General features: G+C 34.9%; 66 protein-coding genes and 1 pseudogene (1 of these 67 running past the window's edge). 23 read left to right on the forward strand and 44 right to left on the reverse strand.

From position 1 onward, the window contains the following. The 5 genes and pseudogenes from Q0W25_RS02195 to mcrB form a co-directional block, all read right to left on the reverse strand. Positions 1–628, reverse strand: a pseudogene (locus Q0W25_RS02195) (methyl-coenzyme M reductase subunit alpha); the annotation flags it as partial. 6 nt (positions 629–634) lie between these two features. Beyond that, positions 635–1,393 carry a coenzyme-B sulfoethylthiotransferase subunit gamma gene (gene mcrG, locus Q0W25_RS02200; RefSeq protein WP_298518380.1) on the reverse strand — a complete coding sequence of 253 codons (759 nt, stop codon included), beginning with the start codon at positions 1,391–1,393 and terminating at the stop codon, positions 635–637. A 2-nt stretch (positions 1,394–1,395) separates the two neighbouring features. Beyond that, positions 1,396–1,995, reverse strand: coding sequence for a methyl-coenzyme M reductase I operon protein C (gene mcrC / locus Q0W25_RS02205; protein ID WP_298518383.1), 600 nt, complete (start codon positions 1,993–1,995; stop codon positions 1,396–1,398). A gap of 6 nt (positions 1,996–2,001) precedes the next feature. Then, on the reverse strand, positions 2,002–2,451 hold the full coding sequence (gene mcrD, locus Q0W25_RS02210) for a methyl-coenzyme M reductase operon protein D (RefSeq protein ID WP_298518386.1): 450 nt from the start codon (positions 2,449–2,451) through the stop codon (positions 2,002–2,004). Between the two features lie 37 nt (positions 2,452–2,488). Further along, entirely contained in the window at positions 2,489–3,820 is a 1,332-nt protein-coding gene (gene mcrB, locus Q0W25_RS02215) for a coenzyme-B sulfoethylthiotransferase subunit beta (protein ID WP_298518389.1), read from the reverse strand. A 485-nt stretch (positions 3,821–4,305) separates the two neighbouring features. Between mcrB and mmp10 the strand changes: the two genes are divergently transcribed. Continuing rightward, entirely contained in the window at positions 4,306–5,550 is a 1,245-nt protein-coding gene (gene mmp10 / locus Q0W25_RS02220; RefSeq protein WP_298518392.1) for a methyl coenzyme M reductase-arginine methyltransferase Mmp10, read from the forward strand. An 11-nt stretch (positions 5,551–5,561) separates the two neighbouring features. Here the strand turns inward: mmp10 and Q0W25_RS02225 are convergent, their stop codons facing one another. Continuing rightward, positions 5,562–6,485, reverse strand: a complete 924-nt coding sequence (locus tag Q0W25_RS02225; protein WP_298518395.1) for a methanogenesis marker 7 protein — start codon at positions 6,483–6,485, stop codon at positions 5,562–5,564. Between the two features lie 53 nt (positions 6,486–6,538). Continuing rightward, positions 6,539–7,057, reverse strand: coding sequence for a hypothetical protein (locus tag Q0W25_RS02230; RefSeq protein ID WP_298518398.1), 519 nt, complete (start codon positions 7,055–7,057; stop codon positions 6,539–6,541). A gap of 37 nt (positions 7,058–7,094) precedes the next feature. Between Q0W25_RS02230 and comB the strand changes: the two genes are divergently transcribed. The 5 genes from comB (at position 7,095) to Q0W25_RS02255 (ending at position 11,584) form a co-directional block, all read left to right on the forward strand. Next, positions 7,095–7,784, forward strand: a complete 690-nt coding sequence (gene comB / locus Q0W25_RS02235) for a 2-phosphosulfolactate phosphatase (protein ID WP_297827720.1) — start codon at positions 7,095–7,097, stop codon at positions 7,782–7,784. Positions 7,785–7,844: 60 nt separating this feature from the next. Beyond that, on the forward strand, positions 7,845–9,017 hold the full coding sequence (locus Q0W25_RS02240) for a TraB/GumN family protein (protein ID WP_298518402.1): 1,173 nt from the start codon (positions 7,845–7,847) through the stop codon (positions 9,015–9,017). A gap of 65 nt (positions 9,018–9,082) precedes the next feature. Then, the gene (locus Q0W25_RS02245) at positions 9,083–9,295 is read left to right on the forward strand and encodes a DUF1922 domain-containing protein (RefSeq protein WP_297827723.1); all 213 of its coding nucleotides are present in this window, start codon (positions 9,083–9,085) and stop codon (positions 9,293–9,295) included. A 22-nt stretch (positions 9,296–9,317) separates the two neighbouring features. Further along, a complete protein-coding gene (locus Q0W25_RS02250) occupies positions 9,318–10,637 on the forward strand; it encodes a hemolysin family protein (RefSeq protein WP_298518406.1) in 1,320 nt (439 codons plus the stop codon). 2 nt (positions 10,638–10,639) lie between these two features. After that, complete coding sequence (locus Q0W25_RS02255) at positions 10,640–11,584, forward strand: calcium/sodium antiporter (RefSeq protein ID WP_298518409.1); 945 nt, start codon at positions 10,640–10,642, stop codon at positions 11,582–11,584. On the opposite strand, the gene Q0W25_RS02260 is transcribed toward Q0W25_RS02255, so the two are convergent. Then, positions 11,543–12,418, reverse strand: coding sequence for a TIGR00269 family protein (locus Q0W25_RS02260; protein ID WP_298518412.1), 876 nt, complete (start codon positions 12,416–12,418; stop codon positions 11,543–11,545). The two genes, Q0W25_RS02255 and Q0W25_RS02260, sit on opposite strands and share 42 nt — an antisense overlap. 51 nt (positions 12,419–12,469) lie before the next feature. Here Q0W25_RS02260 and Q0W25_RS02265 point away from each other — a divergent pair, with 51 nt between their 5' ends. Continuing rightward, positions 12,470–12,775 (forward strand): MTH1187 family thiamine-binding protein, encoded by a 306-nt coding sequence (locus tag Q0W25_RS02265; RefSeq protein ID WP_297827731.1) that lies wholly within the window; start codon positions 12,470–12,472, stop codon positions 12,773–12,775. Positions 12,776–12,783: 8 nt separating this feature from the next. Here the strand turns inward: Q0W25_RS02265 and Q0W25_RS02270 are convergent, their stop codons facing one another. Next, the gene (locus Q0W25_RS02270) at positions 12,784–13,887 is read right to left on the reverse strand and encodes a DegT/DnrJ/EryC1/StrS aminotransferase family protein (RefSeq protein ID WP_297827733.1); all 1,104 of its coding nucleotides are present in this window, start codon (positions 13,885–13,887) and stop codon (positions 12,784–12,786) included. A gap of 108 nt (positions 13,888–13,995) precedes the next feature. On the opposite strand from Q0W25_RS02270, the gene Q0W25_RS02275 reads away from it, so the two are divergent. The 5 genes from Q0W25_RS02275 to cofG all read left to right on the forward strand — a co-directional run bounded on the left by Q0W25_RS02275 (position 13,996) and on the right by cofG (position 18,570). Next, complete coding sequence (locus tag Q0W25_RS02275) at positions 13,996–15,150, forward strand: tRNA (guanine(10)-N(2))-dimethyltransferase (RefSeq protein WP_298518417.1); 1,155 nt, start codon at positions 13,996–13,998, stop codon at positions 15,148–15,150. A gap of 238 nt (positions 15,151–15,388) precedes the next feature. Beyond that, the gene (locus Q0W25_RS02280) at positions 15,389–15,865 is read left to right on the forward strand and encodes an Lrp/AsnC family transcriptional regulator (RefSeq protein ID WP_298518420.1); all 477 of its coding nucleotides are present in this window, start codon (positions 15,389–15,391) and stop codon (positions 15,863–15,865) included. A 220-nt stretch (positions 15,866–16,085) separates the two neighbouring features. Beyond that, entirely contained in the window at positions 16,086–17,027 is a 942-nt protein-coding gene (gene mptA, locus Q0W25_RS02285; protein ID WP_298518423.1) for a GTP cyclohydrolase MptA, read from the forward strand. An 11-nt stretch (positions 17,028–17,038) separates the two neighbouring features. Next, the gene (locus Q0W25_RS02290; protein ID WP_298518426.1) at positions 17,039–17,479 is read left to right on the forward strand and encodes a DUF2120 family protein; all 441 of its coding nucleotides are present in this window, start codon (positions 17,039–17,041) and stop codon (positions 17,477–17,479) included. 2 nt (positions 17,480–17,481) lie between these two features. Then, positions 17,482–18,570, forward strand: a complete 1,089-nt coding sequence (gene cofG, locus Q0W25_RS02295; protein ID WP_298518429.1) for a 7,8-didemethyl-8-hydroxy-5-deazariboflavin synthase subunit CofG — start codon at positions 17,482–17,484, stop codon at positions 18,568–18,570. Here cofG and Q0W25_RS02300 read toward each other — a convergent pair. After that, positions 18,557–19,294 carry a class I SAM-dependent methyltransferase family protein gene (locus tag Q0W25_RS02300; RefSeq protein ID WP_298518432.1) on the reverse strand — a complete coding sequence of 246 codons (738 nt, stop codon included), beginning with the start codon at positions 19,292–19,294 and terminating at the stop codon, positions 18,557–18,559. The genes cofG and Q0W25_RS02300 overlap by 14 nt on opposite strands. Positions 19,295–19,483: 189 nt before the next feature. Between Q0W25_RS02300 and psmB the strand changes: the two genes are divergently transcribed. The 5 genes from psmB (at position 19,484) to Q0W25_RS02325 (ending at position 27,390) form a co-directional block, all read left to right on the forward strand. After that, positions 19,484–20,098 (forward strand): archaeal proteasome endopeptidase complex subunit beta, encoded by a 615-nt coding sequence (gene psmB, locus Q0W25_RS02305; protein ID WP_297827862.1) that lies wholly within the window; start codon positions 19,484–19,486, stop codon positions 20,096–20,098. Between the two features lie 130 nt (positions 20,099–20,228). Beyond that, a complete protein-coding gene (locus Q0W25_RS02310; protein ID WP_297827860.1) occupies positions 20,229–22,142 on the forward strand; it encodes a beta-CASP ribonuclease aCPSF1 in 1,914 nt (637 codons plus the stop codon). A gap of 97 nt (positions 22,143–22,239) precedes the next feature. After that, complete coding sequence (purM, locus tag Q0W25_RS02315) at positions 22,240–23,259, forward strand: phosphoribosylformylglycinamidine cyclo-ligase (RefSeq protein WP_298518437.1); 1,020 nt, start codon at positions 22,240–22,242, stop codon at positions 23,257–23,259. Positions 23,260–23,285: 26 nt separating this feature from the next. Continuing rightward, positions 23,286–24,314, forward strand: coding sequence for an L-sulfolactate dehydrogenase (gene comC / locus Q0W25_RS02320; RefSeq protein WP_298518440.1), 1,029 nt, complete (start codon positions 23,286–23,288; stop codon positions 24,312–24,314). Between the two features lie 235 nt (positions 24,315–24,549). Next, complete coding sequence (locus Q0W25_RS02325; protein WP_298518443.1) at positions 24,550–27,390, forward strand: hypothetical protein; 2,841 nt, start codon at positions 24,550–24,552, stop codon at positions 27,388–27,390. Between the two features lie 17 nt (positions 27,391–27,407). On the opposite strand, the gene Q0W25_RS02330 is transcribed toward Q0W25_RS02325, so the two are convergent. From Q0W25_RS02330 to Q0W25_RS02350, 5 genes are read right to left on the reverse strand one after another with little or no spacing between them, the layout of a single operon-like run. Further along, positions 27,408–29,198: a DNA-directed DNA polymerase gene (locus tag Q0W25_RS02330; RefSeq protein ID WP_298518446.1), complete on the reverse strand. Its 1,791-nt coding sequence runs from the start codon at positions 29,196–29,198 to the stop codon at positions 27,408–27,410. Further along, positions 29,198–30,217, reverse strand: coding sequence for an AI-2E family transporter (locus Q0W25_RS02335; protein ID WP_297828392.1), 1,020 nt, complete (start codon positions 30,215–30,217; stop codon positions 29,198–29,200). The genes Q0W25_RS02330 and Q0W25_RS02335 overlap by 1 nt, the downstream gene beginning before the upstream one ends. A 12-nt stretch (positions 30,218–30,229) precedes the next feature. Further along, positions 30,230–31,030 (reverse strand): dihydroorotate dehydrogenase electron transfer subunit, encoded by an 801-nt coding sequence (locus tag Q0W25_RS02340; protein ID WP_298518450.1) that lies wholly within the window; start codon positions 31,028–31,030, stop codon positions 30,230–30,232. A gap of 2 nt (positions 31,031–31,032) precedes the next feature. Continuing rightward, the gene (locus Q0W25_RS02345) at positions 31,033–31,944 is read right to left on the reverse strand and encodes a dihydroorotate dehydrogenase (protein WP_298518453.1); all 912 of its coding nucleotides are present in this window, start codon (positions 31,942–31,944) and stop codon (positions 31,033–31,035) included. A 24-nt stretch (positions 31,945–31,968) separates the two neighbouring features. Then, positions 31,969–32,508, reverse strand: coding sequence for a glycosyl transferase (locus tag Q0W25_RS02350; RefSeq protein ID WP_298518456.1), 540 nt, complete (start codon positions 32,506–32,508; stop codon positions 31,969–31,971). A gap of 106 nt (positions 32,509–32,614) precedes the next feature. On the opposite strand from Q0W25_RS02350, the gene Q0W25_RS02355 reads away from it, so the two are divergent. Both Q0W25_RS02355 and Q0W25_RS02360 read left to right on the forward strand, forming a co-directional pair. Then, positions 32,615–33,766, forward strand: a complete 1,152-nt coding sequence (locus Q0W25_RS02355; RefSeq protein ID WP_298518458.1) for an NOP5/NOP56 family protein — start codon at positions 32,615–32,617, stop codon at positions 33,764–33,766. 3 nt (positions 33,767–33,769) lie between these two features. Beyond that, positions 33,770–34,411, forward strand: coding sequence for a fibrillarin-like rRNA/tRNA 2'-O-methyltransferase (locus Q0W25_RS02360; protein ID WP_298518461.1), 642 nt, complete (start codon positions 33,770–33,772; stop codon positions 34,409–34,411). 644 nt (positions 34,412–35,055) lie between these two features. Here the strand turns inward: Q0W25_RS02360 and Q0W25_RS02365 are convergent. From Q0W25_RS02365 to Q0W25_RS02410, 10 genes are all read right to left on the reverse strand, one after another. Further along, on the reverse strand, positions 35,056–35,670 hold the full coding sequence (locus Q0W25_RS02365) for a phosphopantothenoylcysteine decarboxylase (protein ID WP_367269914.1): 615 nt from the start codon (positions 35,668–35,670) through the stop codon (positions 35,056–35,058). A gap of 35 nt (positions 35,671–35,705) precedes the next feature. Then, positions 35,706–36,212: a flavoprotein gene (locus Q0W25_RS02370; RefSeq protein ID WP_298518467.1), complete on the reverse strand. Its 507-nt coding sequence runs from the start codon at positions 36,210–36,212 to the stop codon at positions 35,706–35,708. Between the two features lie 20 nt (positions 36,213–36,232). Beyond that, positions 36,233–36,775: a hypothetical protein gene (locus Q0W25_RS02375; RefSeq protein ID WP_297825123.1), complete on the reverse strand. Its 543-nt coding sequence runs from the start codon at positions 36,773–36,775 to the stop codon at positions 36,233–36,235. Positions 36,776–36,795: 20 nt separating this feature from the next. Continuing rightward, entirely contained in the window at positions 36,796–37,530 is a 735-nt protein-coding gene (locus Q0W25_RS02380; protein WP_298518470.1) for an endoglucanase, read from the reverse strand. A 91-nt stretch (positions 37,531–37,621) separates the two neighbouring features. Continuing rightward, positions 37,622–38,425 (reverse strand): prephenate dehydratase, encoded by an 804-nt coding sequence (gene pheA / locus Q0W25_RS02385; protein ID WP_298518534.1) that lies wholly within the window; start codon positions 38,423–38,425, stop codon positions 37,622–37,624. A 36-nt stretch (positions 38,426–38,461) separates the two neighbouring features. After that, the gene (locus Q0W25_RS02390; protein WP_298518472.1) at positions 38,462–39,262 is read right to left on the reverse strand and encodes a CBS domain-containing protein; all 801 of its coding nucleotides are present in this window, start codon (positions 39,260–39,262) and stop codon (positions 38,462–38,464) included. Positions 39,263–39,284: 22 nt separating this feature from the next. After that, positions 39,285–40,220 (reverse strand): CBS domain-containing protein, encoded by a 936-nt coding sequence (locus Q0W25_RS02395; RefSeq protein ID WP_297825130.1) that lies wholly within the window; start codon positions 40,218–40,220, stop codon positions 39,285–39,287. 60 nt (positions 40,221–40,280) lie between these two features. Further along, entirely contained in the window at positions 40,281–40,979 is a 699-nt protein-coding gene (locus Q0W25_RS02400) for a 7-carboxy-7-deazaguanine synthase QueE (RefSeq protein WP_298518476.1), read from the reverse strand. Continuing rightward, positions 40,979–41,494, reverse strand: coding sequence for a 6-pyruvoyl tetrahydropterin synthase family protein (locus Q0W25_RS02405; RefSeq protein WP_298518479.1), 516 nt, complete (start codon positions 41,492–41,494; stop codon positions 40,979–40,981). The genes Q0W25_RS02400 and Q0W25_RS02405 overlap by 1 nt, the downstream gene beginning before the upstream one ends. Further along, positions 41,491–42,087, reverse strand: coding sequence for a DUF366 family protein (locus Q0W25_RS02410; protein WP_298518482.1), 597 nt, complete (start codon positions 42,085–42,087; stop codon positions 41,491–41,493). The genes Q0W25_RS02405 and Q0W25_RS02410 overlap by 4 nt, the downstream gene beginning before the upstream one ends. A 94-nt stretch (positions 42,088–42,181) precedes the next feature. Between Q0W25_RS02410 and Q0W25_RS02415 the strand changes: the two genes are divergently transcribed. The 3 genes from Q0W25_RS02415 to cas4 all read left to right on the forward strand — a co-directional run bounded on the left by Q0W25_RS02415 (position 42,182) and on the right by cas4 (position 45,912). Continuing rightward, entirely contained in the window at positions 42,182–43,255 is a 1,074-nt protein-coding gene (locus tag Q0W25_RS02415) for a DNA polymerase subunit beta (RefSeq protein WP_298518485.1), read from the forward strand. 252 nt (positions 43,256–43,507) lie between these two features. Continuing rightward, positions 43,508–44,986 (forward strand): sodium-dependent transporter, encoded by a 1,479-nt coding sequence (locus tag Q0W25_RS02420; RefSeq protein WP_298518487.1) that lies wholly within the window; start codon positions 43,508–43,510, stop codon positions 44,984–44,986. A gap of 134 nt (positions 44,987–45,120) precedes the next feature. Continuing rightward, a complete protein-coding gene (gene cas4, locus Q0W25_RS02425) occupies positions 45,121–45,912 on the forward strand; it encodes a CRISPR-associated protein Cas4 (RefSeq protein WP_298518490.1) in 792 nt (263 codons plus the stop codon). 46 nt (positions 45,913–45,958) lie between these two features. Here the strand turns inward: cas4 and Q0W25_RS02430 are convergent, their stop codons facing one another. The 19 genes from Q0W25_RS02430 to Q0W25_RS02520 form a co-directional block, all read right to left on the reverse strand. Next, a complete protein-coding gene (locus tag Q0W25_RS02430) occupies positions 45,959–46,618 on the reverse strand; it encodes a DUF5612 domain-containing protein (RefSeq protein WP_298518493.1) in 660 nt (219 codons plus the stop codon). A 1-nt stretch (position 46,619) separates the two neighbouring features. Then, positions 46,620–46,874 (reverse strand): energy-converting hydrogenase B subunit P, encoded by a 255-nt coding sequence (locus Q0W25_RS02435; protein ID WP_298518496.1) that lies wholly within the window; start codon positions 46,872–46,874, stop codon positions 46,620–46,622. Positions 46,875–46,884: 10 nt separating this feature from the next. Next, positions 46,885–47,883 (reverse strand): respiratory chain complex I subunit 1 family protein, encoded by a 999-nt coding sequence (locus Q0W25_RS02440; protein ID WP_298518499.1) that lies wholly within the window; start codon positions 47,881–47,883, stop codon positions 46,885–46,887. A gap of 3 nt (positions 47,884–47,886) precedes the next feature. Beyond that, the gene (locus tag Q0W25_RS02445; protein ID WP_298518502.1) at positions 47,887–49,014 is read right to left on the reverse strand and encodes a nickel-dependent hydrogenase large subunit; all 1,128 of its coding nucleotides are present in this window, start codon (positions 49,012–49,014) and stop codon (positions 47,887–47,889) included. 11 nt (positions 49,015–49,025) lie between these two features. Then, positions 49,026–49,472 carry an NADH-quinone oxidoreductase subunit B family protein gene (locus Q0W25_RS02450; protein WP_297825159.1) on the reverse strand — a complete coding sequence of 149 codons (447 nt, stop codon included), beginning with the start codon at positions 49,470–49,472 and terminating at the stop codon, positions 49,026–49,028. A 1-nt stretch (position 49,473) separates the two neighbouring features. Then, complete coding sequence (locus Q0W25_RS02455) at positions 49,474–49,965, reverse strand: 4Fe-4S binding protein (RefSeq protein WP_297825162.1); 492 nt, start codon at positions 49,963–49,965, stop codon at positions 49,474–49,476. Next, on the reverse strand, positions 49,966–51,372 hold the full coding sequence (locus tag Q0W25_RS02460) for a 4Fe-4S binding protein (RefSeq protein ID WP_298518506.1): 1,407 nt from the start codon (positions 51,370–51,372) through the stop codon (positions 49,966–49,968). It abuts the gene before it with no gap. Between the two features lie 12 nt (positions 51,373–51,384). Further along, on the reverse strand, positions 51,385–51,636 hold the full coding sequence (locus tag Q0W25_RS02465; protein WP_297825168.1) for an energy-converting hydrogenase B subunit J: 252 nt from the start codon (positions 51,634–51,636) through the stop codon (positions 51,385–51,387). Beyond that, entirely contained in the window at positions 51,633–52,109 is a 477-nt protein-coding gene (locus tag Q0W25_RS02470) for an MnhB domain-containing protein (RefSeq protein WP_297825171.1), read from the reverse strand. Before Q0W25_RS02470 ends, Q0W25_RS02465 begins: the two co-directional genes overlap by 4 nt. Next, positions 52,106–52,387 carry a hydrogen gas-evolving membrane-bound hydrogenase subunit E gene (gene mbhE / locus Q0W25_RS02475; RefSeq protein ID WP_297825173.1) on the reverse strand — a complete coding sequence of 94 codons (282 nt, stop codon included), beginning with the start codon at positions 52,385–52,387 and terminating at the stop codon, positions 52,106–52,108. Before mbhE ends, Q0W25_RS02470 begins: the two co-directional genes overlap by 4 nt. Further along, the gene (locus Q0W25_RS02480; RefSeq protein ID WP_298518510.1) at positions 52,380–52,715 is read right to left on the reverse strand and encodes a hydrogenase; all 336 of its coding nucleotides are present in this window, start codon (positions 52,713–52,715) and stop codon (positions 52,380–52,382) included. The genes mbhE and Q0W25_RS02480 overlap by 8 nt, the downstream gene beginning before the upstream one ends. After that, the gene (gene ehbF / locus Q0W25_RS02485) at positions 52,712–54,166 is read right to left on the reverse strand and encodes an energy conserving hydrogenase EhbF (RefSeq protein ID WP_298518512.1); all 1,455 of its coding nucleotides are present in this window, start codon (positions 54,164–54,166) and stop codon (positions 52,712–52,714) included. The genes Q0W25_RS02480 and ehbF overlap by 4 nt, the downstream gene beginning before the upstream one ends. Continuing rightward, the gene (locus Q0W25_RS02490; protein WP_297825181.1) at positions 54,159–54,545 is read right to left on the reverse strand and encodes a cation:proton antiporter subunit C; all 387 of its coding nucleotides are present in this window, start codon (positions 54,543–54,545) and stop codon (positions 54,159–54,161) included. The genes ehbF and Q0W25_RS02490 overlap by 8 nt, the downstream gene beginning before the upstream one ends. After that, positions 54,545–54,778, reverse strand: a complete 234-nt coding sequence (locus Q0W25_RS02495) for a DUF4040 domain-containing protein (RefSeq protein WP_297825185.1) — start codon at positions 54,776–54,778, stop codon at positions 54,545–54,547. The genes Q0W25_RS02490 and Q0W25_RS02495 overlap by 1 nt, the downstream gene beginning before the upstream one ends. A 1-nt stretch (position 54,779) precedes the next feature. Next, complete coding sequence (locus Q0W25_RS02500; RefSeq protein WP_298518515.1) at positions 54,780–55,202, reverse strand: cation:proton antiporter; 423 nt, start codon at positions 55,200–55,202, stop codon at positions 54,780–54,782. After that, positions 55,199–55,465 (reverse strand): monovalent cation/H+ antiporter complex subunit F, encoded by a 267-nt coding sequence (locus Q0W25_RS02505; protein ID WP_297825190.1) that lies wholly within the window; start codon positions 55,463–55,465, stop codon positions 55,199–55,201. The genes Q0W25_RS02500 and Q0W25_RS02505 overlap by 4 nt, the downstream gene beginning before the upstream one ends. 34 nt (positions 55,466–55,499) lie before the next feature. After that, positions 55,500–55,814 carry a monovalent cation/H+ antiporter subunit E gene (locus tag Q0W25_RS02510; protein ID WP_297825193.1) on the reverse strand — a complete coding sequence of 105 codons (315 nt, stop codon included), beginning with the start codon at positions 55,812–55,814 and terminating at the stop codon, positions 55,500–55,502. Positions 55,815–56,048: 234 nt separating this feature from the next. Beyond that, on the reverse strand, positions 56,049–56,777 hold the full coding sequence (locus Q0W25_RS02515; RefSeq protein WP_298518520.1) for a metal-dependent hydrolase: 729 nt from the start codon (positions 56,775–56,777) through the stop codon (positions 56,049–56,051). Between the two features lie 81 nt (positions 56,778–56,858). Continuing rightward, positions 56,859–57,599 carry a succinylglutamate desuccinylase/aspartoacylase family protein gene (locus Q0W25_RS02520; RefSeq protein WP_298518523.1) on the reverse strand — a complete coding sequence of 247 codons (741 nt, stop codon included), beginning with the start codon at positions 57,597–57,599 and terminating at the stop codon, positions 56,859–56,861. A gap of 44 nt (positions 57,600–57,643) precedes the next feature. Between Q0W25_RS02520 and Q0W25_RS02525 the strand changes: the two genes are divergently transcribed. After that, positions 57,644–57,671, forward strand: the start of a protein-coding gene (locus Q0W25_RS02525) for an IGHMBP2 family helicase (protein WP_298518527.1). Its footprint extends 1,895 nt past the window's final position; 28 of the gene's 1,923 nt are visible here — the first part of the coding sequence; its start codon is at positions 57,644–57,646; its stop codon lies beyond the right edge, outside the window.

Genomic DNA, 57,671 nt, shown 5'->3' on the forward strand with positions numbered 1-57,671 from the left:
TTCTTACAGCTTGCCAAATAGCTCCGCCAACTTCAGCTTTTAAAGCTTCAGCTTGATCTTCAGGGAACTCTTTGTTGATGTCTAATACGAATGCAGAGTCAATTTCGTCAGCTAATTCGTCATCACCAGTGAAGACTTTTACGTAAGAATCTTGTACGATTAGAGGGTCTGTTTCTACCATGTGTTCTTGTACAACTGCTGCACCAGGCATAGCGTGGTTTACAGTTTCGAGGTAGTTAGTAATAGTTTCAGGGGTTACTTCAATACCTAACCTTTTTTCAAGAACGTTGTGAGCAGTGTTTAACCCTACGATTACAGTTCTTCTAATATCATCCCAAGCTTGTTGGATAGCTGCGTTGTTAATGTAGTGTAAATCGTCACCTTCTACAAAAGTGTCAGTAGTAGATAATTGGTAAGACATTAAAGCTCTTTGACCTAAAGGAGAACCAATGTCTGGGTTGTACATTGGGATTCCTCTTTTCTCAGCGATTTCTTTACCTTCGTTAACGAATGCAGTTTTTCTTTCAGATTGAGTCCAACCACCCATGTTATAGAATTGGGTTGTTTTTTCGGTTGGGTCTTCGGTGAATTTCTTTTTCATTGCATCTAAGAATTTTTTATCAGCCATGTTAATCTACCATCCTGCAGTTGGATTAAATGCACCAAAGGATCTGGAAACGTGTATTCTTTGACATACTTTTACAGCGTCTACATCGTCTTTGTATGCTTCACCATCTATTCTGTAAATAGTGGTTTTTGCTCTTAAAGTTTCTTCGTCTAATGGTTCACCTAAAATTACAGGTTCGTCTAATTCTTTACCAATTTGGTCTTTTACCATTTCGACTTTACCGGTTTCTTTGTTGAATACTTGTCTTCTGAGCATGTCGAACATTAAACCGTTTTCATCTAATCTTAAGGAGTGACCGTGTACACTTCCACCTCTAATACCGGTTCTTGCGGTATCGAAGTATTCGGTTTCTAAGAGGTATTTTGAAATTCTTTCAATATCTCTTTCTCTTGCTTCAACTACTTGTCTTCCGGATAATGTACCAGTATCGATTCCTCTAAATCTGCATAAGTAAGATCTAGCTCTTAAGAAAGGTTGAGCTGGAGCGAAGTACATGGAGTCTACGAATTGGATGTATCTAATTCTGTCTCCTGCTTTTGCACCGTCAATAGGTGCTACTAATTCTCTTACACTGTCATCTGGCTCGTCCATTTCATCTAATGGTGGGTGAACGGATTTGTATTCTTCACCTGGAGCTTTATGACCTAATATTTTTACTACGTCTTCATCAGAAATTTCTCTTAACTTTTCTAACTCGTATTCAGGGTTAGTGAAGTTTCTTCTGTTTTGAGCAACCTGAGAAGTACCTGGATAAATTTGTACCATAATTATGCATCTCCTAATGCTAATTTAACTTTTCTAATTATTTCATCTAATTTTTCTTGTGAAATTGTTTCACCACGGATAACCCCTGTAACAACATCATCAATAGTTCCCATGGTTTTAATGTCTTCATCAGCAGGCATTACTTTAGAAGTTTTCACGCCAATTTTGGCAAAATCTTCACAGTCTACTGGTGATTCACATATGATAATGCAGTGTTTGTTTACGTTCCTTAGAATTAATCTTGCTTTGTAAATTAAGTGATTGGCGACTCCTCCCAAGTGAATAACAAGTAATTTGAAATTATACAATTGTTCCACTTCTTTGTCAGTGAGGCCGAATAAAGTCCCTCCTGCTGCAGGAGCATCACTAGGAACACCGGCACCGGCATTTAAAACCATAGTGCTTGTTAAAACATTCGCTTCACGTAAACCGAAAGTGATTTCGCAAACTGGCTTGGTAATGTGTCTACGTCCCGGAGACATAGCTACTGCGCATACATCTGTACCGCATTCAGCAAAGGTCCCTCTTTGAGCAAGACTTCCACCTTTACCCATACCGCTTGTTTCCCTACAATCAACTACGTGAGTACAACGTCCTATCATATTAATCTAGTCATCCTTTTTAATAATATTCACATGGTCTTCGAAATTTGAATATTGATCTGTCATTCCAACTAACTCATCTGGTAAATCTGAAGCCCCATACTTGATTCTATCAGTAACTGTTTTTTGTTTTCTGATATAATTTGACCTGTCTTGATTAATATCAAAACCATATGGAATGTGTTCTTTACAGATTTCTTCAACATCGTCAATTGTAGATTCCATAGTTATTTCAAGGAATATCCTAGCAGTTTTAACCTGTAAAACTACATCTTCCCCATTAACATTGATGACTCTACGTTCCTGATATTTTGGAGGCAGAGTAGCTTCACCTTTTGGGAATCTTGGACCGTGAATAACAGTCCTTTTAACATCATCAAGAGCTTCTAAGTCATTCAACAATTTTTCAGTTGTGTCGCTTCCAAGAACTCTGTGCGGGAATATTTCAATATCCATGTTTTTGACCTTCGAAAATTAGATTTGTTCAAATTAATTAGATGTCACCTTTAATTTCCTCAGCTGCTTCAGCAACTGCGACAATAGGTTCTCTGAATTCGTCAATTTGACTGTATACTTCTTTAATTAAACCAGAAGTTGCTTCTGGTGAAAAGAGTTGTGTTCCTGCATCTAAGGACATAGCAGCAGCTACACAAGGGATACAGAATCCTTTACTGTGTCTGGTTACAACGTGGTTACCGTTGAAGAGACCAGGACCTCCACCACCGTAAATGGAGTGACTGAAGAAGGAGAATCCTACAGCTACACCTTCAGCTCTACCGAAGTCGAGACCAGGTAAACCAGTAGCGAATTCGAGGTTGTCGTTGAAGTATAATAAAGTAGATGGAATACCTTGAGCAGCACGAGCAGCACCTACGTTAACCATAGTTGCAGCTACAGCACCAGCAGCAGCGTATGCGTTCCATTTAGCTGCGTCATCAGTGTTGTAGATGTTGAAGTCAGTTAATGCTTTTCCAGGTGCAATTACGCCGTCAGCTTCTGCACGAGCAATAGTTCCTTGTACTACACTACCAACAGTACCTTCTGCACCGTTTTCTTTTACTAAGTCATATACCATGTTGTCAGCGTTTAAACCTTGGTAAGCTAAACCTAATAAGTGTAATCTTTCAAATGAACCTAAAGCGTCAGCCATTTCGAACATAGCAGTTTGTTCAAAGATAGCAGCTAATGCGGTAGCTTGGAAAGTGTTTTTCAAAGTAGCAGCAGCGAAGTCGTTTGCTTTAACGTTTCTTAAACCGTAACCTGCACCTTCGAGTTTTTGTGGAATGTCTAACATGGTTGCAATGTTAGATCCTTTGTAGTCTACAGATTGTGGGTATCTACCTAATACTGCAGCTTTTACGAAGTTTGCATCGTAAATATCAACATCACAGATGTCAATTACAGATTGTACTAAAGCAGCAGCAGTTGATAATGGAGCTGCGGAGTATTCAGCACCAACATCGATTCTTTTGGTTGGTACTTGTACTAATAACCTTTTTCCTCCGGAAATAGGTGTTACAACAGTATCATCGTCTTCGGAAACTTGGATAATACCTTTCATTTTGTCTGCGATTGCTTCTGCGTTATCTACAATAGCGATATCTAATTCTCTTCCTAAGATTCTAGATTTGTCTCCACCAACAGCGCCGGTTTTAACGGATTTTTCAAGTCCTTCTAAGTTTACTGCAACAGTTCTTTTAACACCTTTTACGATGCTTTGAATTGCAGGGTTTCTTAATGGACTGATAGCTTCGATTGGTACGCCAGATGCAATTTCGTTGCCTCTATCATCGAATAAATCGATTTTATCATCAAACTTTGCCATTTTTTCCCTCCTAAATAAATAGAGTTTAACTAATATACCACTTCAATGGTAAATTTTTCTTACCAAATTGAGTAAAGCTACAAAGCAAGTGTTTTGCAATAGCCAGCCATATGGTATACAAATTTTATTTTATTCAAGATATAATATAAAGATTACCTATGAGATATTTTAGAAAAGTTTATAAAGTATAATAAAACATTTTTTATTTAAGAAAAATACCCTCAAAAGTAATACTTTTTATTATTGATTAAAATTGGTTAACAAAGATAAATACCAACATAATTAATTTGATTTTAAATATATTACATTTCAAGAATATTTTAAAGAAAATATTTACAATTTACCTTTTAATAATAAAATAAAGGAAAATAAAAAATTATTACTTTTAAGCCTGCAAGTAATAAATAATACTAAATGTAATACAAAATTTCGTCAGAAAAAATACTGACAATTTATAAATAAAATAAAAATAAAAATAATAAAATATGCAAATTGTAGCTGATGTTGGAGGAATACCCGGCAAAGATTGTAACGGTTTTTGTAAGTACTGTTACTTCAGAAAGGTAAAAGAGGTAAAAAGTTTTGGTTGTGCCCACTGCTTACCTAACAAAATAGGTTGTGAAAGATGTAGCAAAGGGGTTTCAGAAACTCAAGGTGCATTTAAATCTCCTTTTGAAGTAATAAACGAAATTCAAACCGCATTAATGATGGGAAGACCCCAAGGTGAAATAAGTGCATACATCAGTGGAGGGGGAGACATCAGCTGTTACCCGTATCTTGAAAACCTAACAGCTAATTTAAACCAGTTTTCAATCTCATCAGTGCTTGGATACACCTGTGGGAAGGGTATCAACGATTCAGAAACAGCTACAAGATTAATCAATAATGGTGTAAATGAAGTTTCATTTACTATTTTTTCATCAGACCCTAAACTTAGAAAGGAATGGGTAAAGGATCCAAATCCTGAAGAAGCATTGAAAGCCTGTAAAATATTTTGTGAAAATATCAAATTAACCGGAGCTGCAGTAATCATTCCAGGAGTGAATGACGGAGATGTTTTGCGTGAAACCTGCAATTCCCTTGAGGAATGGGGTGCAAAAGGAATGCTTTTAATGAGATTTGCAAACACCTTTAATGAAGGTCTGATTTTAGGAAACGAACCTATTATAAAAGGAATTGAATCACAGCCTGTAGAAGATTTTGCAGAACTTGTAAAACAAATAAACAGCGAGTACAAATTTAGAGTCAGCGGCACACCATTGTGCGACCCTGAAACTGGAGGACCATTTGCAATAGCTCGTGATGAAAATGAAGTGTTCTTACAATTTATCAAACCTGTGACTGGTGAAGCAACCATAATCACTTCCAAAATAGCAGAACCGTTTATTTCAAAGATATTTGACAAATTGGAAGTAGATAGCGTAAATGTCGTTGCGGTCGAAAAGGAAATCGCATGTCTGATTACAAAAGAAGATTTGGAAAAGCTTGACTTAAGCGAAATAAAACAGTCTGTAATCCTACCTGGAAGGTCATTCGTTCACCAGCTTGATGCCGAAAGAATCTTAAGCTCCGACGGGTTAGAAAGAATCGTTGGTCGCGGACCTGATACATTAAGTGTTGATGGGGAATTAAGTATCGACATGATTGATGAAAATGTTATAGAAAGAGAACTTGAACAATTCAATGATTTGGTCGATGCAATCAATTTCTTTGGAATGAGACTAATTTAAAAAAAAAGAAGTTAGTTTGAATCCTCAATAAGAGAACTCTCACTATTTATTTTTACTAAAATGTAATCATACATAAATGATTTTTTAATTTCAGCCAATTCAGACAGTTTTTTATCATCAATAACCACATCAGCTATTACATCGGCATATTTATCATAATTTAATTTTACGCGAACACCGTCCAATTGGGAAGTTACTGGGGTTGGAGAAATTACGTCCTTAATTTCAGGAACTTGATTTTCAATTGCATTTTTAACAACGATAGGTGGCACAAGCGGTGGGTCAAGAGCCATTTCACGTTTTTTATCACTTAAAATCTTTTCAATAGTTTCGACCAGATTATCCAATGCACGAATGTCAGGACCCCTTCTTAGCCTTCTTGGAATTCTGCCGAGTCCTCCAACGTATGCATCAGCGCCAGGAAGCTCTTCTACATCAATTTCAGGAGCTCCTGTAACAATTACTGGAATTTCAATGTCATCATATAGGAACGCTTTTTCTTTGATACAATTTTCAAAGCTGCCTAATGCGAAAATGGCAATATCATGCTCTTCAATCAGGCTTTTTTCTTCTTCGGTGATTCCTGCAGTTCCTTTACCGTCACCTCTAGCAAGCCCAATCATATTATCCTTTGCACCATACTCACGCAAATATTCAGAAATGTCACATGCTGCGTGAGGCAAGTGGTGTCTTGCAAGTGTTGGGGATACAATAGCTATTTCTGAACCTGCCATTGGAGCGACAGATAGTTTTGCCAATAGTTCATTGGATTTAGCTTCGATTTTATCAACATCTTCCATTGGAATTGCCATATTCAAAACCAATTCCATTTGTTGAATACTGTCTTGAAGAATGAAACCACCCAAATCTTCAATCAATTCTCTAACTTCTTCACTTTTGTGAATACCACCAGTAAATATTAATGTTTCATACATTATTAACAACTCTTAAAAATGCAATTTATATGAATTAATTTTTAATTATATTATTATATTAAACTTTCTAAAAGCGAATATCTCATCTCGATTTTTTCAAATGGATTTTTTGAAATGCTATTGTGCGATGGTATCTCAACCAGATTTTCAGTTTCACTTACCTGATCCTTTAAATAATCCGGATAAATCACATGATCAAAGTTTTGACTGACAATATTGAATCCCATGTCTAAAACTATGTCTTTTAGAAAATTAGAATAAACCTTGACATTGATATCTCTTTTAAAATTCGAATTCAAGTATTTTCTGCACATTTCAAAATCATCAAAAAATGCAGTTACATCCTTATCAGACAACTCATTTTCGGCAATTTCGGATACTTTTTTTATGCTTTCAAAGACTTGTGAAGGAGTATTTATTTTAATGGCCAAACTTTTCATCTCAACTTTACTTTCAGACAATACAACAGCCAAATCGCCTTCCTCTTCATCAGGATTTTTATTTACGGCATATTCGGAAATCCCTGCCAACTTCACTATCTCTTCACACATCGGTGTTGTGACAATTTTCATAAATATTATTATATAATTATTTGATATAAATTACTTCATGAAAGTGACATTGAGTCTTGAGGAAACAACAAGTTCTGATGTATCCATAATGGTTGATGCGCTTAGGGCCAGTTCAACAATAACAATGGCTTTGGACAATTTTAAAAAAGTAATTCCATGTTTTAGTCCTGAAGAAGCATTAGAATTGAAGGAAAAATACAATGGAGTTGTTGCAGGTGAGAGAATGGGTCAGACAATTGAAGGGTTTGATGTTGGAAACTCCCCTCTGCAGATAGGAAATTATGAAACTTCCAAAGATGTGCTCATCTTAACAACAAGTAACGGAACAAGAATACTCGAAAATATGAAATCGACCGTACTTGTAGGATGTCTGCTTAATGCAAAGGCAGTCGGTGAAGCAAGTTCCCAAATTGCTAAAGACCACATCGACGTTGTCATGGCAGGTGTCAGAGGGAAATTTGCTCTTGAAGATTTTTTAGCTTCAGGAGAAATATTGTACTGGATTTGCCAAAATTTAAAAGACTGCGAGACCAATGATCTTGCAAAAGCGGCCATAATGGCAAGCAGAGACTATGAATCCCTAAAGGAAGCTTTCTGCAATTGCAGAACTGGAAAGCACCTTACCTCATTAGGATATGCAAAGGACATTGAATTTTGTTTTTCAAAAAATATCACAAACAATGTCGCAGTCTATGAAGGCAATGAACTGAAATTGATTAAAGATTAACTTTATATATTTTCATTTCATAATAATTAGATAATAAATTAATAAGAAGTGTTTTTTTAAATGAAAAGAGAATGTTTAACAATAATCGGTACCGCACACGTATCTGCAGATAGCGTAAATGAAGTGAAAGATGCAATTTACGAACAGCACCCAGAAGTTGTAGCTATCGAGCTAGACCGTGGCAGATACACAAGATTGAAAAAAGAAATGATGGGTATTGAAGAGGATGACAGCATATCCGTTACACAAATAATCAAAGAAAACAAAGTAGGATTATTTTTTGTTACAACCATTCTCGGATACTTCCAATCAAAAATCGGTGCTGATGTTGATGTAAAACCCGGTTCTGAAATGGTCGGCGCCATTGAAGCATGCGAAGATTTGAACATCCCGATAGCTCTCATAGATAGGGAAATCAATACCACCCTGCAAAGAGCCCTGAACAAGATGGGTTTTATGGAAAAAATGAAATTTTTATTTGGATTGCTAACTTCTATCTTTGACAAGGATGAGCTTGAAGATGAATTGGACATTGAAGACTTGAAAGATCCTGAAAACATCGATGATTTGATGGAAATGTTTAAAGATGAATCACCAAGCGTTTATGAAGTTCTTGTCCATGAAAGAGATGCTTATCTTGCCGGTAAAATTCTCCAAATCCCATATGACCATGTCATTGCTGTTGTTGGAGCAGGACATAAGCCTGGAATCGAAAGATATTTGGACAATCCCGAAACATTGCCCCCATTATCTGAATTAGAAGTAATTGATGATAAAAATGGTATCCCATGGGTTAAAATATTTTTGGCTATGATTCCTATATTATTTGTGGTGATATTTTTTCTGGCATATATTAATGGGATAAATATAACCGGAAACATATATGAGTTCATCGCCATAAGCATGATTATGGGATTTATCGGTTCCATTCTTTCCGGATCCAAAATCCAATCAGCAATCGTTGGAGGAGTAGTGGCTCCCCTAACCATAATTCACCCTTTACTTGCAGCAGGTTGGTTTTCAGGTTTGACTGAAGCGAAATTCAGAAAAGTAAGAAAAAGGGACATACATAATTTGGCCCATATCGAAAGCTTTAGGGACTTGTGGAACAATAACATATTTAGAATTTTATTGGTAGTTATCGGAACTAATCTTGGGGTTAGTATAGCTACATTAGTGATTCTACCATCAAAAGTTTTCATACCATTATTCATGAAAATACTTGGTGGATAGTGAAAATTTTATATAATATAGTTTAATATAGTATAATTACAATTGATTTTATGGAATAAACTATCATGTATTTTATATTTCGTTGCGACTGTGGACGTGCACTGTATGCAAAAGAAGGAGTGGCTACACGCAAATGCGTTTGCGGAAAAACATTGAAAGTCAAATCTAGAAGAATATTTAAGAAGGTGGCTACAAGAGAGGAAGCATCAGAAGCCGTTCAGGAAATGCAGGATAAGATATATGGTAACACTGGCTTTATGAAGGCCAGTGACTTATAATATTTTTAATGGTTTGTTAGAAATGATTGGAACGACACTCGAAATAATTATAATTATAGTTTTAATTATCCTTACTGGATATTTATCGATGGCCGAACTGGCTGTTGTATCTGTTAGAAAAGCAAAAATACAAAAATACTTAGAGGAAGGAAATCAAAACGCTCAAATTGTTTTTGATTTATTGGAAGATCCTAACGAATTTTTATCAACCGTGCAAATTGGAATTTCACTTATTGGTGTTTTGACAGGGGCGTTTGGTGGAGTAACATTAGCCGAACCGCTAAGCAAATTAATTTCTTTTGTACCTTATAACGAACCTATCAGTGTAGCAATAGTTGTAATCGTCACAACCTACCTGACTTTGGTTGTTGGAGAAATTGTTCCTAAGGTTATTGCTTTAAATGACCCTGAAAGAATTGCTTTGAGAGTGGCTAAAAGCATGGTTGTCCTTTCTAATATTTCAAAACCTGTAAGTTTCATACTTGCGAAATCCAGCAGTTTTCTTTTATGGTTGCTTAGAATTGAAAACAGAAATGATGATGCTGTTACCGAAGAAGAAATCGAATTGATGATTAAAGAAGGAAGAGAAGACGGCACCATTGAAAAAGAAGAAGAAGACATCATCAAAAGAGTTTTCAAACTTGATGACCAAAAAGTTGAAAGCATAATGACTCCTAGAAATGAAATCATATGGATTGATTTGGAGGATGACCGTGACATAAACAAAGTTAAGATCATCGAAAGTAAAAGGTCAATTTTCCCTATTGCAAAAGGGGAACTGGATGATTTTATTGGAGTTGTCCAAGCGAAAGATATCCTTTCAGTCATGTTTAGTGAAGAAGAATTTGATGTTTATAAAATCGTTAAAGAACCACTGGTTGTATCTGAACATCTTGAAACCTTGGAATTGCTAAAAGAATTCAAGGAAAATCAAGGATACGTTCACATGTCTCTTGTTGTGGATGAATTCGGTAGCGTTGAAGGATTGATTACCTTAAACGATTTGCTTGAAGGAATTGTTGGAGACATTCCTGGCATTGATGAGGAAGATGAACCTGAAGCAATTCAAAGGGCAGATGGAACCTGGTTAATTGATGGAAGATATCCTATTGACAAATTCAAGAAATTATTTGATTTCAAGGATCCTTTACCTGATGAAGAGGAAGACAACTATACTACTTTAGCAGGATTTATCCTCAGTATTAGTGGTACAATCCCTGATGAGGAAGACATATTTGAATGCAGCAGATTTATCTTTGAAATCTTAGATATGGATAGCCATCAAATTGATAAGGTCCTAGTAACCGATTTGGGACCTCAAGAAGAAACAGATGAGGAATAAAAATGGACGCAAGCATCATTATTCAAGCCTTATTACTAATTGTAGGATTCGTATTTTTAATAAAAGGTTCGGACTTTTTTGTTGATGGAGCAAGCAGCATTGCTTCACTTTTAAAGATACCTACAATAATTGTTGGATTAACTATCGTAGCGCTAGGTACAAGTGCTCCCGAAGCGGCCGTTTCAATTACATCCTCCATGACAGGAAGCAATGCGATGGCTGTAAGTAACGTTATTGGAAGTAACATGTTTAACCTTTTAATGGTAATAGGTTTGTCCGCATTACTTAATGAATTGTTAATGGACAAAACAACTTTAAATAAGGATTTACCATTTTTAGTCACCATCACAGTATTGTTTGCGGGATTCATCATAATTGGATGGGACATTTCCAGCATTGAAGGAATAATCCTACTGATTATTATGGTAGCTTACATAATTTATCTCATTTACACTACACGCAAATCCGGCAATGCAAATGAAGTGGAAAAACCGAAATATTCCCTTCCAAAAAGCATAATTTTTATTTTAATAGGACTTATCGGAATCATTCTCGGTGGAGATTTAGTTGTCGATAGCGCTTCAGCTATAGCAATAGCTCTTGGAATGAGTGAAACATTAGTAGGTTTGACCATTGTGGCAATAGGTACTTCTTTACCTGAACTTGTGACTTCACTTACTGCTTTAAAGAAAGGTGAAAACGAGTTAATTATAGGTAACGTCATCGGATCAAACATCTTCAACATTTTATTTGTATTGGGTGCAAGTAGTGCGATAAGCGCAATACCTTTAGACTCAAGCATGCTCATAGATGTTATATTCATGGTCCTGGTTACAACAATATGCTTCATATTTGGTAAAACACAAGATAAATTTGATAAAAAAGAAGGAGCAATATTGGTTGCACTATTCGTCATCTATATGATATTTGCAATTCTCAGAAATTAGTTCTTTTAATTCGCAGGCCTTACAGATATTTGATGAAGTCGGCTCACCACAGACTTCACATTCATTAAGGCTTGTTGAAATATCATTTTCAAAAGTAAGTATTTTCTTAAATGATTCCATCACATTATTTTTTATTCCAGGGTACTTGTCCTCATTTACATTTAAAAACTCCTTAATTTTAGCTCTTAAAGACAAATGAGAATAAGGACATTCATCCAAATGGATATCTATGTTGTTCAGTACTGCCCACATCCCAACTTCCTTTTCAGGAGTGTTCCACAAAGGCTTGATTCTTGGAATTAATTTAGGATGTATGACCTCAAGTTCCGGACCGAATTTGGAAAATTTGATTGTGTCTCCACGGGCAAAGCTCATTAGAAAAGATTGGATTTCATCATCAAGATTATGTCCTGTAGCTATCTTGTTGGCACCTAATTCATATGCAGTCTTATTTAAAATATTCCTTCTAAAAACACCGCAAGGGATGCATGCACTCTTAAAATCTTCATAGATGTCATCTAAAGCAAAACCCTCTTCGCATTTAAATGATTTTTGAACTAACTCGACATCCAATTCCTCAGCATTTTTAACTGCAGAATCGATTCCATGCTGCCTATATCCATCTATTCCTTCATCAACACTAATGGCAACCAAATCAAAATCCAAAAATTGCTGATAATTTTTTAGAGCATGCAATGTTAAGACACTGTCCTTTCCACCTGAAAGCGCAACAGCTATCAATTCATTTTCCTTGATTAAGCCATAATCTTCAATCAGGCTATTGATTCTTTTAAAAATCATTTTATTAAATTCATCTTTATCCAATTTGACCATTACTAAATTGATTTATAAAAAGACAAATAAATAATTTTACCAGGTGAAAAAATGATAACTTGTGATTTTGCAATATTACCAGTTGGAACAGAAACTACAGAATGTAAAGATTATGTAACTGCAGCAGTCCAGTCAATAAAAGATTCCGGACTCAGTTACCAGTTAACCGGAATGGGAACTCAAATAGAAGCAGATAATCTTGAAGAATTATATTCCGCAATAGCTGCCGCTCAAGAAGCTATCTTCGAACTTGGAATAGGTAGAGTGTATACAGTTATAAAAATAGATGATAGAAGAGATCTGGAAAACAGAACTTTAGATGCTAAAGTAGAAACAGTGAATAAAATGTTAAAATAATAAAAAAATTAGATTTTATCGGAAGCTGTCTTTACAGCTTCAATGACTAAATCTAAATCTTCTTTTGTAAGTGACGGATGAACAGGAAGTGAAATCACATTGTCCGCTGCAAGTTCTGCATTTGGACAATCTCCATCAAAACCTAATTCTTTATAAATCGGTTGGTTGTATAAAGGAATAGGATAATGAATACCTGTGCCAACACCACATTCATTTATTACATTAACCCAATCATCACGATTTCCCTTTTCAACACGAATAGTATATTGGTGATATACATGTTTTAATCCATCTGCACAATAAGGTGTTACAACACCATCAACATCCTTTAATCCTTCATTCAAGTATGCGGCATTTTCATTTCTTTTGTCGTTGAATTCATCGATTCTGTCCATTTGTGCAAGACCTATTGCTGCGGAAATGTCAGTCATTCTAAAGTTGTATCCTATTTCATCATGATGATATCTTACAGTAGCACCGTGTGCTCTGAATATCCTTGCATTTTCAGCCAGTTTCTCATCATTGGTTGTTATGATTCCTCCTTCTGAAGTGGTCATGTTTTTAGTTGGATAAAAACTGAAACAAGCCATATCCCCCATGCTTCCCACTTTATTTCCTTTGTATGTTGCACCATGTGCCTGAGCTGCATCTTCAATGACAATTAAATCGTGTTTTTCAGCGATTTCATTAATTTTGTCCATGTCTGCAGATTGACCGTATAATTGAACAGGCAAAATAGCTTTAGTGTTTTCAGTGATAAGTTCTTCAATTGAATCAGGGTCAATTGTATAAGTTTTTAAATCAATGTCTGCAAAAACAGGTTTTGCACCGGTGTATACGATAGCGTTTCCACTTGCAATGAAAGTGAACGGAGTGGTAATCACTTCATCGCCTTCGCCTATGCCGCAGGATAATAAAGCAACATGCAATGCTGCGGTACCTGAATTTACGGCAATTCCATATTTTGCCCCAACCCATTCTGCGAACTTTTCCTCAAATTCTGCCACTTTAGGTCCTTGAGCAATCATCCCTGATTTTAAAACTTCAACTACATTTTCTATTTCTTCGTCTCCAATTATTGGTTTTGCAATAGGAACTTTAATTTCTGACACAATTATCACCAAATCTTAAAAATTAGATTAATTATCATACTAATGTTTAAATCTAATAATATTTAAAACATTACTTAATTGACAAAAGATTTTTAAGAGTGAGAATTAATGGAAGAAAATAAGATTAGGCGAATTGAAGAAGGATTGACAAAAATTGAATTTCCGGAATTTGACAAGGTTTCATCTGATGCTCCCGTTTTTTATAATCCACATATGGAATTGAACAGAGACCTGTCAATTCTTGCCATCCAAGTATTTCAAAAGCAAGAAGATAGGGAAATAAACATCTGTGATTTGTTCGGAGGAAGCGGAATTAGAGGAATCCGATATAAAAACGAAATTGATGGAGTTGGAAACGTATCCATAAATGACATCAGCGAACTGGCCAATCATTATGAAAGGCACAATATTGAATTAAATGACCTTGAGGACATTGAAGTTTATCAGCATGACGCGAGCATGTTTTTAAGAATGAAACGTGGAGAATTTGATGTAATCGATATCGATCCATTCGGAACACCCTCACCATTTCTGGACTCCGCAGGATATTGCGCACGCAGAAATTCCCTATTATGTGTTACAGCAACAGATACTTCTGCACTATGCGGAACCTACAAAGAACCATGCATCAGAAAATATAATGCAAAACCATACAAAAGCGAATACTGTCATGAAACAGGAATCAGAATTTTGGCAGGTTTCATTGCACTCACTCTTTCAAAATATTCCAAATGCATTGAAGTGAAAATGTCACACAGCACTGAACATTATATGAGATTATACCTGAAAATTAAAAAAGGTTCAAAAAAATGTGATGAAACATTGAAAAATATCGGTTACATTAGCCACTGCAAACATTGCCTGCACAGACAGACCAGTAAAGGACTTGCCAGTTCAGTTGAAGATACCTGTCCGATTTGTGGGGAAAAACTAATCCATGCCGGACCGTTATGGCTAGGAGACATCCAAGATGGAGAATTCATCCAGGAAATGATTGATGAAACAGAAAACAAAAAAATAAATAGTGAAAAGGAAGCATTGAAGCTATTGAATAGCTGCCTTATTGAAGCTGAAGCTCCCGCGACATTTTTTGATGTTCATGCAATTTGCAAATCTTTGAAAATAAGCGCCCCAAAATTAGATTTGATTTTTGAGGAATTGGAAAATAGAGGATTTATCGCGATAAAAACCCATTATAACCCTCTTGGCATTAAAACTGACGCCCATATTGAAGATATTCAAAAAATTCTTTTAGAATTGTAAAAAAAATAAGACATACGCTTAAAAAATCACATAACTCAACCCCATAAATTTTAAAAAATTTTCAACAAATATTAAAAATCATAATAAAATAACAAGGTTATTTTGAAATTCAATGCAATAATTTAAAAAAAATAAATCAAACTACAATAACTTTTAAATAATATAAACAATTAATTAATTTTATAGAATTAAAACAATTTGTTATAAAAAAACAAATTAATTTTATGAAGGGATATGAATGGTTAAAACAAAAGACAATATTGTAAAACTTGATAGCACAGACATCAACATTCTTAAAATTATTAATGAGGATGTAAGAACTTCTTACAGACAAATTTCACGTAGTTTAGATGTTTCTGTTGGTACTGTGCACAACCGTATTGACAAAATGGTGAAATCAGGCGTAATTAAAAAGTTTTCCCCAGTAATAGACCATGAAAAATTAGGATTTGTTTTAACAACAATCATTGGCGTAAGAGTTAAAGGTGGAAAACTCAAAAATTGGGAAGAAAAAACTTTCTTTAATAAAAATGTTGTTGGAATTTACGACGTTACTGGAGAATACGATGCATTCTTAATTGCTAAATTCAGAAACACAAATGAATTAAATGCGTTTATCAAAGAATTATTGAAAGACCCAATTATAGAAAGAACCTACACTCAAACCGTTCTTGATGTTATTAAAGAAGACATGGGATCTTCCAACATCTTATAAAATTATCATTGGCAGTTGAACAACTGCTAATTATTTTCTCTTTTTTTAAAAAAAAAACAAAATTAAATCATACTGCCTTTTTATATACGCTTTAATGTGAAAATTATTTTACATCAGATTGGGAAAAATAACTTCCAAAATACACGAATAATACTTTAACTATATAAATATGAAGACATAAAAAATATAATGTTTAAATTAAATTTTAGAGGTTATGAAATTGGCAGTATGCTTACCCGACACCCAAGATGACACTCCAAGCATACCTATTAAACTTACAAGAGTAGGTGTAACAGGAGTAAAAAAATTAGTACAATTAGAAAGAACAAATAAAAGACCAATAATATTATTACCTACATTTGATGCATTTGTCGATTTGCCAAATGATCAAAAAGGAGTACACATGTCTAGAAATCCGGAAGCAATCAGTGAAGTTTTAGAGACTGTTGCTGAAGGTTCAGGAGTGGATGTTGAGTCACTATGTGCGAAAATCGTTGACCGCATGATGACAAAACACGAATATGCTAAACGTGTTGAAATATCCATGACTACTGATTTTATGTTTATGAGAGAATCACCAGTGACTAAAAATAAAACCCAAGAGATGGCTAAACTTTTAGCAAAAGCCGTTGGTTTTAGAGATGATGATGGAAACGTTTCCATCAGAAAAAGCGTTGGTGCCGAACTTATCGGAATGACAGTTTGTCCATGTGCACAGGAATCTGTAAGAGAATCCGACAAAAACAAACTATTGGAATTTTTAGATGAAGAAACAACTCAAAAAGTCTTAGATACAGTAACTTTCGCCTCACATAACCAAAGAGGAGTTGGAACATTATTAATTGAAGTTCCTGAAGACAAAGTCGTGAAAGCTGAAGACCTCATTGAAATTATCGAAACATCCATGAGTTCACCTGTTTGTGAATTGTTGAAAAGACCAGATGAAAATGCAACTGTTCTAAACGCACATAGAAACCCTGTGTTTGTTGAAGATTGTGTCAGAAACATGATGGAACAAATTGTGAAAAAATATTCTGATTTCCCAGATGATACTTTAATCACTGCACGTCAAGAAAATCAAGAAAGTATTCACAGACACAATGCATATGCTGAAAAAGAAACAACATTGATTGAATTAAAAGAAGAATTGAATATAGAATAGGACTTGATTTAATGAGAAAAACATATGAAATTGCAGGAGAAGCCATGGGATTCTTTGATTCCTTTAAAGGTTCAAGACCTGCAATCAATAACGATAGAATTCTAATTGTCAGAGGACGCTCAAGAACAGTCATACCAATATCAGAATTCGACTCAAAATTAAGTGAAATTGGAGAAATCCTTGGCGGAACTGAATTGGATGAAAATTCTGAAAAAATAGAAGAGATTCTTAAATCAGGCGATAAACACATTCAAGAAACTGAATTGACCACTAACCCTATAGACAGTAAAGGATTCATAAGAATGAAAGAGGAATTGGAATCTATGGGGCTTGTAGTCGCATACAAGGTATTTGAACTTCCAAGTTTTGATGTTGTAATCGCTATCTGGGAAGACAAAAATGAAATTCCTCCACTCTACGTAGAAGTTACCGTTTCAGAACGTGAAGGATAACCATGTCAAAATTAGCCAAAGAAGATATTCTCAAAATATTAACGGCAACTGACAACGACATTATCAAATACATGTCAGAAACCGCGAAATATAGAGAGAATAATCTCATTACTTATTCTAAAAATATTTTTATTCCATTGACTGAAATCTGCAGAAATGACTGTGGATATTGCAATTTTAAAAAAGATGCGAATGACCCCGAAGCAATTATTTTAAAAACCAAAGAAGAAATTTTGGCAGATTTAAAAGAAGCTGAAAAGTATGGGTGTAAAGAAGCGATGTTTGCTTTCGGTGAAGATGCCGATTGCGAAGAGGTTGTTCGTTTAAGATTGCAGGATTTCGGCTATGAAAAAATGATTGATTACATTGTTGATATTTGCCAAATGACTTTAGATGAAACCAGCCTACTGCCCCATACCAACGGTGGAAATTTCACTTATGAAGATATGAAAAGATTGAAAGAAGTAAATGCATCATTGGGTCTGATGCTTGAAAATTCATCAAAAAGACTGATGGAACTGTCAGCGCATAAAAAAAGCCCTGGAAAAGATCCTGAACTAAGGCTTGAAACAATTTCAAACGCAGGAAAGCTCAAGATCCCATACACAACAGGCATCTTGATAGGAATTGGAGAAACAAAAGAAGAAATAGCGGAATCCTTACTTGCAATTAGGAATTTATATGATGAATATGGGCATATCCAGGAAGTGATTATCCAGAATTTCACACCAATACCTGGAATTGAAATGGAGGACTGGCCCGAACCAAGCTTTTTAGATATGATAAGAACTGTAATCGCGGGCAGTTTACTATTCAAGGATACTGACATCAGCATACAGGTTCCTCCAAACCTGAACAATGACACTGCACAGATATTCCTATTGTGCGGTGCTGACGATTGGGGTGGCGTATCTCCCGTAAGTCCTGATTTTGTAAATATCACATCCCCATGGCCGGGGATTGATGAACTTGAAAAACTTACCAAAGATGCAGGATTTGAATTAATCGAAAGATTATGCGTTTATGAAAAATTCATCAACAGAGAATGGTTAAGCGACTTCATTTTAGAAAAGATTTCTAATTTATCCTAGCATCGACAACAACATGCTCTACTCCAGGAGCATATTTTTTTATTTTATTTATTTTTAGCAATTCCACATCACGGTTTCCAGCTTGAGAGACAATCCTTTCAATGGGCCTTGTCTCGATTAATTTTTCAGGCACAGTTTCATGATAATGGATAATCCCGCCTTCGTTAAGGCTGTCGATAGCTACCTTCAAATAATGGTGAGTGGTTTTTACATAACCCATTACAATACGGTCAGCGGAATATTTCGGAGTTTCAACTTTGCAATCTCCTAAAATTGGAGTTATATTATCCACTTTGTTCAAGTTGATGTTTTCGCATAAAAAATTATATGAATTTGGATTTATTTCAATGGAAATGACCTTTTTGGCATTGGAATGGACTGCAATGGGAATTGAAAAATAACCTATTCCTGCAAACATGTCAATTACAGTTTCTCCATCGCCGACAAGTTTAGCTATCCTTAAACGCTCATTATTGTTTCCTTTTGACCACATTACCTTGGCCAAATCAAGTTTGAATAGGCATCCGTTCTCTTTATTGATTGTTTCTGTTTCGCTTCCATAAAGGATCTTATAAACCGGCTCACGTTTTGTTCCCTGAATATGGTCTATCTTCATGATGGTCTTCACATTATGCTCTTTAGATAATTTTTCCAACTCTGCATCAGAATCATGTGAAAACTTGCTATCCAATATTAGTATATCCCCAATGCGTTTCCATTTCAATTTACTCACCTTGAATAAGAAAAGTTTATATATGCAAATAGCTAATATTAATATTGTTAGTTTATACTAATAATTGATTCTGATTTTAAATAAAAAACAATATAAGATATAGTTTAAATGATTTTATTATATTCAACCTATAGTGTAGTTGAAATAAGATATTTTAAATACTATATGAGGTGTATTTAAATGGATGATAAAATATTAGAAGGTACAACAACAGTAGGAATCACCTGCAAAGATGGAGTTGTATTTGCAAGCGAAAGAAGAGCTAGTATGGGAAACTTGGTAGCTCACAAAGTCGCAGAAAAAATATTTAAAATTAATGATCATATTGTAACAACCATTGCTGGTTCAGTGGGAGATGCACAAAGTTTAATGAAAGTTATTGAAGCGGAAGTTTCTCTTTACCAAATGAGAAACAATGACAAAATGAGTGTCAAAGCTGCCGCATCATTAACCGCAAACATATTACGTTCAGGACCGATGTATGTTCAAACATTACTCGGTGGAATGGACGGAGACAAACCATCTCTTTACTCATTAGACCCAGCAGGTGGAATGATTGAAGACACTTACATCTCAACTGGATCAGGTTCCATAGTAGCTTATGGTGTCCTTGAAGACAGATTCAGAGATGATTTAACAATTGACGAAGGAATTGAAATAGCCATAAGAGCTATCAGAGCCGCTGCTGAACGTGACACATATTCAGGTAATGGATATTTGGTTGCTAAAGTAGACAAAAACGGATTTGAAATGTTAGATAATGAAAAAATTAATGATATTCTCAAGAAAATATAAGTAAGCTAATTTTTCATAACTAACTATTTTTTCATATACAATGTGTAGATAGTTTATGAAATTTACTTATTATAGCTTAAATGCTTTCATAAACTATTATATATACACAAACTTTTTTTGAAGGGATTATATGACTTCAGATATTTTAGAAGATATTAAAAAAGAGATTTTAGAAAAATTACCAAAGGAAATTCAAGTTTCAAAAGTCGAATTTGAAGGTCCTGAAGTTGTAGTTTACACTAAAAATCCAGAAATTATTACTGAAAACGGTGATCTAGTAAGGTCACTTGCAAAAGAGCTTAGGAAAAGAATTATTATTAGATCTGACAAAAGCGCTTTACTTGAACCTGAAGAAACAATCAACAAGATTCATGAAATAGTGCCTGATGGAGCAGAGATTACTGACATCTACTTTGATACAGTTACCGGTGAAGTAGTGATTACTGCAAAAAAACCAGGTCTTGTAATCGGAAAGTATGGTGTGACCTCCAGAAATATTGTAAAGAACACTGGATGGGCGCCTAAAATTCTAAGGACTCCGCCAATCAGTTCAGACATCATTGGAAAAATAAGGACTATCCAAAAAAATAGCAGCAAAGAAAGGAAAAAAATGTTGCAACGTCTTGGACGTCAGATTCACCAGGGAAGCAAACACCCTAACGACTGGGCAAGAGTTACTTCAATGGGCGGATTCAAAGAGGTAGGGCGTTCATCAATGCTTTTACAAACCCCTAACAGCCGTGTCTTATTGGACTGTGGTGTTAATGTTGCAGCATCCGACAATAAAAATGCATTTCCTTATTTGAATGCACCTGAATTCTCAATTGAAGAATTAGACGCAGTTATCATATCTCACGCTCACTTAGATCACTGCGGTTTTGTACCGTACCTTTACCACTACGGATATGAAGGACCAATCTACTGTACAACACCAACCAGAGATTTAACCACACTTTTACAATTCGACCACTTGGACATAGCTCACAGGGAAGGCAATCCTTTGCCATTTACCTCACAAGATGTTAAAAAAGCTATCAAACATACAATTACACTTGATTACGGTGAAGTTACTGACATTTCACCGGACATAAGATTAACCTTGCACAATGCAGGACATATCCTAGGTTCAGCGATATCCCATATGCACATTGGAGACGGAGCTCACAACTTAGTGTATACTGGAGATTTCAAATACGAACCATCAAGATTACTTGAACCTGCAACCATTAGATTCCCACGTGCGGAAACAGTGATTATGGAAAGTACATACGGTGGAAAAGAGGATGTGCAACCTTCAAGGAATAATGCTGAAAAAGAAATGATGAAAACCATCTACAGAACACTCAAACGTGGAGGAAAAGTATTGGTTCCTGTATTCGCTGTAGGAAGGGCACAAGAACTTATGGTTGTTTTAGAAGAATACATGAGACACGGACTAATTGAGGAAGTTCCTATATTCATTGACGGAATGATTTGGGAAGCAACAGCAATCCACACTGCAAGACCTGAATACTTAAGCAAAGACTTAAGAGACCAAATTTTCCACATGGGAAGAAATCCATTCGTTTCAGACATGTTTGAAAAAGTCCAAAACTACGACCAAAGAAAAGAAATTGTCGAAAGCAAACAGCCTTCAATTATCTTATCCACTTCAGGTATGCTTACCGGTGGAAACTCTGTAGAATACTTCAAATGGTTATGTGAAGACGAAAGGAACACCTTAATCTTTGTAGGATACCAGTCTGAAGGTTCAATGGGTAGAAGAGTCCAAAAAGGATGGAAAGAAATACCTCTTGAAGATGATGATGGCAGAACCAGACAATTCTGTGTGAAAATGGAAGTAAAAACAATCAATGGATTCAGTGGGCACTCAAACAGAAGACAATTGATGGAATATGTGAAAAGACTTAATCCAAGACCTGAAAAAGTCATTACCTGCCACGGAGATCCGTACAAAGCAGTCGATTTAGCATCTTCAATACACAGAAGTTACAAAATCGAAACCAAAACTCCGATCAATTTAGACTGTGTTAGAATCCATTAGGTAAATAACTATTAAATACTTAATAAAACATATATATAATATTGAAAAATATTATTTTTTTAAAAAAATAAACAAATAAAGCTTATATGGTGTAAAAATGGTTACTTATTCAGAATCTGGTGTTGATATAGACCTTGAGGCTGTTACTGTTTCAAAGTTAGCAGATAAACTTAAATCAACATTATCTTATAGGGATATCATCACCGACAGTGGTCACTATGCTGCTTTGGTTAAATTAGGAGACAAAGCCATCGCAATGAGTACTGACGGTGTTGGAAGTAAAATTTTAATTGCTGAAATGATGAACAAATACGATACAGTGGGTATTGACTGCATTGCCATGGTTGTCAACGATATCTTATGTGTTGGTGCAGAACCAATAGCATTAGTAGATTACCTTGCTGTTGAAAAACCAGACCCTGAAAGAGCAGCAGAAATTGCTGAAGGTCTTGTAAAAGGTGCTGAAGAATCTAGGATAGCTATAATCGGTGGTGAAACCGCATCACTTCCTGGAATTATCAAAGACTTTGACTTGGCGGGCACCGGAATCGGATTCGTAGATATCGATAAGATAATCACCGGTGAAAATATCCAGCCAGGAAACGTATTGATTGGTATTGAAAGTAACGGTATCCACTCTAACGGATATAGTTTAGCAAGAAAAGCATTGTTTGATGATGCTGGTTTTACTGTTGATGACAAGATGCCTGATGGAAACACAACCATCGGTGAGGAACTAATCAGACCAACTGAATTATACGTCAAACCTATTGTAGCATTATTTGAAAAAGAATATAATATCAATGGACTTGCCCACATCACTGGGGGAGGATTCACAAATCTCAGACGCTTGAAAAAAGGTGTGGGATATGATATAAACAACCTTCCGGAAGTTCCAGAGATATTTAAGCTTATTTATGAACAAAACGTAGACATCAAGGAAATGTATAGAGTTTTCAATATGGGTGTCGGTTTTGTAGTAATAGCTGAAGAAAGTGAAGCTGAAAAGATAATGGATACTTTGAAAGAGTACTGCAACTGTCAAATCATTGGTGAAGTAACTGCTGATGAGACAATTAAAGTAAAAGCTTTTGAAGGATCTGAAATTGAATACTGATTTGATAAGAAAATTGAGGTGTGCGAATGAAGATAATGAAAGATAATGAAATAGCTCTCGTTAAGGAAATATTGAAAAAATTAGGAGCTAGTGAAGAGGACAGTGAATTTGTAGCTGAAGCAACAATTGATGCTGATTTAAAAGGATTTACATCACATGGACTTGGAAGATTCCCACAATACTTGATAAGTATCGAATCAGGAACCATCAACTTAAAAGATGATATTGTAATCGAAAAGGAAACACCTGCAATCGCTTTAATCAATGGTAACAGCGGATTCGGACAAGCTGTATCATACAAAGCCATGCAAATAGCTATCAAAAAAGCAAAAGATGTTGGAATTGGATGTGTAGGTGTTCACAATACAAACCACTTCGGTGTTACAGGATTTTATTCAGACCTTGCATTAAGGGAAAACTGTATTGGATTGGTTCTTGCAAATACCGACCCTGCAATTGCACCATTGGGAGCAAGCAAACCTTTGATTGGAACCAACCCTATTGCGCTGGGTATTCCATCTGAATCATACATTACCGTAGACATGGCAACATCCGCCACAGCACGTGGAAAAATCATCGAATCCAAAAGAAAAGGACTTGATTTGCCTGACGGATGGGCATTGGACAAGGACGGAAAACCTACTAACGACCCAGTTGCCGCTCTTGAAGGATCAATATTGCCATTCGGTGGATTCAAAGGATATGCACTAGCATTGCTTGTGGAAATCCTAACCGGACCATTAGTAAGTGCAGGATACGGATACGGCGTAACAGGTACTGCTTCCCCAGATAAGGATTGTACCAAAGGAGACTTATACGTTGTAATTGATCCATCCAAATTCGTCGATTTTGATGAGTTTGTTGCAAATACTGAAGACTTCGTATCACAAATCAGGTCAACCGGAGAAAATGTAGCCATCCCTGGTGATTTAGAAGTGAAAAGAATCGCTGAAGCTGAAGCAAACGGTTTGGAAATTGATGCAAAATTATACGAACAGTTGAAAGAAATTTGTGAAAACTTAGATATCGATATTGATTCATACATAGAAGAATAATCATTATTCTTCAAATCTTTTTTTATTGACTATCGATATGAAATAATTAACAAGTCATATCGTGACAAACATGAAAAATTGTAAAATAAATTTGATTTTAGTACATTTAAATCGAAAATGATTATATAGAATTAAAACATAAAGTTAAATGTTATAAATTATTAATATTAAGTATACCGAAAATCATAATTCTTTTAAAAAAATATGATTTTTATTAAAAAGGAGGAAAAAAGTTATGAAACTTAAAAACTCTTACCTCTTGCTAATAGCAATATCGTTGTTTCTATTAGTAAGTATGGGGTCTGTTTGTGCAAGTGAAGATAATGCAACAGACATTACTACACAGGTAGACAATGAAGGGTTAGATGTTTTAGCTGTAGAAAATGACGGCACAATTTTAGAGGATGGTGAAGGAGACGGTGCCGACAATCCAGAACTAATGAATACTACAGTTTATGCCCAAGACACAGAAATACCTAAAGGAACTGAAACTAAAATTATCATGGTTGTTCAGGGCAATTCAAGCCAAACCCTTGATGTCCACCCAGATGAACTTACAGTCCTAAAAGGAGATGAAGAACTACATTTCATATATAATAATCCAGAATTGATTATTGTTGACGAATTAACAGTTGGAAAACATAACATAACCATTAACTTTTTAGGAAATGCTTTATACGGTAATTCATCAAAAACTATTACTTTATCAATATTTGGAAATAAAACATTAGATGCTCCATCCACAGTTACAACTGACGGAAATACTGTAGAAATTCCACTCATTGTTTCCGATGGTGTAATGGAATATATTGTTGATAAATCCAAATTAACTTTAAATTTAACATGTATTGACGAATATGGAAATGCGACTTCTGAAATAATCACTGTATTCAATATTGAAAACAATACAGTCAGATTCTCATTGAATCGCCAATTCGTTTCTGCATATGTGAATGTCAGCTATTCCGATGGACCAACTTCATCCAAAAGAGTTGCATTGAAATATGCTACACAAGTAAATGCAAATAATGTGAGATTTAATGAAAGTGACAATAAGACTATAACCATTTCAGTTTTAAGTGGTGAAAATGTATTGAATATTACTGCAGCTGATTTAAAAGTTATTGAAAACGGTAAAGAACTTCAATTCACATACAATAACTCAATAATTACAATTTCATCATTAAGTACCGGAAACCATACAATTACCATCAAATATCTTGGTAATGATACCTATGGAGAATCAAATAAAACTGTCACTGCATCTGTTGTTGGAAACATTACCATTAACGTTCAAACTCCAGTCAACGTGAACTCCACCAAAAAAACCAATGTGACAATCATAAACGTTACAAACGGTGTGGATCTATTTGACTTTGATACAAATAACATAAGATTTGACATAAGCTACAAAAGTGGTAATGACACAGTACCTGTTAATTATAACATCATTAACTTTGAAGATGGAACTTTCACATTAGAATTGGAAAATCTCAATTTCACAACCGCTACATTAACTGTTACATACAATAACACTGTTTCAAAAAATGTTACTTTAAATAGAATCTACAATGCAAGAATTGTAGTGGTCAACAATGAAAACGAATATAAGACAGGCAATTTCACATTCAAAGTAGTTGATACAGACAATGACGATGCTCCAATCAGCGGAGTAAAACTCTCATTATACACTACCGGAAATATCAAAGTCGGATTTTCAACCACTACAAACAGTGAAGGTATTGCAATCTTTAAAACCGCAAACCTATACGTCTTTGATAATGTCAACAATACCTTATCAATGCACGAATTAAGAGTAGGAAATTACACCGTAGAATTATCAACTGACAGTAATGTTAAATCCACAAAAGTGACAACCAATTTAACAATCACTAAAGCTACAATCAACATAAAAATTGATGCATTCACTGAACCTTACCAAACAAAGAAAAATGTAACAATCACAGTTACTAATTCACTTGGTGAGCCTATGCCTGGAATAATCATTCATTTATACATGCCAAAAACTACCGCTAAAGACTACTACTTCGGTACTGATTCAAATGGAAAAAGTAAAATTAGCGTGACAAATTTAATTCCAGGAACTTATTCATTAACAGTAAGCAACAATGATACAGTTAACATTAATGAAAAAAGCGTGAATGGAACAATCACTATTAAAAAAGTTGGCGTAAAGATTATTGCAAAAGACTCTGCTGTTAAATTCAACACTGGAGTTACTTCAATTATCAAAATCGTGAATGCTAAAACTGGAAAACCTGTACCTAACGCTGTCATTAAAGTAAAACTGTACACCACTTCCACAAAATACAACATTTTAAGATTCCAAGCTGACAGCAAAGGAGTCGTAAGATTCAGCGCTTCTTTAGCAGTTGGAAAACATAAAATGGTTGTGGGAATGGCCGAAGAAAACTACGAACCTAGATATGCTGCAAGTTCTGTAACCAAATATATTACCGTAACTAAAGCTACTGCAAAAATCATTGCACCAGCAGTAACAGCATACTACAAAGACGGCAAATACTTTACTGTAAGATTGGTTAATCCAGCCAAAAACAATCAACCTATCTACGATGCAAAATTAACCATTAAAATCTTTGCACCTACAAGATACTACACTTATACCGGAAATACCGGAGGAAACGGACAAATCAAACTTTCAATTGATTTAGCTCCTGGAACATATAGGGTTGAAGTAACCGGTGCTGATTCCAAAAACTTTGCATGCAGCAAAGTGGATTCAAAAATTACTGTTTTGAAATCCCCAACAAAATTGACCCTTACAACAGTAGTTGCTAAAAAAGGTTCAAATGGCTACTTTAAAGCTAAAATGACCAATACAAAAACTAAAAATGTAGTTAAAGGAGTTCAATTAACTATTAAGGTTTACACAGGCAGTTCATATAAAACATATACTGTAAGAACTGGTACTGATGGGATTGCTAAACTTCCTATTAAATCAATAGATGTTGGACTGCATAAGGTTGTTGTTACTTCGGCAAACAAATATTGTATTGCTACAGCTGCAACATCTTCAATAAAAATAACTAAATAGAGAAAATTAATTTTCTCTTACTTTTTTTCTTTTTGATATTTTGCATAAAAACCATCAGTATCAGCATATATTGTGTAAAAACCGAATTCTTCTGCTTTTTTAATTGATGATTTGATGTATTGTCTTCCCCATGATGTAATTGCCTTTGCACATTCAAATGAATACCATCTAAACCTTGGAAAACCATAAATACCATACATTGTATTTGCCAACCTTTTGATGGCCTGCTGCTGAACGTTTAAGGATTTCTTTTCTGTTTCATCTTGAGATTCCTTCATTTCACGTTTGAGTCTGAATCTTTCCTGCAGGATCTTATCGATGACTGAAGGAATAAATCCTTGAGGAGATTTCTTAAATTTCAATCCGTGTTCAGGAGAAATGTTATAATCGTCTTCATTTTCAACATCCCCAAGAACCATAACGTCGGGTGAGATGTTTTTGGATATAATCAAACTCGGATATAGGCTTCTGAAATCGAATTGCACCAAATTTTCGTGAAGGCCTGTTTCAGGTTCCCTCACATAACCGCCTTCATTGTCTTCTGCATTGGCGCGGTCTAAGAAATTAGCTCCCTGCTTGTTTGGAACCACTTCACCATCAAAATAAGCTTGTTTTACTAAAAACCATTCTGCCTGCTGACCTGTGGCCATACGGCTAACGTCAAATAATGGCTGACCTATGATACGGGTGAGCTCTAAATTAAGCGGCAATGTCTGCTCTGCAATCTTCAATGTGGATACCACATCATCAAGGGAATAATCGAACAGGTTATCCAATTCCTCACCACCATTGTCCCAAAATTCCCAAATCCTCTCACCAGGAACATCTATCTTTTCCTCACCAAAGAGCTCATAATAAACTCTTTCAAGAGTGTATCTTTCTAAAGTCATGTATCTTCTCATTACTAAATACAAATCAACATGAATCAATCCATTAAATGAAGCTGCATTTGCGTATCCCCTTCTGATATACTTTACATCAGATCCATCCATACCAATATCCAAATCAACACCTAGGATTTTGGCCCTGTCCTTAAGGTATGGGAAATCGAAATTATCTGAATTGTAACCTACAATAATGTCAACATTATTCTCTTTAATAATCCTTACAAACTCCTCAATCATTTCCTTTTCAGAACCTACATGATTTACGAAATCATCCCTATCAGCAGAGTTTGTCTTTGTTGATATTACCTGGTTGATGCCGAAATTGCTTGCAACTCCAATCATGATGATTTCATCATCTTCTGAGTTCGGCATTCCGTGAGGATTTCTGACTTCAAGGTCAAAACTTAGAATTCTGAATTTTTGAGGGTATTCGCTTGCGCGCCTTAGCTTATCAGTTAACTTGATTATTTTGACATCCTGCTTTTTGGAATCCAAATTAAGAAAAGACTCCTCTTCCTCACCTATTGCGGTTACTTCAGTCATAGGGATTACGTCCCTGTCCATCAGATATCTCCTATAAAATGGGATGTCAAATTCCCTAATCTGCATGACTCCTTCAAGATCCCTTAAAGTATCTCTATTCTTTGCAAGTTCTTGAGGATGCTTGAAAGTTACTTTAATGAATTCCTTTTCAATCTGAAAGTCCTTTTTGACAATCCTTTCAGCACGCACATCCTCCAGATTTTCATGAATTTCATTTATGCATTTATCGATTTCATCTGAAACGACATATAAATAAGGTTCAAAAGTGTCATCCAAAAGAATTACATTCTTGTCTCCCTGTTTTGAAAACAAACGGATGACTGGTTTTTCATCAAAAGTCACATAATCTATGTCAAGAATGACAACATTTTCCTGCATCATTCATCACCTAAAATATACTCGTTTCGGTAACTGTCTAAAACGGCATAAGTTATTCCTAAAATCAAAGGTCCAACGATAAAACCAACTATTCCATAAACCAATGGTCCGGAAAGGAATCCTATTAGCAGGATTAATGGATGTATGTCTGCATAATGGCTTGATAAAGCTGGTCTGATATACATGTCGACAGTGCTTAGGAAAAATCCGAACAGCAACACCACTATCGCTCTTGGATAGTTGCCGCTGAATATGTCTATGAAGAATAATGCCCAATAGATTGGCCATGGCCCAAATACTGGAATCAACTGAAGTATGCCTGTTAAAACACCTAAAAATATTCCGAATGGATATCCTAAAATTGAATAACCTATACATGCAAAAATACCAATGATAACAGAAGTTAAAAAGTGTCCATAAAATATGCTTCTTAAAACATCCTTAACAGACTGGATAGTGTTATCGAAAAAGTCTTTGGAATCATCCGGAACGAATGAACGGATGAATTCTATACATTTTCCCCCATCGCGAACAAAATAAAATATAGAACAAACCAATATAAATAAATCTAAAGTTATGTTTGCCAGTTTGCTTGCAAATTTAACAATATAATTTAAAATGGAAGTGCCAACTCCGGAAATTACAGATTCAATACTTGAAGCAATGGAATTGACATCTAGATTTGGCAAATACATTGATGCCAAATTAATGGTTCCTTGGAGATTTGCATTCGAATTGTTGGCTAAAACCCATGTTACAAATGCTGAAACCTCAAAAACAATATATGCGATTAACAGTATCAAAGGAATCAATACAAGAACCATCGCCAATAAAATGGAAATGGAAGAATATTTTAATTTGCTTTGAATTTTCAAGGCAACTGGCCTAATTCCATAGGCTAGAATAGCCCCCAAAATAACCATATTCAAAACAGGAAATATTATCATTAAAGAAACTACTAACAAGAATATTATCAGCAATACGGGCGGAGTTAAGTGTTCTTTAATATCTAATCCCATTTTATCACATCTTTAATATTTAACTCCAGAAGCGTCCCTTCTGTATTTCGCAAATTCAGTAATTTGAACTATCTTATCATTTTCAAAAACAGGTCCCTCAACGCATATTCTCCATCCTTCGCTGTCAACGCAACATTGGCCACATACTCCCAAAGCGCATTTCATGTATCTTTCAAGGGAATATTGTGCAGGTATTTTGGAGTTTTCAAGAATATCAAATATTCCTTTCATCATTATTTCAGGACCGCAGACAAATGCATAATCATAAGTTGTGCTTTCAAGCAGGTCATTAAGGCAATCAGTTGCAAAACCTTCAAATCCGAAACTTCCATCATCAGTGCATGGATGTACGTCAACTCCCATATCCTCTAAAGACTCAATATATAATAATTCATCTTTTGTTTGGGCTGCAGATATGACACTGACTTCATTGCCCTTATTGATTAAATCGCTTGCTATTGCATTGATTGGAGCCATTCCCACTCCACCTCCAATAGCTATAATCTTTTTACCTTCAAATGAATTGTCAAAGCCATTTCCATAACTGCCTCTGACACCGATCTGGTCGCCGACTTTTAGATCGTGCAATTGAGAGGTGAACTCTCCGATGTTTTTGACTGTAATTGCCAATTCGTTATCATTAATTTGGGCAATTGACATTGGTTTTTCGTTTTTAAAATTCCAAACCATGACAAACTCTCCGGGATTAGGTTTTCCAACAGATTCATAGTCCCAATCAAATTTAAAAGTTTTAATTGTAGGAGTTTCTTCAATAATTTCTGTTATTTCTACTATTTTCGGTTCGTTAATCATTTTTACAACTCCCTGTGTGCCAGTCCTACCATCTCATCAATGGATGAGTATCCCTTATCGGACATGAACTTTTCTAAACCGCTGTTGATTTTGGCAAATACGTCTACACCTTCATCCATAACGGCAGTTCCAATCTGCACTGCTCTTGCACCTGCAAAAATAAATTCCACAACGTCTTCAAAGGTGTAAATTCCGCCAACACCAATCAATGGAATGTCAACAGCTTCATAAACAGAATATACATTGCTGATAGCTATCGGTTTAATTGCCTTTCCACTCATTCCTCCGGACTTATGGAAAAGGACCGGTCGGGCGACATCAATATTGATTTTCATTCCAGGACCCAATGTATTGATAAGAGACAACGCATCTGCACCTGCATCTTCACAGGTTTTAGCGATTTCTGTGATATCTGTAACATTAGGTGTCAATTTTGCAATAATCGGAACATCTGATGCATCCTTTGCTGCTGAGACAATTGTATGGCTTAAATTACAATTCTGTCCGATTGACGCTCCAAATCCTTCCATTGCATGAGGGCAGGAAATGTTCAATTCAATCATGTCAACATAATCCTGGACTTCACTCACCAATTTTGAAAATTCATCGGGTGTTGCCCCATAAATGGATGCTATGACAACATTATTTTCATGTTCTATTTTTTTCAATTCCTCTTTAAAGTTTTCAACACCAGGATTTGAAAGTCCTATTGCATTCAAAATTCCTCCTTCAACAGCCACAGTTGTTGGATTCGGATAGCCTGGGTGAGGATTTAAAGAAAAAGATTTTGAAACTACTCCTCCTGCGCCTGATTTTAAAATCCAATTCATTGATGAGGCATTGCTTCCCATAATCCCTGCCGCTAACATCAGGGGATTCCTGAATTCCACTCCGCAAACATTTGTTTTCAACATAATATCAACTTTGTAATTAATTGTTTAATTAGTTTTTGTTAATTTTTCAATGATTTCCTGATATTTTTCATTTTGCAATTTCAAGCCAACACTATTGGTCTTATTGGTTTTGATGAGTTCTTCTTTTGATTTGATGAGGTTTTTAATCTGATTGTCCTGTTTTTCGATAATGATGTCCTTCTGTTTTAATAACTCCTCATAATTCTTTGTAATTTTTTTAAGCTGAAGTTCAAGGTTTTCAGTATTTGATGCGATTTGGTCTTTATAAGCGTCAATTAATGACCTTAAATATTTCACTTGATCCTGCTTGTCTTCAATGATGATTTCCTTTTCTTTAATCTTTTCTTCCAAATCATTCAATTCCTTACTTCTTGCCTTGTCATAATCTATTTTGGTGTCCAGCTTATCTTCCAGATTCTTATTTTGATATTTCAATTTGGTGGAATATATTTTCAGTTTATTGATTTCTTCTGTTTTTTGAGCGAGTTCCATATTTAGCTCATCTATTTCGGCATTTTTTAGTTCCAATTCATATCTTAAATCGTCCAAACTTTCCCTTGACATACAATTAATAATTTAAATTTCCTCATAAAAAATACTTTGGAGAGGAAACTGCAAATTTTAGATGAATAGACAATACTTATTAAAAATAAAATGAATAATTTATCTTATGGAATGTTATGTAACTTACTGTGTTAAAGGATTTTTAGCTTTTAATAATGAAAACAGATTAATTTCAGAAAAATTATTTCCGGAAGATGAAGTGCTCGACAGATTAGCTGACATTGATGATAAAAAGATTGTAGCTGAAGAGATTGAAATAATCGAAGAGCTGTCAAAAGATTATGATGAAATAATAATCGAATCGAATAAAAGATTGTCTGATTATTCCTGCGATAAAATTAAAATCCAAACACCAAATCAGGGCGGAGAATACTTGAGAAGCAACTATGCTGAATTTGGTTTGGATAATGATGCACTTGCTGAAATTTATCAGAATTTTGCAATTTATAGGATTAAAAAAGAATCTGCAGGAGAAGACAAACATCTGATACAGGCCATCAATTCCATAGACGAAATAGATGAGGCAATATCCAAACTAATCGAAAGGATAAGGGAATGGTATGCACTATACTTCCCTGAAATGGAAGTCATCAGAAATAATGAGACATACATTAAGCTGATTTCACAAAATAAAAGCAAGGAAGAGATTATAAAAGCAAAGCCTGATGCATTCCCGGGGGACATTATAGATCTCGAAGAGGATATCAATCCGCAAGACATAGAAATAATGAATAATTATGCCAATTCCATTTATGAACTTCAAAAATCAAGAAGAAACATTGAAGAATACATCGATTTAAAAATGCAAAGCGTTGCACCGAACTTGAGACTTTTGGTTGGTTCGACACTTGGTGCTAAACTGATTTCACATGCAGGTGGAATTAAAAGGCTTGCCCTATATCCGTCAAGTACCGTTCAAATAATGGGTGCTGAAAAGGCATTGTTCAGGCATTTGAAGAGCGGAGACAGACCACCCAAATATGGTTTGATCTACCAGCATCCTCAAGTGAGAGGCGCAAAATGGTGGAATCGTGGAAAAATAGCCAGAATGTTGGCAGGTAAAATATCCTTAGCCGTCAGAAGAGATGTTTTTACTAAGACATTCGATGAAAATGTTTTTGAAGATTTCAAGAAAAGAGTTGAAGAGATAGAAAAAGAGAATCCGTTTCCAACAAAGACCTCCAAAAGAAGAAGTGAAGAGAAAGCCAAATCCAAAAATAAGAAGAGAAAATCCAGAAAGAAAAAGAAAAGGAGATAGGCCATGAAAGTTTATTTTAAAAATGGAAATGTTGCAACTAAAAATATGACACCAGGCATATCAGTTTATGGCGAAGAGTTGATTGGTGAAGATGAAGAATATAGAATATGGAATCCTAGACGTTCAAAATTAGCTGCAGCGCTCTTAAATGGATTAGAAAATCTGGAGCTTCTGGACACTTCAAAAGTGCTGTACCTTGGTGCATCAACTGGAACAACCGTGTCCCACATTTCAGATATAGTACTTGATGGACGAGTATATGCCGTTGAATTTTCACCGACAACAGCCAAAAAACTGGTTCAGCTTTCAAGACAAAGACTTAATATTGCTCCGATTTTAGGTGATGCAACCAAACCGAAAGGATATCTCAACATTGTCGAAAAATCAGACTTAGTGTACTGTGATGTGGCCCAGCCAACACAGACAGAATTGTTTATGAGGAACATGAACTTATTCTCAAGTGAAGATGGAGTGGGTCTTTTAATGATTAAGGCTAGAAGCATAGACGTAGTACAAAAACCTAAAAAGATTTTCAAGGAACAAGAAAAGAAATTGAAAGAAAAAGGTTTTAAAATTATTGAAAAAGTAAAACTGGAACCATACGAAAAAGACCATATTGCATTGTTAGTGGAAAAAAATTTTTAAAAAAAATCAAGTAATTTTTTAAGCCAAATCACTAAAAAACAAACAAAGAGATAAATAAAAAATTACTACAAAAATCCCAAAAAAGTATTACTTAGATACCTTTTTATACTAGAAAATATTAAATAAAATATGCTAATGCAAATAAAATAAAAGTTCATTGAAACGTCCTTTAGGTTGATTCACTCTATTAATCACTCCATTTAACTAACACCTAAAGGCATGAACTTATTTTATTAAAATACTTATTTTTAGAAGACTTTTTTTTCAAGATAAATTTTGCTTATTTTATTTAAAAAAGTATTACTGAATATTGCCCTAATCAGCATATGAAATAGTAGTTATTTGCAGATAATCAAATCAATAATGGGACAATATTGAAACCAATTTTACAACATATACAAAAACAGCATTTGAAAATGAAAATACCATACTAGGATAATGACAAAATAAAGAAATTTTAAAATAAAAATTTGAAAATATAATTTTCACCAATCCCCAAGTGAAATCAAATCAATTATCTTAATTTTACGAAATAAATAAACAACACCTCATGATAAATCATGGTGAAATATTGATTATAAATTAAATAATTTTAAAAGATAATCTGAAAAAAGATAAATAGTAATTGGAGCATCTACATGCAACTATAATTTTTGAGAAATTACATCAAATATTGTTTTTGCAATCTGTTTTTTGGATGCCAAAGGAACTGATAGTACCTCATCATCAACAATCAGAACCTCATTGTTGTCGGACCCGAAATGGCAACCGTCCCTTGAAATGTCATTGGCTATTACAAGATCGGTACCAGCATCAACAATCTGCTTTTTAGCGCACTTGATTATCTCATCACGAGAAATGTTAAATTCGGCTTTGAATCCCACTAAAAAGATATCCGGATTGATTTTTTTGATTTGACGAATGATTTTAGTGGTTGGCTTTAAATTAAGAAATAATGAACTGCTTGAATCGATTTTCTTATCATCCTGTTTTTTAAATTCAAAATCTGAAACCGCAGCCGCAGAGATGAATATGTCATAGTCGCCTATTATGCTTAAAATAACATCATTCATTTCCTTACTTGTTTCAACAGGAATTGTTTCAAAAACAGATGGAATATCAACATTGACATTAGCTACAACCAATGTCAAGTCAGCACCTCGAATATAAGCTTCTTTAGCCAGTTCCAAACCCATCTTTCCGGAAGATTTATTGGTTATCCCCCTAACAGAATCAATGGGCTCGTAAGTACCGCCCATACTTATCAAAATCTTTTTACCCTTAACCATGTTCATCATTTGTTCAAGTTAATAGTTCTTAAAGATTCGAGGACAATATCCTCTTTAGACGAGAATTTTGCTTTGCCTTCATCCATTCTAGGTTTAATAAAAGTAGCTGAACCTTCCTGCTTGATTTTTTCAATGTTCTCTTTAATGGCTTCATACATTGAATCATGCATGGAAGGGACAAAGATTATCGGCGTATCATGACCGTAAGCAGTGATTAATAAAGTTGATATCGGATTGTCAGCTATTTTATGCGCAAATTTGGAAATGGTATTTGCAGTAGCTGGAGCAACAAGAATCAGGTCTTCCTGAGCATATCTTACATGCTCAATTTTACCTGTCAATTCAGTTACAACTTCCTGGCCTGTTGCAAATTCCATGGAATTTGGATGGATTATTTCACAGGCAGCTTCGCTCATGAAACATTTGACATCAACACCATTCCTTTTTAATTCACGGGCCAATTTTATAGATTCGGTAGCGGCTATGCTACCTGTAACGCATAATACAATCATTTTAACACCTAAAAAAATAATTATGTGATTCTAATGTCAGACAATATGAAATCAAATACGTACATATTGGATTCAAACTGATTTACAGGTGCGCTGTAAAGTAAAACATATGCCTGTCCACCTTTTTCAAACCAAACGGCTTTATGCTCTTTTTCTGTGCCGTTTATATTGGAAGTATACATATATTGTAAAGCTTCAATATCTCCAAGCATTACAGCTCCAGAAGACAATAGCTTGAAATTAGAATCATATTGCATGGATTTATATGTATTATTAACAAAAGTGTAGAAGTCTCCCCCTTCAATAGGTCTTTTTTCAACATTTATGTTCACTTGACCTACTCCGGCAGAATCAATGGAACTTAATTTTGAAATCGCCATGATTGAGTCTGGAGAAGTAGCTTCAGAGTAACCCCAATCAGAAGGATAATTAATAACAATACCTCCTTTTGATAATGTTAAAATAGATGTACTGTTTGAATCAGCACTTACCATTGAAACAGAAAGGACCGCCAAAGCCAATATCAATACAATGATACTTCCTTTTAATATTTTATTGTTCATAATCTTACCTCTGAATAGAATTAATTACCTTGCTGATTTGAACCGCCTTGATCAGATTGGGAGCCTTCATTGCCCCCTTGATCTGAACCGCCTTGATCAGATTGGGAACCTTCGTTACCGGAATCCTGGTTATTTGTATTGTCAGTTGGATTATAATCGTTGTTGGAGTTATCTGTTGAAGTATCTGTTGTGGTTTCAACATCTTGATTTTGATTATCATCTACAACTTCAGTGACGTTAACAACTTCTTCAGTAACGTTATAAGTAGTATTTGTAACGGTTTTATTTACAACCTCTTTAATTTCAGGAAATGCAGTGTCTTGAACTATTGCTACAGAATTTGTATTTGATACACTATCAAAATCGAAACTAAATACACCATATGCTATACCTGCTGTAAAGGCAACAACTAATACCAATACCAAAATTAATTTGAAAGTACCGCCATCCATTGATGATTTCTCTGGTTTATTATATTTAGCATCCCCTTTTTTAGGATTGATAATGTATTTTTCAACTAAATCTTGCTCTTCTTTTCTTTTATTGGTAGGTTTTCTTCTTTTTCTTTGATTATTGGACGGTTTACCTTGCATAGACCTTATCCTTTTGGTGGCTTCCCTAGCATCAATTGAATTTAGTTTATCTTCATATTTAGAACGGAAATAACTATACTTATCAGCAGAAAGCTTACCTGAACGATAATCTTTTTCTAAACTGTCCATGATTCTTAGAAGTTTTTCTCTATCATCAGCCATTCCTACCCTCCTGAAATTATTATAATAATATAGTATATATCAATTTTAATTTATAAGTTTACCTAATTGAAAGACTGCTTAGACACCATGTCTAAAATTCAGGATAGGAACCTAAAACTTTGAAAAAATAAGTGCTGTCTTCAATTTCATCAAGAATGTTTGCAATTTTTTCATCATCTTTGTGGCCTTCAAAATCAACAAAGAACAAGTATTTGCCCAAACCCTGTTTGGATGGCCGGGATTCGATTTTGGTTAAATTAATATTGTCCTGCTGAAAGATTCCTAAAATGTTATACAAACCCCCAGGACGGTCTTCATAAATTGAAAAGATAATTGAGGTCTTGTCCTTGCCTGTGATTTCATGACCATCCTTTGAAACTACAATGAACCTAGTTTCATTGTTGTCAACATCCTGAATATTGGACTCGAGAATTTCCAAATCATAAAATTCAATGGCTTTAGCATTTGCTATTGCTGCTTTAGATTTATCTCCAATTATATCCTTGGCCGCTCTTGCAGTACTTACTGCGTAATGAGGCTGAAGATTGTTTCGGGCAATAAATTCCCTGCATTGTGCTATCGCTTGGCCATGTGAATAAACATCTTTGATGTCTTCAATTCTACAACCGGGATTGACAATTAAATTTTGATTGATTGGAATGATAATCTCTTTAAAAATAGTCAAATCAAACTTGTGGGCCAATGAATCTAAAGTAACGCCCACAGGCCCTTCAATTGAATTTTCAATTGGAATAACGCCATATTTACATTCACCGCTATTTACGCTTTCCATAACCGCAGGAATGCTGCAGAAAGGAACTAGATTATCTCCCATGATGCTTGCCGCTTCGTGTGTAAATGTGCCATTAGGACCTAAAAAAGAAATTAAAGTAATATCAATCACTCCTAAAAAAAATAAAAAAAGAGATATTTAAGATTCTAATTTTTCAATTAGTCTTAAAATATCTGTTTGAGTTATAATACCAACAACTTTCCCATCTTCTACAACCGGCAAACCGTTGTAACCAGTTTCCATCATGATTTTGGAAACCTCGCTTATGGTTGCGTCTTTTGAAGTGAAAATCGGATTGGAAGACATGATGTCTTCTACACTGACTTCCTTGATTTGAGATTTTTGATATTTTTCAGGAACATTTTTTCTAAAGTCTATGAATGCTCTCATCAAGTCTTTAGAAGTAATCATTCCTACAAGTGTTTCATCTTCAATGACCGGCAATCTGCCGACATGGGACTCAATCATAACCCTTCTTGCATGGATAAGTCTTTCAGTTGGTGAGACAGATTTTAAATCTTTTGTCATTAACTCTTTTACGGTGATTTTATCAAAAGCAATTCCTACTGCAAGGGTAACAAAATCGGCCTTTGAGACAATTCCAACCATTTTATCACCATCCATGACCGGAACGGAACCAATACCTTTTTCTAACATTAATTTTGCTACTTCGCCTAATTGCATAGTTTGAGGAACTGTAATTACATCTTTAACCATTACAGATGAAATATGAAGTCTTGATGCAGGCATGCTTTCATATTTTGAAGAACCAAGCTTATTAGCGATATCCCTTTCTGAAATAATACCGACTAACTCCTTATTGTTGGTTACTGGTAAACGAGATACATTGTGTTTACGTAACAATTTCAAAGCATCAGAAAGATTTTGATCTTTGTCTATAGTAATTAAATCCTCAGACATCAAATTCTTAATTTGCATATTATCATCTCCTATAAATGTTTTAATATCTTTTAACTGCGTTTAATACATCTCTTTCAGTGATAATTCCAATGACATTATCATTTTTAACAATTGGCACACCACCAATATTCTTTTCAGCGAAGAGTTCGCACAATTCACCGATAGTCATTGTTGGTTCAATTGTAATTGGTTCTTTGACCATGATTTCGGAAATGTTTGTTTTTAAAACGTCAGTTGCTAAATTTGAATTTAAATGGTCAAATAATTCTTTTGCATTTAAGAATCTTATAACATCAGTAGAAGTTATAATACCTAATAATTTTTTAGCTGCTTTGGAAATGTCTGCTTCTCCACCAACAATTGGAATTCTTCTTAAACCATTCCTAACCATGATTTTGCATGCGCCTTCAAGTGGAGTTCCAGGAGTTGTAGTGAAAACTTTTGGACTCATGAAATCTTGAACTGTCTCTTTGCCAGCTACACCTGCTAAAGATAAAGCAATATCCCTTTCAGTTACAATAGCAGAAAGTTTATCATCAGCATCAACAAGAGGGATAGCACCTAACTGGTTAGCTAACATGACTTCAATAGTTTCGCCAATAGAAGCTTTGGTAGACAATGTGATCAAATCACGTGTCATTATCTCTTTTACCGGTTCGTTGATTGCGGCTAAGAAGTTATCTTCGTATTTTTTCTCAATAATGTTGAATTTTTTTCCTCCACCAAAGAAATCTAATATATCCATTACTGTAACAATACCTAACAACTTGCCTGAACCAGGGTCTGTAATTGGCAATCTTCTAAATTCATGTTCCATCATAATTTTGGCGGTATCTTTGATACTTTTTGAAGGAGGTATTGAAACTACATCTCTGGTTGCAATAGCCATGATGTCTCCTTCTTTATCATGAACTTTTGTTTCACGTTCAATAGCGCCTGTATTTGATTTTCTGTTAATGGATGTTTTATCTTTCATTTTCACACCTCTACTATAATTATACACCTTAAAAATAAAATCAAAATATTAAAAACAAAATTACTCAATATCCAAAATCTTGTGGATTTGAGGAATGGTGGAAACTTCAAAATATTGCCCAACAATCTCGGAAAACTCAAATAATTTAAAATTAAGATCCTTCCACTCAGATAATGGACTAGAAGGTTGGATAATTACTTGAAGATTACTTTTGCTTGAAATATTTTCAGATAATTTTTTGATTACCCCTTTAAATGACTTTATTTTTGTTGAAGGCAATATAACTACTTTACAATATACATTTATGGACTTTGCCATTAATAAATTTAGTGATTTAATTTCATTTAAAAAAATTTCATCATTAAAATCGCCGTCAAAATGCTCAGGCAACTTAATATCCAATGAAACAATATCCAAATCATCAATCAAATCGATATTATCAGGTAAAGTACCATTAGTTTCAAGCATTATATCCAAATCACAAATTTTGCTGACCTCATTTATGAAGTCCGGATATAGGCTAGGTTCACCTCCAGTAAATGATATGGCCTTGCAGTCAGGAGTCAAAATTTCATTGATTTTATCCACGACTTCCTCTGGAGTCATCAATTTTCCTGACATAACGGATTTACTATCATTGGTGTCGCAATAATTGCAGTTCAGGTTACAGCCTGCAAAACGAACAAAGATTTGCCTTTGGCCTATCAGCAAGCCTTCACCCTGAAAACTTGAAAAAATTTCAATAATTGGAGCTTTCATTATAAATCTTTCCTGTACATTGCTCCCTGACCGATTCCTTCATTGACACAAACCGCAACATATTCCAGGTTATCATAAGTTTCTGAAAGCTTTTTGGCCAAAGTTTCAGCAAAGAACTTGGATAACTCCTCTGCGGAAGTGTATGGAAGCGGTAGAAATACACAGTCCACACTAGGCAAGGCATATCCTTTACCGTCAATCTTAAAGTATACGGATTTTGCTTTCTTTAAATCAAAAATTGAATCTTTTTCCTTATCAAAATCCTTAAAGTCAATTAAATCATTATAAACTGGAATCAACATTCTGTGGTCCAGCTCATCACAGATTGCCTTAGTCAAACCTTTGACATCCTTAAAGTCGACCACAAATTCAAATTCACCCGCCCTTTCACCTTCAATTTCAATGTCCACAAAGTAGGAATGGCCGTGAATGAATCCACATGATTCATGGCCCGGAATTACGTGGGCAGATGAGAACCTTAAATTTGACTGAATACCATTAACTAAAATTTTCATCCTAACACCTTGGTTTTGCTTATATCATTTTCGATAGTTTCCAATTCTTCAATAAATCTGGAAACTGTTATGTTAATTAATTCCAATAAGTTATCCTCATTAAAAATCTGATTGCCATTATCATCCTTAATATCAAATAGTCCGATTGTTTCAACATCACTTGGAGTTCCCTTATCCTCCAGATTAAGTGCAAAATGGATTTTTGCTGAGCTTAAGGAAACGCTGGCGATTGAGATGGAGAGTTTTCCGCCATCCGCAAAGATATCATCACCTTCCCTTTTAGTTTGAATTCCATATTCTGTTAAGATTTCTCTGAAAATCATTACCAAAAGCCTTTGTCTTAAGTAAGCCACCCTCATGTTAGGAGGTTGCTGGTCAAAAAACTCGCAAATGAAATTGACCATGTTGCTTGATTTGATTTCAAGGCCCACATCAGCGAAATCCTTTAAATTATCGGGAGTAATGTTAACCGGACCGATCCAGGTTATGATAGAGGAACCGTAGATTCCAAACTCCTGAAAAGCCCATGACGGATTGATTTGACTTCCGTCATATTCAAAAATATCATCAATATGCTTATGAGTAATAGTCATAAGTTATTATTATACTTGACTTTATATAAATATTGAGATTAAAACAAAAATTAAATTTAATAGGAACACAAAGTAATGATTAGGAGTAATTTTTATGCAGCAAGTAAGAACAAGAGATTTTATCTATACAAGCGATGATTTGTATTTCGCATCAACAAATTATATTCACCCTGAAGACAGAGTGATTTCATTTTTAAGGTATATTCCAGACCCTGAAGGTGACCGTGAAAAGGACGGCAAAAGATACAGAAAGGTAGGGTCTGAGGAAGCTTACACATACTTAAGGGAAAATCATCCTGATTACTTATATTTCTGTGACGTTACCAATGTTGAAATGATGGGCGTCCCATTAGACAAGGTTGAAAGAATCATAAAGCCTGAAATGAGATTATTGGGCCTTAAGGAAACCTTTGAAAATGGAGGGGAAGTCAAAAATCCAGAACTGATTGCAAAATTGATGGATGTTGCAGACTTTTTCCATTTCATGGCTGATATCCCATATGATCATCTGGGAATTTCAGGTTCAATTTTACCGGGTCTTCAAAAAAGCGATGTTTCCGATTTGGATTTTGTCGTTTACGGGCTTGACAATCACAGAAGGGCAATAGCTGCCTTTAAAGAACATAGAGGGAAAGAAGTGTATCTTGAAGAAGTGGACAAGCACATTACTGTTGAAGGAATCACCAACGACTATTGGGATTTCGTATACAACAAAAGAATGAGCGATGCAAGCTTAACCAAAGAAGAGTTCAGATGGTATGAAAACAGAAAAGCAAATAGGGGAACCATCAACGGAACATTATTCGATATTCTGGCTACAAAGGATTATGATGAAATTGAAGGAACATGGGGAGATACTGTTTATGAACCTCAAGGAATAGCTCAAATCGAGTGCGACATTGTAAGCGCACTTGGAGCATTTGACAATCCTTCCCTTTACACCATAGAAAATGTAAAAATCCTTGATGGCGTCGATTATCCTTTAAAAGAGGTAGTATCATTTACACACACCTATGCCGGAGAAGTAATCGACGGTGAGCATGTAATTGCCAAAGGAAAAGTCGAAAAGGTAATCACCCAAGGAAAAGACGACTACTACAGGCTTGTTGTTGGAACTACACGCGAAGCCATTGATGAGTATCTGAAACTCAAGGAAAGTCCCGCTTAAACAAATGAGAGAAATTACTCTCATTAACTAATTTTTTTAAACATAGTTTAATGAAACAATGCAAAATATTTACATTAAATCTTAAATTCAGACTATTTTTTTGAAGATAAACAGTATTTTCAACCAAAAAAATAACTGTTAAACAATAATTTGACAAATTTAGCCAAATATAATACCAGTTAAGCAGAATTAATCAAATAATATATAAACTGGCAATACAAAATATATTACTATTCAAATTAATGTGATAAAATGACAGAAGAGAAAAAAACAGAATGGAATAGTAATCTTGCATTTATGATGGCAATGATCGGTTCTGCTGTCGGGCTTGGAAACATTTGGCGTTTCCCGAATGTCCTGTACTCCAACGGTGGAGGCTCATTCATGATTCCATATATCGTTTCATTATTCCTGCTTGGAATTTCATTTGTTCTTGTGGAATATGCTGTCGGATTCAAATTTAAAAGATCTCTTGCAAGAATATTATTTGTTGTCAATAAGAAATTGGAGCCAGTTGCATGGCTTATACTATTAATCGTGTTTTTAATAACAACATATTATGTATGTGTTGTCGGATGGGACTTTATTTATATCATACTGAGTTTTACAAAAGCCTGGGGATCAAACCCTGACTTGTATTTCGCAAATAATGTTTTACATGCTGCAGACCCACTTACAGGCGCATTAACCATTGTTCCAAATGTTCTTGTTGCAGTCTTTGTTATCTGGTTCCTGGCATGGTTCATCATTAAAAGGGACTTGAATGATGGAATCGGTAACGTCAGTAAAATTCTGCTCCCTCTGCTTTGTGGAATCGTAGTGCTTATTGTTGCATTCTCATTGACATTACCTGGAGCATCAATAGGATATACTCAGATCTTTTCACCGGATTGGAGCGCATTGGGGGATTTGAATGTTTGGCTGGCGGCATTTGGTCAAATAGTATTTTCACTCAGTCTAGGTATGGCAATTGCAATGACCTATGCAAGCTATTTGCCTGAAGGATCAAAACTGGTTGACAATGCAATAATCGTAGCATTTTCAAATTCAGGATTTGAAGTGTTTAACTCAATTGGAATCTTTTCCATTTTAGGATATATGACCGTGACAAGCGGAATTCCATTTAATGAACTTGTTACTGAAGGAACAGGTCTTGCATTTGTTGTTTTCCCTCAAGTATTCAATACAATGGGAGGAATTTCATATATTATCGGACCGTTATTCTTCTTGTGCATCCTATTTGCAGGAATCACATCAGTAATTGCACTTCTTGAAGGAGTCTGCTATTCAATATCCGAAAAGTTCCTTATTGAACGTAAAAAGACCGCTACAGTGGTTTGTATTGTAGGATTCTTTATATCATGCATATTTGCAACAAGTTACGGAAGTACAATACTCGGAATATTCGATGCATACCTGAATAACTTTGCATTACTGTTCGCGATACTTCTTGAATGTATAATCTTCGGTTGGATTTACAAATTCGATGATTTAATTGAAACATTGAATTCAAATTCAACAATCCAAGTTGGCAAAACCTGGAAGACAGTTATTAAGTACATATTGCCTGTCTGCATAACAGGTCTTTGGATACAAGGAGTTTATTCAACAGCTTCCACTGCCGATAATCTCAGTCTCGGCGTAATGCTTTTATTGACAATAATACTGATTGTAGTTCCAATCATCTTTGCAAAATTACCTGCAATCAATAAAGACTACTACAAAACATAAATTTACTTTAAATAGCTAAATAACTATCTATTTACTTTTTTTATTTTATTTTAAAGAATTTACACCAGTTATAACTTCTTAATTTTTATAATATTAGAAACTAAGTAATATTACACAATTTAAGAGGTTATTTTATGATGAACATATCTTCAATTAAAACACATATGTACTGTCCGATGAAGCTTTACATTCAAAAGCATGTGGATAAAAACGAAACAACTAATTTTCAATTAGCCATCGAAATTAAAAAACTTAAAATTGACATCCAGGATTTGATTCAAAAAAATATGCGCAAAATAAAAAAGGAAATGAGCATCCCAGAAATCGAAAGCCTATTGCAAGAAAATATTGGCAGCTATATTGAAAGCAACATAAATGCCATAAAAGCAATGGATTTGGACATCAGCCCACAACAGACCAATGAAATAATTGAAAACACCAACTTTTACATCAAAATTACTGCACTGAAAATAAAGCAGTCCATGAAAATTCTAAATAAAGATGCATTCATGATTATTGATATGTTTTTCCCAAATTGCATGTACTCATACCTATTGAAAGACCCTCAGCTTGAACTGATAGGAATCTGCGATAAGATAGAAATTGTTGACGGAAAATATTATCCCATAATCATCAAAAACTCAAATCCCCCTATTAAAGGAGTTTGGAATCAGGATTCACTAGAATTGGTGGCCCATGCAATACTCCTTGAAGAAGAATTTGACACCGAAGTCTTCGTAGGATTTGTCATCTATGAAAAGATAGATGATAAGCGACCAGTCGTGATGGATGTAAACTTACGGAAAGCTTTGTTTGAAGTGATGCGAGAAGTTAAAGAAATTACTGAAAATAAAAAACTTCCGAATGTAAAAAAGAATCCTAAAAAATGTGAAAAATGCGAATATGAGAAATTCTGCTTAAAATAATATTAAAGGGGAGTTAAAGATAACTCCCCACTATATGTCCATAAACTTAAAATTTAATATTGCCGCCCAATCTTTCAATGTTAAAAACAGCAGTATCGGCAACAGACATTACAGCCAAAACACCAGCCTGAATAGGATCAGTAATAATCAAATCAGCATATTTGGTAACGCTTCCAGGCATATTTAGAGAAATTACAACTAGATTGCTTTCTTCCTTAACTTTCTTAACTGCTTTGGTGATTTCCCCACCCATAAGGGAACCTGCCAAAACCAAAGCACTTACACGAGGCAATCTTGAAATGGCTTCCACGGCTTCAGCCAATGATTTTTCACCAACCAAAGGAATAGTATCGACACTTATGCGTTCTCCACGTATATTATGCCTATCTGCTTCAGTGATTGCACCCATAGCCACCTGAGATACTTGCGCTCCACCACCAATGATAATTATACGCTTTCCATAAATATCCAATTGGGAACCATGCAATTCTACAGATTTTATTTCAGGAATCCTATTCAAGTCCCTAATCAAAGAGTCGATGTCTTCTACATGTTCCAATTCCAAATTGATAGAACCCTTATCATTTTTTTCGACAAAAAGATGAACATAACTGATATTAGCACCATGAGCAGTGATAACATCAGTGACATCATCTAAAACACCTTTTCTCTCAGCAGATTTGATAGTTAATGTATAATCATTCATTTTATGGCCTGATTTTATCTAATTCGGCATGTGCCCTTTTCCACATGCTTAAATAATTATCATCTTTAGTAACTGGAATCACTTCAAGACCCAAATCCCTATGTTCTTCAATCCATTCTTCATGAAAAACTGGTATTTCAACTTTAATTGGTTCAGAGGTTTTATTTACCACTATGAGATTTCTGTAAGGAAAATCCCATTCAACAATGTATCCTCCAAGACTTACCATATGATATGGCCTCATAACAAATTTCAAAATAATCACCTCATAATACTCCAAGTGCAATAGCTAAAATTCCGAGCAATGTTGTTCCAAGAATTGTTGGCAACAATTGCCTGTTTGTAAATACTGGGCTGAATGCAGACATTATTCCCATCATGAATACGAGAACCAATGCAACTAAAATGTTTATCAGTATATTCACAGATGTGATTACAGGAGGAATTCCCAGGAACAATACTGAAAACAGCACGCCAAGCACAAGCATGAAAAATCCTCTTGTCAAGTAAACGATTGCCCTGTATTTGGATGCATATTCCATGTAAGGTCCTTCAATAACGTCAGATTTTGCTTTAATGATTGAAAATGGATATTCATTCAATATAATCATATAACCTATGAAAAATACAATAGCTGCGATTGCTCCAGATACTGTAAATAGATATGGGCCGTGAGCTTGCTGATATGCAACAATATCCGCTAAGAAAATGCTTCTGGATTGGGTTATTGGTGCAAACAATGCCAAATACAATGGAAATGACCCATAGGTAATCATTCTTAAGGATCTTCTTGAACTTATATCCTCAATGAATGACCTGTTTGAATTATTGTGGGCAGCACCTTTAATCTGGTCCGGGAAAGGCATTCTGACAGACATTACTGATTTTGACAATGCCCCCATAAGCACATAACATATCTCCTCGACTTTCAAAAGCCCTACAATAGCTACTAAACTTGAAAGAGCAGGAATTGCAAAGGCTTGAGGAGTTAAAGCAATGAGCAAACATGTTACAACAATGAAACATATTATCGGCAATGCTTTATATAATCCTGGAACTGGAGACTCTACTTTAACATTTTCCTTAAACATGAATTTGATTGGAGCCAATATTCCTGGAGATATTACCAGAGGCCCAATTCTTTGCTGAATTCTTGCATGAATATATTTTCTCTCAATACCTGGCAGCAATGTTGAAACTATAAAACAGACAATTACTGTTATTGCTGCAGTAATGACAGAATAAATTATAACGTTTGAAAACATTTTCTATCTCCTGATTATTTCAATTGCTCTGTCAGTACATGTGAAACATGGGTCACACTGTACAATACATAATTGAGCATCTGTGATCTGGTCTCCGATACATGCATATTGCATTGCGCCAATGTTTGCCATTGATGGAGTCCTGATTACACAGTGCCTTACCCTTCCACTTTCAAGTGCATATGAATGATATAAAGTTCCCCTTGGAACTTCAATGTAACTTTCAGTTATATCAGTGTCAAACATTTCCCAATCCGTGTTGATTACTTTGCCTTCTGGGATGTTTGCGATTGCTTGTCTGATAATCTTGATTGATTCAAATGATTCCAATGCCCTCATTAACAAATTAGATTTTACATCACCGTCAGGCTGTGTGATAACATTGAAATCGAAGTTATCATATTCAAACATGGTTGTTCTTAAATCTCTTGCAACGCCGGTTGCCCTTAGGGTTGGGCCTGTTACAGCCAATTCGATAGCTTGCTTTTGTGGCAAGACGCCAATTCCGGTAATCCTTGACATTACGATTGAATCTGCAATGAACCTGTTTGCAAATCCAGTAAGACCTTCTTCAATTTTATCCATATCTTCCTTAAGTCTTAACAGTTTTGCTTCATCAAGGTCACATCTAGGCCTTACTCCCCCTAAAACGGAACATCCGTATTGTACCCTGTTACCTCCAATCATCGCAAGCAGTTCCATTACGATTTCCCTTAGGTAGAATACCCTCATTGAAAAAGTTTCGTGAGACAACACTTCACAACCATGCGCTAGATACAAGAAGTGTGAATGCAAACGTTCGAGTTCGCCCATAATTACACGAATGTAAGTAGCTCTTTCAGGAATTTCGATGCCCAAACCTATTTCAGCAGTTCTGCATGAATTCCATATATGTGAATTTGAACAGATTCCGCAAATTTTCTCGGTAAGTGCATTAGCTTTTTCAACTGGAAGTCCTTCCATGATTCTTTCAATTCCTCTATGATTAACACCAATGGTGATTTCTGCCTCTTGAACTATTTCATCTTCAACAAAGAATCTTACTCTATAAGGTTCCAATGCAGCAGGGTGAACTGTACCCATTGGAATTTCTGTTTCAATTATTTTGCTTCTTGGTACTTTTTCATCCATTTAATCACCTCTCAGTCCGCATCTAATAATATTGGTAAAAGTGAAACGACTCCAGCCAGAACATCTTGAGGCCTTACGGCACAGCCTGGAATCTTTGCATTTACCGGAATAATATTTTCAACTGGTCCTTCAATTTCTTCTGATTGAATATCACCATAACAGTTCTTATAAACTCCGCCCATTAAAGCGCAACTTCCTGCAGCCACAACAAGTTTAGGATTAGGAATAGCGTTGTAAATTTCTTCAAGCGGTTTTCTATTCAGATGTGTAACCGGACCTGTTACAACCAAAACATCGGCTTCACGAGGATTCCAAGTTAAAAACACATTATACTGCTCAGCATCAAAACGTGGTGATAAAATTGAATTAACTATTTCAATGTCGCATCCGTTGCATCCGCCGGTGTACACCAACATGACGTGAATTGCTTTTGTTCTTGAAAAGCCTTTAATACCCATTTTATTCACCATCCTCTTTATTTTTCAATACTGTCTTATCTGATAAATATTGTGCAATGACTTTAAGTTTATCTTCTGAAATTTTAAATGGTTGCTCGAGGCAGTCTTCAATATTGACTTCCTGATCACCTACACAACTTGGGTGAATTGTTCCCTTTTGTCCGTAAAGTGAAAATATCGGACAGAAGTCATGACAATAGTAACATACAACACATTTTTCAAGATTAATTTCAGGTACTTCGCTTTTAACCCAGTCATCGGTTAATCTAACAGGTTTTGTTAACTCTTTCATTTGAATTGCGCCAGTTGGACATACGTTAGCACAACCTGCACATCCAATACAAGCTTTTTCATCAACCCTATCATCCACTTCAACTGAAAGTGTTGATATTTGCCTTCTCAGCTCCATATCAGTGACCCTATCAGCCGCGAAAAAGATTCTTTTAAAGTTGGTGAAAGCTCCTTCCAAAGCTATTTTAAGAATGTTAATCATTTAAATACCCTCTATTGAATCTTTAAAATTTCTTTCGAATAAAAATGCCCTTGCAGGACATGCATTCTTACATGCTCCACAGTAAGTACATTTTTCATCATTAACTACAAATTGACCATCAATTTCATCAATTGCATCATATGAACATATGTTATGGCATAATCCGCAATGCATGCATAACTTTTGCTCGATGAAATTAAATCCATCTTTGATTTCATTTTTATACATTGTAGATTTTGGAATTGCATCTACCGGGCAGTGTACAGCACAGTTTTCACATAGGATACATTTGTCCAAGTTAACAGAAATTGAACCCCTGTTTAAAGTGATTGCATCTTCTTGACATAGCTCCACACAAATTCCACAGGATATGCAATCATCTGAAACGCTTCCATCCCATGAATGTTTCATGTATTGGCGGGCTTTTGCCTCATCACAAACCTGTACACATTTTCCGCAGGATACACAGAATCCTGCCAATGTAGGCAATTCTTCATCATCAAACTCATCATAAATAAACATTTCTTCGTCTTCTTTTAAGGTATTAATCGGACATGAAGCAATAGCTATTTCATGAGTTGTATTTTCTGTATCAATGGTTGGGTCATATCTTAATTTTCCATCAACACTTTTAAGGGATTCGTTTTCGCATAAATCAGCACATAATCCACAATTAAGACATGATACGATTGAACCTGTCGGTTTTTGATTTAATTTATTGACAACAATAGCAGAATCATCAACTGAGATTGCATTGTTCGGACAGGCCTTCATACAATTAAGACAAAGTGTACATGATGATTTGTTTACTATTTGATATTTGTTCATTGACTGATTTGGACAAACATCTTCACATATTCTACATTCTCTACAAATTCCATCATCCCTGTCTATCTTTACATGGATAGCGCCGAGTGGACAGTATTCTTCACATCTTCCGCATAGAATACACTTTTCAGGGTCTGTTCCGAAGTAGCTTCTTGTAACCAATTTAGCTTGAGACTCCTCTTTTTGAGGAATGTTGTCAATTGAAGGATAAATTATTTTCAATGACTCTATGAAATTGATTTGCTTTTCCTTTTCAAGTTCGAAACCATCAACACGATTTGGACATGCCTCAGCACATACTCCGCAACGAGAACAGATACCATATACAATTCCATCTTCAATAGTGATATTGCTTGTAGGACAATTGTACATGCACATTCCGCATCCGTTACATTTGGCTCTGTCTACAACATATCCCCCATAGCTATTTTGGAATATTGCTCCATTAGGACAGTTTTTATAACATATCCCACAGGTAAGACAACTAAATGCTTTGCCGTTGATGTATTTGATGGCTTTTGTAGGACATTTATTAATACATTCCCTTTTTCCGTCACATGTATTAGTTGTTAAAAACATTATAAAAACTCCTTATTTTCTCCTTGAAAATAGTAGAATCCCTACTAAAATTCCTATTAATGCAGATAGAAATGCAAAAGAAATTGGCAAACCTGTGTAAAATGGATAATTGCCTGCTTGCCATGCAATTATGATTCCTGCAATTAATATGGCAACAAATGATGCTAAAGTGAATTTTGCATCACCAATATTAGGCTTAATCTGTGATCCGATAACCAAACCCAATATTAACCCAAATATTATCGGTCCTAAACTTAACATCATTCAGTCTCCTCTACTATTTTTTTAAATCCTGCAAATGCTATAACAATTGAGGACAATCCTACAAATACTTTCAAACCTACAAATATATTGAGGTATGGAATAATTCCAGCATTGGTAACATCCGGATAATGGAATACATTTTGGATTGCGGCTGGAACAACATTCAAAAGGTCTGTTCCAAAGTTGTAGAGATAAAAACCTCCGACGAACAAACCGATTAAACCAAATATAACAAATCCTAAAGCACCAATGGATTCAAGAACTTCAATATATGTGTGGGACAACTCTAATGGAGAATTACCTAAACCATAAACAAGAATAGATAATATGATTCCACTTGCTATCATCGCACCGCCTTGGAAACCACCTCCAGGAGTGATGTGACCTCCAAGAATGGTCATTATACCTAAACAAATTAATATAATTGAAATTGGCAAAGATATTATTTTTAAAATGACACTACCTTGACTCATTGTTTATCCCCCAATAATCCTTTACCAAATATTAATAATACTACAATTCCTGCAGTCAGCAATATAATTGACTCGCCTAATGTATCGTATGCTCTGAAATCAAAAATAACAACAGTAACAAGGTTTGGAGCTATTTGAGTTCCTAAAGCATTGTAAATATTGCTTACACCAGGATTAATCATGTTACTTAAATGGAATACCGCATCAAATAAAGTAACAGACAATAGCGCAGTCATTATTGCTGCAAATAAATTACGAACTGAACTTAAATTAGACAAGATTACCACCCCAGTATAAGAACACTACAATGATTGAAAGTGTTAATACAGCATAGAACAACATTTTTTCCAATGAATCTTCCTGTTCAAGTTTAAACTTAGGAATAAGCGGAATACTGGAAATCAACACTACAGCCAAAATCAATGTTACAATGCCTGCAAGCAAAATGTTTATATGCCTTAACAATATTGCTGACAATATTAATGAAACGATTAAAAACATTTCTGCAGTTAAACTTCCAGAAACATCTGCATTGGTTACAGGTCCCGGAGAGAACAATTTTTTGAATTGTTTTACAACATCAAATATTTGATCATACAATTTCATAATATTCCTCCTACAAAGTTAGAAATTCCATTTACAACCATATCCGGGAATAGACCTAACGCTAAGATAATTATTAACAAAATTCCCATTGCAAATACCATTGAACGAGGAACCTCTTTGCCTTCAACTTCCAAATCATTTGGTTTCGGTCTTAAAAACATCACGTAGAATGTTTTTACAAATACTACGAAGGTAGCTATACTTACCATAATTGCCAATATGGACAATTCAGGGAATCCGCAACTTAAAGAAGCTTGAACAAGCATTAATTTGGATTGGAAACCATTGAACGGAGGAACACCAGCCATTGCCAAACCGCCTAACAAAAGCATCAGACTGACTTTTGGATGGTATGCAAGAAGACCTCCCAGTTTGCGAGTATCCACTTCATTTGTTGCTTCAACTATTGCACCGAATCCAATGAACAATAATGCAGTGATAACAATTTCATTTAATGCCTGGAACAAACCGGCAGTGATTGCAAATTGAGTTCCAAGCCCTATACCTAATCCAATGAAACCTAGTTCACCTACAGCTAAAAATCCAATCATTCTTCTGAAGTCTGTTTGAGTGAGTGCAAGAGAAACACCAAGTATCATAGCCAAGATAGAGAAGAAGACTATGAACACTTCGAATATCGGTAATGATGAATATATTCTAATCATTATCAATACGATTGATATCATGGAAACTACAGTAAATGACTGGAGCAATGCTGCTCCGTGAGGTTCTGCTTTTGAATAAATTCCAGATTTTATAGTATGGAATGGTGGGAAACCAGAGGCATATAACCAACCAAAGAATATTAAACCGAGTGAGGCTAAAAATACTGGAGATTTAATATCAACTAAACCATTATGAACAGCAGCCGCAATATCTGTGACATTTACGCTACCAGTTATAGCTAACAGGAATCCAATTCCTAAAAGCATGATTGGGCTTCCTATTGATCCTAAAATCATATATTTCAAAGCCATTTCGTAACTATAATCAATTGAAGATGCTGCGACAATACCTACTTGTGCCAGTGCCAGTATCTCAAAGAATACGAACATGTGGAAAATATCATCAGTAAGCAACATTGCAGTAACGGCCGCAGTACCTAAGAATAATAAGAATAAATATGGTCCGGAAACTTTCCTATATTTAGTCAAATAGACGAAAACAACCAAGAATGTCAAAATACCTATCATTGCAATGAATACCTGTTGCAAGAATGTGAATGAATAGGTAATTGCAGGGTGATACACTACATTAGTTACATTATCCAAAATCGGTTGATATCCTCCAAAGTAATGAAGACCATAATTAGACAACAACGGAATCAATGGAAGACATACAGCGACTATCAATGCAAAAATCTTGGTGACCTTATTGAATTTTGAAAAGGCACTGATGATCAATGCAGATATTAACGGAACAATAACCATAAGTGGAATTAATTCATTCATTGTATTCCTCCTGTTTTGATGTGTCTGCCAACATTACTTTTGTACTTAATGTACCGTATCTTCTATAAAGAACCATCACTAAGGCAAGCATTACTGCTAGAGTACTTGCACCAATTACGATACTGGTAAGCACTAAACCGAAAGGCAATGGATATGCTGCGTTTGCTGCAAACCAAGATGTGTCCATACCAGGCATTAAAATAGGTACAACTCCACCGGCTTTATAACCAATGGCAACGATGAACAGATTAGCACCTTCTTCAATGAAACTAATACCAATAATCTTTTTTATGATATTATCAATAAAAATCGCTGAATAAAGGCCTATGACGACCAAAGCAATAGATGTCAATAATATCGCAAGTTGTGTTTGTGCCATTAGCTATCCTCCCTTTGAGTTTTTTTAACAGCCAAAGCAATAAATACCGGAATGATTGCTGCGCCTACAATCGCTTGGGTTAAAGCAACATCAGGTGCGAGCAAAATTTGGAAAAGAACTGCAAGAGCTCCACCAGAAAATCCTGTTAAAATTGCTGCCTTTAGCAAATCTTTCTGAATAAGAGCAAGAATTGCACTTAAAATAATTATAATCATTAATACAAAGTCTAACATCTTACTCCCCCTCATCAATTTCCAACATAGTAACTGAGAACCTTTCATCAGCTTTAAGCTTTTCTGAATTTTCACTTTCTAAAGCTTGCATTTTTTCTTTAGGATGCATGAAAGGATTATCATCTTCTACTACTTCCTCAACAGTCACTAAGTCCAAGTTATTTTCTCTATCTTCTTTTTTCCAATATGCATTAGCTATTGCATGAGCAATGAACGGTGCAAGAATAAAGTAAATTCCTGCAAGTAAAAATTGGCCAAGAGCAATCATAGCAATAATACAAGCAATATCGAAAACACCAAAAATGTGTATCCTTGCATAAACAACATTTTTAGAGTCGACTTTAATGGTTAAAATACCGATTGCGGATATTATAATTAAAATCGCTGATATTATCAGAAGAGCGGATTGAACATATTCTATCATTCGTCATCCCCTCCCAAAACTACAGCGAAAGCAACAGTACCTACAAAACCAAAGAATATTAAAGCTAGTGATATATCCCTATAAAATTCAAGATTATATAAACCACCAACAATCAGCAATGCTACTGCAAAAGCATTGACAACTACGGAGCTTCCTAAAAGCCCCATGGAAGTGGATTTATATGCACTTGCTCTTAAAGCAGCCAACATTAATATGATTAATGCAATAACCACCAAATATTTTGAAATAAACAATATATCCATACTATCTCACTCGATTATTTTATGAGAAAATGTATTATTCCAACATTTTCTTAATATACGGTTCAAAAGGAATGATATCCTTTTTTTCTCTTGGAGAAATAGCAGCTACTTTAATAATGTTATTTTCACTGTCCAAATCAACAGACAAAGTACCGGGAGTTAAAGATATACTATTTGCCAATATTGTTTGAGAAACAGGCCTCTCTAAAACTGTTTCAATATCAACAACAATAGGATCAATATTTCTCCTTATAATTGAATTAAAACAAACATCAATTGTTGATTTAATTATTTCATAGATAAGAACCACAAAATACGCGATTCCATATCCAATTCTAGTCAAAAACATTAAACAAGCTCCATTTCATTTGATTATAAATATGTCAGAAATCTGACATTAAATAATAATATTATTATTTATCATGATTATTTATTATAAATGTATGCTTTTCTAAAAAATCGGCCATAATTTTAAAATAATCAATACAATATTTATTAAAAAAATCAATAAACGAACATAATTAATTTAATAAAAAATAACAATAAAATAAATTGAAATTGACAAATTAATGAACATTATAATTTAACATGAAAAAATGAATGTTGTTAGAATATAAACATAATGTTCGAACATCCCAAAAAGAACCGGCGCATGGTAAATGAACGACAGTATAATCAAGATGAAAATGCAGACTAAACCGAAGCCCCTATAGACTTTTTTTGAAGAAATTGGGGCAAAAATCTTAATTCCCGAAGGAGTGAACGAATCCAAGATAACATGAGACATCAATCCCAAAAACAAAGCCAGAACAATTAGGATGTAGTCCACCTTGAAGTTTGTAATCAAAAATAGGCTGACAAAAAACAATGGCAAAAATACCATCAACACATTCTTATTCAAGAATAGGAAACTTAAAAGAGCAATGATGACCGCCAATACCAAATATGAATTGTTTAAGATTGTGATTCCCATCACCAATTCATATGCCCAGATTACAATTAATGACACTGCTGAAGTCAATGTCAAGACGCCGAAAATTGAATGTGTGAAACTCCTATGCTCTGAAAAATAAAAACAGATCCCTAAAAATACGATAATCAATCCGATATAATAAGGTAATTTAAGGATATAAAGTGAAATGAACACTATCAATCCCAGTATGATCAACTTATAGACATGTTCCTTTTTGAATTTATGATCAAAGTCAGGAATATTTGCACCAATCAATGTTAAAGCAATTAAAAGAGGACTATGAAAAAACATCAAAGCTAGTAAGAATGCAAATACCGAATGTCCTTTATAAGAAGACATAAAATCACCTTACTACTCTAATATATAAACATTAATTAAAAACAGTACTCCAAGAGCATCTGAAAAGTATTATTTAAAAATCTAAATTCCAAGATACGACAGGAAACTTTTCATTTGGATGTAAGACCTTTTGACACTTCCCACACCAACGCTTGAAAATGGAGATAAAACTTCACATGTAATGGCCGGAATTCCTTTTAAATTGCATACATCCTCAACTGCACCCTTATATGGCTGGCCTGCAAAGTCTGTTGAAAGCAATTTGCAATTGACATCCCTTGAAATGTATTCTGCAATCAGATAGCTTTCAGGAGTTGGGGATTTGGATGAAAATACTGATTCGCAACCGGGATTGCTGTTATATGCGGTTGAGTGGAAATCCCCTACAAAATCAATTTCCAGCTCTTCAATTGTTTCAATTATAACATTGCTTAATGAATTTTTGATGTGTGAAGACCTGTTCAAATCAATTGAATTGAAAAATCTTGAATTGAGCATTGTTGCCTTTGGAGCTACAAATGGGATGAAAAATAATGTGTTTTGAATATCCAAGTTGACAAATTCGTTCATCAGTTTTAAATTGGCTATTTGAGGAGGCAGTTCATTCCCGTGGACACCTGAAGATATTAAAACCCTTTTACCGCCATTTCCCAATTTGAAAATTGGAGTTCCGAAAACAGACTTTTCCAAAATGAACCTGTTTAAAGCGGTTAATTCGATTTCACGGAATATGTCATAATTTTTTGAAATGAACCCTCCTGAGAAGTCTGATATGTAGCTCATTTCCAAACTGTCAAATCCGTCAACTTTTTCAAAATCCATAATTAATTATACATAAACACTCTTATTTAAAATTAGGGATTGAATTGAAGAAATATATTAAAAGATTAATCA

It is taken from the genome of uncultured Methanobrevibacter sp., assembly GCF_947166415.1.
GTDB lineage: Archaea > Methanobacteriota > Methanobacteria > Methanobacteriales > Methanobacteriaceae > Methanocatella.

Coding starts and splice junctions, on each gene's coding strand:
- mcrG (WP_298518380.1), bottom strand. CDS start 1,393: ATGGTACAAATTTATCCAGGTACTTCTCAGGTTGCTCAAAACAGAAGA.
- mcrC (WP_298518383.1), bottom strand. CDS start 1,995: ATGATAGGACGTTGTACTCACGTAGTTGATTGTAGGGAAACAAGCGGT.
- mcrD (WP_298518386.1), bottom strand. CDS start 2,451: ATGGATATTGAAATATTCCCGCACAGAGTTCTTGGAAGCGACACAACT.
- mcrB (WP_298518389.1), bottom strand. CDS start 3,820: ATGGCAAAGTTTGATGATAAAATCGATTTATTCGATGATAGAGGCAAC.
- mmp10 (WP_298518392.1), top strand. CDS start 4,306: ATGCAAATTGTAGCTGATGTTGGAGGAATACCCGGCAAAGATTGTAAC.
- Q0W25_RS02225 (WP_298518395.1), bottom strand. CDS start 6,485: ATGTATGAAACATTAATATTTACTGGTGGTATTCACAAAAGTGAAGAA.
- Q0W25_RS02230 (WP_298518398.1), bottom strand. CDS start 7,057: ATGAAAATTGTCACAACACCGATGTGTGAAGAGATAGTGAAGTTGGCA.
- comB (WP_297827720.1), top strand. CDS start 7,095: ATGAAAGTGACATTGAGTCTTGAGGAAACAACAAGTTCTGATGTATCC.
- Q0W25_RS02240 (WP_298518402.1), top strand. CDS start 7,845: ATGAAAAGAGAATGTTTAACAATAATCGGTACCGCACACGTATCTGCA.
- Q0W25_RS02245 (WP_297827723.1), top strand. CDS start 9,083: ATGTATTTTATATTTCGTTGCGACTGTGGACGTGCACTGTATGCAAAA.
- Q0W25_RS02250 (WP_298518406.1), top strand. CDS start 9,318: ATGATTGGAACGACACTCGAAATAATTATAATTATAGTTTTAATTATC.
- Q0W25_RS02255 (WP_298518409.1), top strand. CDS start 10,640: ATGGACGCAAGCATCATTATTCAAGCCTTATTACTAATTGTAGGATTC.
- Q0W25_RS02260 (WP_298518412.1), bottom strand. CDS start 12,418: ATGGTCAAATTGGATAAAGATGAATTTAATAAAATGATTTTTAAAAGA.
- Q0W25_RS02265 (WP_297827731.1), top strand. CDS start 12,470: ATGATAACTTGTGATTTTGCAATATTACCAGTTGGAACAGAAACTACA.
- Q0W25_RS02275 (WP_298518417.1), top strand. CDS start 13,996: ATGGAAGAAAATAAGATTAGGCGAATTGAAGAAGGATTGACAAAAATT.
- Q0W25_RS02280 (WP_298518420.1), top strand. CDS start 15,389: ATGGTTAAAACAAAAGACAATATTGTAAAACTTGATAGCACAGACATC.
- Q0W25_RS02290 (WP_298518426.1), top strand. CDS start 17,039: ATGAGAAAAACATATGAAATTGCAGGAGAAGCCATGGGATTCTTTGAT.
- cofG (WP_298518429.1), top strand. CDS start 17,482: ATGTCAAAATTAGCCAAAGAAGATATTCTCAAAATATTAACGGCAACT.
- psmB (WP_297827862.1), top strand. CDS start 19,484: ATGGATGATAAAATATTAGAAGGTACAACAACAGTAGGAATCACCTGC.
- Q0W25_RS02310 (WP_297827860.1), top strand. CDS start 20,229: ATGACTTCAGATATTTTAGAAGATATTAAAAAAGAGATTTTAGAAAAA.
- purM (WP_298518437.1), top strand. CDS start 22,240: ATGGTTACTTATTCAGAATCTGGTGTTGATATAGACCTTGAGGCTGTT.
- comC (WP_298518440.1), top strand. CDS start 23,286: ATGAAGATAATGAAAGATAATGAAATAGCTCTCGTTAAGGAAATATTG.
- Q0W25_RS02325 (WP_298518443.1), top strand. CDS start 24,550: ATGAAACTTAAAAACTCTTACCTCTTGCTAATAGCAATATCGTTGTTT.
- Q0W25_RS02330 (WP_298518446.1), bottom strand. CDS start 29,198: ATGCAGGAAAATGTTGTCATTCTTGACATAGATTATGTGACTTTTGAT.
- Q0W25_RS02335 (WP_297828392.1), bottom strand. CDS start 30,217: ATGGGATTAGATATTAAAGAACACTTAACTCCGCCCGTATTGCTGATA.
- Q0W25_RS02340 (WP_298518450.1), bottom strand. CDS start 31,030: ATGATTAACGAACCGAAAATAGTAGAAATAACAGAAATTATTGAAGAA.
- Q0W25_RS02345 (WP_298518453.1), bottom strand. CDS start 31,944: ATGTTGAAAACAAATGTTTGCGGAGTGGAATTCAGGAATCCCCTGATG.
- Q0W25_RS02350 (WP_298518456.1), bottom strand. CDS start 32,508: ATGTCAAGGGAAAGTTTGGACGATTTAAGATATGAATTGGAACTAAAA.
- Q0W25_RS02355 (WP_298518458.1), top strand. CDS start 32,615: ATGGAATGTTATGTAACTTACTGTGTTAAAGGATTTTTAGCTTTTAAT.
- Q0W25_RS02360 (WP_298518461.1), top strand. CDS start 33,770: ATGAAAGTTTATTTTAAAAATGGAAATGTTGCAACTAAAAATATGACA.
- Q0W25_RS02365 (WP_367269914.1), bottom strand. CDS start 35,670: ATGGGCGGTACTTACGAGCCCATTGATTCTGTTAGGGGGATAACCAAT.
- Q0W25_RS02370 (WP_298518467.1), bottom strand. CDS start 36,212: ATGATTGTATTATGCGTTACAGGTAGCATAGCCGCTACCGAATCTATA.
- Q0W25_RS02375 (WP_297825123.1), bottom strand. CDS start 36,775: ATGAACAATAAAATATTAAAAGGAAGTATCATTGTATTGATATTGGCT.
- Q0W25_RS02380 (WP_298518470.1), bottom strand. CDS start 37,530: ATGGCTGATGATAGAGAAAAACTTCTAAGAATCATGGACAGTTTAGAA.
- Q0W25_RS02390 (WP_298518472.1), bottom strand. CDS start 39,262: ATGCAAATTAAGAATTTGATGTCTGAGGATTTAATTACTATAGACAAA.
- Q0W25_RS02395 (WP_297825130.1), bottom strand. CDS start 40,220: ATGAAAGATAAAACATCCATTAACAGAAAATCAAATACAGGCGCTATT.
- Q0W25_RS02400 (WP_298518476.1), bottom strand. CDS start 40,979: ATGAAAGCTCCAATTATTGAAATTTTTTCAAGTTTTCAGGGTGAAGGC.
- Q0W25_RS02405 (WP_298518479.1), bottom strand. CDS start 41,494: ATGAAAATTTTAGTTAATGGTATTCAGTCAAATTTAAGGTTCTCATCT.
- Q0W25_RS02410 (WP_298518482.1), bottom strand. CDS start 42,087: ATGACTATTACTCATAAGCATATTGATGATATTTTTGAATATGACGGA.
- Q0W25_RS02415 (WP_298518485.1), top strand. CDS start 42,182: ATGCAGCAAGTAAGAACAAGAGATTTTATCTATACAAGCGATGATTTG.
- Q0W25_RS02420 (WP_298518487.1), top strand. CDS start 43,508: ATGACAGAAGAGAAAAAAACAGAATGGAATAGTAATCTTGCATTTATG.
- cas4 (WP_298518490.1), top strand. CDS start 45,121: ATGATGAACATATCTTCAATTAAAACACATATGTACTGTCCGATGAAG.
- Q0W25_RS02430 (WP_298518493.1), bottom strand. CDS start 46,618: ATGAATGATTATACATTAACTATCAAATCTGCTGAGAGAAAAGGTGTT.
- Q0W25_RS02440 (WP_298518499.1), bottom strand. CDS start 47,883: ATGTTTTCAAACGTTATAATTTATTCTGTCATTACTGCAGCAATAACA.
- Q0W25_RS02445 (WP_298518502.1), bottom strand. CDS start 49,014: ATGGATGAAAAAGTACCAAGAAGCAAAATAATTGAAACAGAAATTCCA.
- Q0W25_RS02450 (WP_297825159.1), bottom strand. CDS start 49,472: ATGGGTATTAAAGGCTTTTCAAGAACAAAAGCAATTCACGTCATGTTG.
- Q0W25_RS02455 (WP_297825162.1), bottom strand. CDS start 49,965: ATGATTAACATTCTTAAAATAGCTTTGGAAGGAGCTTTCACCAACTTT.
- Q0W25_RS02460 (WP_298518506.1), bottom strand. CDS start 51,372: ATGTTTTTAACAACTAATACATGTGACGGAAAAAGGGAATGTATTAAT.
- Q0W25_RS02465 (WP_297825168.1), bottom strand. CDS start 51,636: ATGATGTTAAGTTTAGGACCGATAATATTTGGGTTAATATTGGGTTTG.
- Q0W25_RS02470 (WP_297825171.1), bottom strand. CDS start 52,109: ATGAGTCAAGGTAGTGTCATTTTAAAAATAATATCTTTGCCAATTTCA.
- Q0W25_RS02480 (WP_298518510.1), bottom strand. CDS start 52,715: ATGAAATTGTATGATCAAATATTTGATGTTGTAAAACAATTCAAAAAA.
- ehbF (WP_298518512.1), bottom strand. CDS start 54,166: ATGAATGAATTAATTCCACTTATGGTTATTGTTCCGTTAATATCTGCA.
- Q0W25_RS02490 (WP_297825181.1), bottom strand. CDS start 54,545: ATGGCACAAACACAACTTGCGATATTATTGACATCTATTGCTTTGGTC.
- Q0W25_RS02495 (WP_297825185.1), bottom strand. CDS start 54,778: ATGTTAGACTTTGTATTAATGATTATAATTATTTTAAGTGCAATTCTT.
- Q0W25_RS02500 (WP_298518515.1), bottom strand. CDS start 55,202: ATGATAGAATATGTTCAATCCGCTCTTCTGATAATATCAGCGATTTTA.
- Q0W25_RS02505 (WP_297825190.1), bottom strand. CDS start 55,465: ATGGATATATTGTTTATTTCAAAATATTTGGTGGTTATTGCATTAATC.
- Q0W25_RS02510 (WP_297825193.1), bottom strand. CDS start 55,814: ATGTTTTTGACTAGAATTGGATATGGAATCGCGTATTTTGTGGTTCTT.
- Q0W25_RS02515 (WP_298518520.1), bottom strand. CDS start 56,777: ATGTCTTCTTATAAAGGACATTCGGTATTTGCATTCTTACTAGCTTTG.
- Q0W25_RS02520 (WP_298518523.1), bottom strand. CDS start 57,599: ATGGATTTTGAAAAAGTTGACGGATTTGACAGTTTGGAAATGAGCTAC.